Raw genomic sequence first — 45,979 nt, forward strand, 5'->3', positions numbered from 1 at the left:
AATCAGACGGCTATAATTGACAAAACACCTACCTATCTCTAAGCTTTTGCCGCAAATGTAATGACGCCGATTTGTACCCAGATTGCGGGCGTCCACCAAGTTTCTAACTCGGTGAAGTGCAGCTAAAAGGGTGTGTCCAGCGTTGATGGCCGCCCATTAGGGTGGCCTTTTTTGTTTCTCATTCGCTGCAGGCCCGCCCTATACTGACCCGCCCAATGCTTGCACCCCGCACTCCGTCTTCGGCCTACCGTTAAGGCAGACGCTATGATTGAACTTAGCAACGTCAGTAAAACCTATTTCAGCAACAACAAAGGCAACGGCTCCAATGCCATCCATGCGCTTAAAGAAGCCAACCTCATCGTGCCCAAAGGCACCATTCACGGCGTCATTGGCCTGTCTGGCGCGGGGAAATCGACACTAATTCGCTGCGTTAATCTGCTAGAGCGCCCCACTAGTGGCACCGTGACAGTGGATGGCCAGGAAATGACGAGCCTGAGTAACGCAGCCCTTAACCAGGCACGTCACCGCATCGGTATGATTTTTCAGCACTTCAATCTGCTAACCACGCGCTCGGTCTTCGATAATGTTGCCCTACCGCTTGAGCTGATGGGACAAAAACGTCATACCGTTCGCGAACGTGTTATTCCACTGCTGGAAATGGTTGGCCTGGCAGATAAAGCGGATCAGTATCCCGCCCAGCTTTCAGGCGGCCAGAAACAGCGCGTCGCGATTGCTCGGGCACTGGCCAGCAAGCCGCAGGTATTACTGTGCGATGAGGCCACCTCCGCGTTAGATCCACAGACCACCAGCTCTATATTAGAACTGCTGCGTGACATTAATCATCAACTGGGGATCACCATTCTACTGATCACCCACGAGATGGAAGTGGTGAAATCGATCTGCCACCGCGTCAGCCTGATTTCAGACGGCGAATTGGTGGAGGATTCCGAAGTCGGCGACTTCTTCACCGCCCCTCGCACCCAGCTTGGCCGTGAGTTTCTCAATGACTTTCTTCAGCTAACGCCGCCTAAAGAGCTGATAGAAAGACTCGTTGATACCCCTGGCGATAATACACATCCGGTGGTACGCCTAACGTTTTCTGGCGACGCGGTTTCCACACCGCTGATTTCACGCCTGGCTCGCGAGTGCGGGGTCGATGTCAGCATTTTGCAAGCCAAGGTAGAGTCGATCCAGGAACGCACACTGGGCCTGATGATCGCTGAGCTGCTGGGCACGCCGACGCAAACTCAGCAAGCCATGACCTATCTTGAATCTCATCAACTACAGGTAGAGGTACTCGGCCATGTCCAGCGCAATGATTGATCTTATTTTACAGGCCACGCTGGATACCCTTTATATGGTGGCCGTCTCAGGGCTTATTTCTACCCTAGTGGGCCTACCGCTTGGCGTGATGCTGTATGTCACTCGCCCACGCCAAATATTGGCGAAGCCGGTGCTCAATCAATTGCTGAGCATTATTACCAACATTGGCCGCTCTATTCCGTTCATTATTTTGATGGTGGCCATCATCCCTTTTACGCGCATGTTGGTAGGTACCTCAATTGGTATTAACGCCGCGTCAGTGCCGCTTACTATTGCTGCCATTCCGTTTGTTGCTCGGCTGGTAGAAGCAGCGCTGAATGAGATTTCGCCAGGATTAATTGAAGCCGCCCAAGCCATGGGGGCAACGCCGTGGCAGATCATTTGCAAAGTACTGATCCCAGAAGCCCGTGGCGGAATCATGACTGGCTTAACGATTACCGCCGTCACGCTGGTCAGTTACTCCGCCATGGCGGGTGCCGTCGGCGGCGGCGGCCTAGGCGACTTGGGCATTCGCTACGGCTACAACCGCTTCAACCCCACCATCATGCTGATTACGGTAGTGATTCTGGTTGTTATGGTGCAAGGCTTCCAAAGCCTGGGTGACTACTTGGTGCGCAAGAGTGATCGTAAATAAAAGCGCCCAACGGAATAATCCAATATAACCAAAACGCATTAGACAACTGCTTCTTATTACCGCATCATTGAACCATTACGTACAACGTTACTGGAGAGACCTCATGCAAAAACTCATTATTGGTAGTCTTACCGCCTTAGCCCTTGCGGTTAACGTCGCTAACGCTGAAACGCGCAGCATCAAGATGGGTACCGTTGCCGGCCCTGAAACGGAAGTAATGGAAGTGGCAGCGCGCATTGCCAAAGAAGAGTATGATCTGGATGTCGAAATCATTGAGTTCACTGATTACGTCACGCCCAATGCTGCTCTGGCCGACGGCAGCCTGGATGCCAACGCCTACCAGCACGAGCTCTACTTGCAGTCGATGGTAGAAGATCGCGGCTATGACCTGGCAATTGCGGGTTATACCTTCGTTTACCCAATCGGCGCTTACTCAGAAAAATACGACAGCATCGACGATCTACCTGACGGTGCGCAAATCGCGCTGCCCAACGATCCTTCTAATGAGGGCCGCGCGTTGATCCTGATGCACAACGAAGGGCTGATCACCCTTAACGACCCAGAGTTTCTGGAATCAACACCTATTGATATCGCTGAAAACCCCCGTGACTTCCGTTTCCGCGAAATTGAGGCGGCCCAGCTTCCTCGCGTACTGCCTGATGTCGATATGGCGTTCATCAATAATACCTTCGCGCAGCCTGCTGGCCTGAGCCTGGATGACGCCTTGATTAAAGAAGGCCCTGAATCTCCGTATGTTAACTTGATCGCCGTACGTGGCGGTGACGAAGAGCGCGAAGAGATTCGCCAACTGGTCGACGCCTATCAGCGTGATGAAGTGATTGAAAAAGCGGAAGAGCTATTTAAAGGTGCTGCGGTACCTGGCTGGACCGAGTAAAACCGCGAATTAGTAATCAATAGATGACATCAGGCCGGCACGCATAGGTATCTCCTATGCAAAAAGTGCCGGCCTGTTGCGTTAGTAGCAAGAGAGGCTTCATGCAAAACAGCGTTGACTACCCACTTCTTAATCGCCAGCTCGAAGCGCTGCTTGATACGCGCGACTGGCTCACCAACAGCGCCCAAACGTGTGCTTTTATTCAGCAGCAGCTTAGCGACCTTAACTGGGTCGGCTTTTATCTCCAGCGCCAGCCTGACGTCTTGGGCCTGGGCCCGTTCCAAGGGCAGCCTGCCTGCCACCCGATCCCATTCAGCAAAGGCGTATGCGGTGCCGCTGCACGCCAGCAAATCACTCAGCGAGTCGACGATGTGCATGCGGTGGCTGACCATATTGCCTGCGACGCCAACTCACGCTCCGAGTTGGTAGTGCCCATTGTAGTCAACGGCACCCTTTGGGGGGTTCTTGATCTGGACAGCCCTCTCCATGCGCGCTTTACCTCACAAGACCAAGCAGGCATTGAAGCCCTAGTCGCCACTTTTATACGTCAGACAGAGCTTCCCGACTTAATTGAACGCTAGCGGCTTCATAAAACGCTAACAACGCCCATACGAAAACACCCCGAGCAATAAATGCCGGGGTGTTTTGATAACAGCTGGTAGGACCAGGCGGATTTGAACCGCCGACCTCCACGATGTCAACGTGGCGCTCTAACCAACTGAGCTATGGTCCTAGAAATTGGGGCTGGCTAGCGAATGGTAGGACCAGGCGGATTTGAACCGCCGACCTCCACGATGTCAACGTGGCGCTCTAACCAACTGAGCTATGGTCCTATTGCGCGCTGAAACAGATGGCGCTAGCTAAGCAACGGATGCGTATTTTACGCTTTCATCACTGAATTGCAAGCTATTTTACACCACGAGCGAATGCACCCTGAGCCGCTCAACGGGATATAGATCGTCATTTATAGCGCATTTCTATCTTTATAATCCTTATACCGCTAGGCTGGGTATTTTAATATTCTTGATATTCATTAAGGGTGATAGACCATGCTGGGTATTTTGCTAGGAAGCATAGCCATCGTGTTATTAATAGCGACACTGATGGCGCGCATAGAATTACATTGGTGGTGGGTTCGCAGTTTTGAGTTTCCACGCCTACAGATTATTAGCCTAGCGTTAGTCACCTTCATTGCAACGGCAATACTGGTCGAGGCTGGCCCATGGCAATGGGTAGCACTACTTGCGTCAGGCATCACTTTTCTGATCCAAGGCTACTACATTATGCCTTTTACTCGCCTATGGCCTATACAGGTTAAAACAGCAAAAAGTAACGACGAAGATAAAACCATTACCCTGCTGATTGCTAACGTGCTGACGCCTAATCGGCAAGTTCAACCGTTAATCGATATGATCAAACAGCACCAGCCTGACATCGTATTAACGCTAGAGTCTGACCAATGGTGGCAAGACCAATTGGATCCCGCGTTAGCTGAGCAATGGCCCAATAGCGTTAAAATCCCGCTAGACAATCTTTATGGCATGCACCTCTATTCTCATCTTGAGCTTACCGACACCTCCGTTGAATGGCTGATTCAAGATGACATCCCGTCTATTCATACCAGAGTAACGCTGGCTAACGGTGACTCTATTCGCCTATTTGCCCTGCACCCTCGCCCGCCAGCACCTAGCGAGAGTGAAAAATCCCTTTGGCGCGATGCAGAGCTGTTGTTGGTAGGCAAACGTATTCATGAAGACCCCCAACCGACACTCGTCGCTGGAGATCTAAACGATGTGGCATGGTCACGCACCACACGCCTTTTTTGCCGTATTGGCGGCATGCTCGACCCACGCCGCGGGCGCGGGTTGTTCAGCACCTTCCACGCCAAATACCCGATATTGCGCTGGCCACTGGACCATATTTTTGTGACCGAACACTTCACGCTGGTGGGCATGCAGCGGCTTAAATACTTCGGTTCTGATCATTTTCCTATGTTGGCAACGTTTTGCTATCGCCCTTCGCGCAAAAATGAAGCAGAAACCCCAGAGGCCAGTACGGAAGAGCGAAGTGAAGCCAGCGAAACCATCCAAGAAGGTAAAACGGAAAAACAAGAGACCTGATCGCTGGCTATATGAATTGCTTACTCAGGGATGCCTCCCTGGGTAAGCACGGCCGGGTCTAGCAACCGCTCTAACGTTTCGCGATCCAGGTCGGTCCTCTCCTCAGCGACATCAATAATCGCCCTCCCGCCTTGATAAGCCTCTTTAGCAATTGCCGCGGCAGCGTTATAACCAATCACGCCATTTAATGCCGTTACCAAAATAGGGTTCTTCGCTAGCGGACCTTTTACATTCTCCTCGCGCACTTTAAAGGTAGCAATCGCTCGATCTGCCAGCAGTCGGGCGGTATTGCTCATCAGGCTAATGGAGGTCAGTAGATTGGAAGCCACCAGCGGCAACATCACGTTCAATTGAAAGTTACCGCTTTGTCCGGCAACCGTAATGGCGGTGTCTAAACCGATTACTTGCGCGGCAGCCTGAGCGGCTGATTCTGGAATCACCGGATTCACTTTGCCTGGCATAATGGAGCTACCGGGCTGCAATGCCTCAAGTTCAATTTCCCCCAACCCTGCCAATGGGCCAGAGTTCATCCAGCGCAAATCATTGGCAATTTTCATGATCACGCAAGCGAGCCCTTTCAATTGCCCTGAGAGCTCTACCGCCGCATCTTGTGACGAGAGGCTGGCAAAAAAGCTGTCATTGGGTGTGAACATTAACCCGGTCTGTTCACTCAGCTCTTGAGCAACCTGCTCAGCAAAACCGGTTGGCGCGTTAACACCGGTACCCACAGCGGTTCCGCCTTGCGCTAATCTGCAGAGTCGCTTCATTGCGCTGTCAAAACGCTCAATGGCCTGATTAATCTGGCTCGACCAGGCGCCCAGCTCTTGATCCATACGCAGCGGCATAGCGTCCATAAGATGCGTACGGCCGGTTTTTACCACATGGCTTAGTTCGCTCGCGCGCTGATCAATCGTATCGCGCAGATGAACGAGGGCTGGGCGCAGCGATTCGTGAACGGCAATGGCCGCCGAAAGATGGATCGCCGTCGGAATCACATCATTACTTGATTGCCCCATATTAACGTGATCGTTCGGGGTTACCTCAACGCCTTCACGGCTTGCTAAGGTCGCCAACACCTCGTTGACGTTCATATTGGTGGAAGTACCTGAACCGGTTTGAAAAACATCAATGGGGAAATGCTGATCATACTTGCCGGTTAATACGTCACGAGCCGCTTTTTGGATAGCTTCGCCACGTGCGCTATCAAGCCCTCCTAACGTTTGGTTGGCGCGCGCGGCCGCTAGTTTGATACGGGCGACCGCGTGGATAAAGGCCGGGGGCATGGGCGAATGAGAAACAGGAAAGTTATTAATCGCCCGCTGCGTCTGCGCACCGTAAAGCGCATCCTCCGGCACTGCTAACTCACCCATGCTGTCGCGTTCCATACGTGTTGCCATTGCTCGTCCTCCTTTGAAAATGCGGGCTGCTCAGGCTTTGAGCACAGCGTCGCTGTATCGTTCGTTATGGGTGTTAACCACCGCTATTACAAAGCATTAAACGAAAATGTTGCACTGCACAAACAGACTTGCTATGCTGCACCGCAAGATAGCTTAAAAAGCTAATTCATTAATAAGCAGCGCCAACCTCAGGATAGCTGCTTTTGGCAAGACTGAACCCTGGAGGGTATGACGATGCGCACTTTAAATACTAACGAAATGACTCAGCAGTTCGACAATATGTTTATGGCACCGGTACGCGCCTATATGGCATTGAGCATTGATTACAGCGAAAAAATGGTCAATGCTCAAATGGATGCCAGCAAAGCCTATTTCGACACAGGCGTTGCACAGATGCGCCAGATGATGGATGTCAAGGATGCTGAAGGCCTGCGTAGCTACATGGAAAGTCAGCAGAAAGTTGCTAAAGACTTAGCCGAGCGCGCTAAAGGCGATGCCGATAAAGTGGTATCGCTACAGCAGGACTTTATCCAGAAAAGCCAGAAAATCACTGAAGATAACGTCAAGCAGGCGCAAACTGCTGCTAGCAAAATGACGAAAACTGCCTAAACCAACAAGGTTTAAGTAATCGATAACGCCACCGCTGGCCTTGCCAGCGGTGGCGTTTTAGTTACTGCGCCATCAATTTTCATCTACGTTTCACCAATCTCTCGCGTCACCAACCATCTCATTTTCACCAACTATCTCATTTCACCAATTAAGTGCAGATTTCACAAACGGAATGGTTAGTTTTCGCTTGGCCGATAAAGACGCTTTATCCAGCGTTTCCACCGCGCGGCAAAGCTCGCCCAGCTCGCGCGGGCCACGATGCAAAATATAGCGCCCGACGTCATCGGGTAGCTGCATTCCTCTCACGCTGGCGCGCAGTTTTAAAGCTGCCAAGCGCTCTTCATCATCCTCTAAAGGATGTACGTGAAAAGTCACTCCCCAAGTCAAGCGCGAAGCCAAATCGGGCAGCACCACATTTAATTGGCGTGGGGAGGCGCTTGCCGTAATCACCAGCTTTTTACCTGCATCACGCAGCCGATTAAAGGCGTGAAATAGCGCCTCTTCCCAACGTTTACGACCAATCACACACTCCAGGTCATCAATGGCGACAAGGTCCAGGCGCTCGATATCTTCCAGCATTAATGGCGGAAAATGGCCTAAATCACTTAGTGGCAAATAAAGCGTGCGCTTGTCAGCATCCGATGCGGCGTGACAGGCGGCTTGAAGCAAATGACTACGGCCAACACCAGGAGCACCCCAGAGATAAAGAAACTGCTCTCCCGTGGGGGTTAACTGCTGGGTAATATGCTCAACCAGCGGTGCGTTTGCCCGCGACGCATAATAGTTATCGAAAGTAGTGTCATCCCGCAGCCCGATCCCCAGTGGAAGCTGTGCCGGTATTCGGCTCATGGTGATTCCCCAAAATCGTTACGACCCTGCTTATCACGACCTAACTCATCATGATATGAAGAACTGGATTCAATTATCGTTGACTCTTTGTCGATGTTTTTATCGTCGTACAACTCACTATGTTGGTAACGAACCTTAACCTCTTTAAGTAGCACTAGAATGACCGCCGCGACGGGCAGTGCTAACAACACCCCTGTCAGTCCAAATAGATTCCCCCCCGCCAGCACCGCAAATATGACGGCGACCGGATGCAGGCCAATTTTATCACCTAGTAACTTAGGCTGTAGAATCACACTCTCAGCCACTTGGCCGATACTGAACACCAAAATGACGCCGACCAAGGCCCACCAAGTAGCATACTGGAAAAGCGCGACAACTAGAGCGATTACTAACCCAACGATAAAGCCCAAAAACGGCACGATGCTTACTAGCCCCGACACAAAGCCGATGAGTAGGCCAAAATTTAGGCCCATCAACGTCAAACCTACCGAATAAATAATTCCTAAACACAGCATAACGAGCAACTGCCCGCGCAAAAATGATGAAAGCACTTCATCGCAGCGGCGCGCTAAGCGAAAGGTATCATCTGCCCACTGACGCGGAATCAAATTGGCAATATTATCGAGCAAACGGTTCCAGTCCAAAAGCAAATAGAAAGTAACGACAGGGATCAAGGCCACATAGGTAATCCAAGAAACGAATGCCATCCCTGAGCGGCCAATTTGGCCTAAGGCCTGGGCTAAATAGCCACCGGCATCCCGCCAGTTTTCAGCGAGTGTTTCGCGGACATTGGTTAATTCCGCCGTCACATCGTAGCCAGTCCACTCCTGCACCTGTGGGGCAAGGATATTTTCCACCCAGTTGAAGATACTCGGGATGGCCTCTCCCAATTGTTTAAGCTGCTGGACAATCAGCGGAATCAATATGAGCAAACTCACCACTAGAATGAGGAGTAACACCAAAAACACACTACTGACTGCTAATGGGCGGTTCATCCCCCAACGCTGGAACTGGTTTGCTAACGGATCGGCTAGATAAGCGAGAATCATCCCAGCAATAAAAGGCATCAGTACTGCATCTAACAAATAAATCAAACCGCCGATCACCACTAAAAACAGGACACCCCACCAAGAATTCCGCATAGTTCCCTCTCAAACGTGGCTTTAAACCAACATTTTCATTAAACACTACTATTTTTACTTACCACTACTATGCCGCATATGAACAAAAGCTGCTCGTATGCTTTTCATCATGTGTCACAGCGGTGCGACCTGAGCCGCTGAGTGTTACAATCCGCTCAAGTTAAGCCCAGCACTGGCTTTGTCGCCAGCACTACCAGCACCGCTAATTGCTTCACAGGATCTGTCATGACCGAGACCTCCTCTTCTTCGGCTACTCCTTCCCTCAGCTATAAGGACGCAGGCGTCGATATTGATGCCGGTAATGCCCTGGTTGACCGCATCAAACACGTTGCCAAACGCACCACACGCCCAGAAGTCATGGGCGGGCTGGGTGGTTTTGGCGCGCTATGTGAAATTCCAGCAGGCTATCGGCAACCCGTTTTAGTCTCGGGAACCGATGGCGTCGGCACGAAACTGCGCCTAGCGATGGATCTTGGCAAACACGACACGATTGGTATTGATTTAGTCGCTATGTGTGTCAACGATTTGATCGTGGCGGGTGCCGAACCGCTACTGTTTCTTGACTACTATGCCACGGGCAAGCTCGATGTGGATATTGCCGCTGATGTTGTCACCGGTATTGGTGCTGGCTGCGAGCTGGCTGGATGCGCTCTAGTAGGCGGCGAAACCGCGGAAATGCCGGGCATGTACAAAGGCAGCGATTACGATTTAGCTGGCTTTTGCGTCGGTGTTGTTGAAAAAGCAGACATCTTAGATGGTAGTAAAGTGGCCGAAGGCGACGTGATTCTGGGGCTGGCATCATCAGGACCTCACTCCAACGGTTACTCGCTGATTCGTAAAATACTCGACGTCAGCAACGCTTCGCTAGACACAGACATTGACGGCAAGTCTCTCGGTGATGCGCTAATGGCGCCTACTCGCATCTATGTAAAATCTCTGCTCTCTTTAATGCGCGGCAGCGATATTGCGGTACATGCCCTATCGCATATTACCGGTGGCGGGCTGCTTGAAAATATTCCCCGCGTACTGCCTGATAATCTCGCGGCGCATATTGATATTGCCAGCTGGGAGCGCCCTGCCGTGTTCGATTGGCTCCAGGCCCAGGGCAATGTCAATGAAACCGAAATGCATCGTGTGCTTAATTGCGGTATTGGCATGGTTGTCGTGGTCTCCCAACAGCAAGCTGAGCAGGCAACAGCTCACTTGGAAGCCGAAGGCGAAACTGTTTACCGCCTAGGACAGATCGTTGAGCGCCAAGAGGAAGCCGTTATTTTGGAGAACCTCTCGGCATGACCAATACGGATTATCAAAGCGATACCATTAGAGATGTGGTCCCAGACCCACTAGGCGCGCGTCGCATCGTGGTGCTGGTTTCAGGCAATGGCAGCAACCTGCAGGCGTTAATTGATGCCCAATCCCACGACCGTTTAGGAGGTGGCGAAATTGTTGCCGTCATCTCCAATATCGCTGATGCCTATGGTTTAAAACGTGCCCACGAAGCAGGTATTGAAGCGGTGGCACTGCCCCATCGCGAATATGATAGCCGTGAAGCCTACGACGGCGCCCTGATCAAGGTCATTGAGCGCCATGAGCCGGACCTTATCGTTCTGGCGGGCTTCATGCGTATATTGACACCTCGCTTTGTACAACGCTTTTTGGGCCGTATGCTAAACATTCATCCTTCGTTGCTCCCTTCTTACCAAGGCTTAAACACCCATGCCCGCGCCCTGGCAGACGGCGTTACAAGTCATGGTTGTAGCGTTCATTTCGTCACCGAAGAGCTGGACGGGGGCCCCGTAGTACTCCAGGCCGAGCTTCAGGTCAGCGCTGACGATACGGTGGAAACACTGCAAGAGAAGGTGCGCTCTCGCGAGCACCTGCTTTATCCCATTGCCGTGCAGTGGTTTTTAGAAGGCAGGCTCCAGTTCAGTCCAGAAGGTGCCAAAATGGATGGCCACCTACTACCAGAACACGGGATGCGCCTCTCCCACGCCGATGCGGCTGAAGAGCTTGATGAGGAGTTTGACGAAGAGTCGTAAGGCTAGACTGATATCGTCACAGCAAGCAGCAAAAAGCGCCTTACGGCAAAACCGTAAGGCGCTTTTTTTGGCAATGCATTTCGCAGGACTAGGTACGCGGTAGCGTAACCCCGCGCTGGCCCATATATTTTCCGCCCCGATCTTTATATGACGTTTCGCAAACCTCATCAGACTCCAAGAACAGCATCTGCGCGACGCCCTCATGGGCATAGATTTTCGCGGGCAGATTGGTGGTGTTAGAGAACTCTAAGGTAACGTGGCCTTCCCACTCAGGCTCCAGCGGCGTTACGTTAACAATAATACCGCAGCGCGCGTAGGTGGATTTACCCAGGCAGATCGTCAGCACATTACGCGGGATACGGAAGTACTCAACCGTGCGCGCCAGTGCAAATGAGTTCGGCGGAATAATGCACACATCGCCCTTAATATCGACGAAGCTTTTTTCATCAAACGCCTTCGGATCCACAATCGCTGAGTGAATATTGGTGAAGACTTTGAATTCATCAGCACAACGCACGTCATAGCCATAGCTTGAAGTACCGTAGGAAATAACGCGCTGGTCGTTCACATAGCGCACCTGTTCGGCTTCAAAAGGCTCAATCATCGCGTCGCTTTTGGCCATGCGACGAATCCAGTTATCAGATTTGATACTCATGTGTTACTTCATCACTCGCTAAAGGAAATAGTGGGTCCATCGCCTTGATTGGCATTAACCGCTTCGGCTACTTTTTGGGCGATAACAGCAAAGGTCTGGCTCACCGTCCCCTCAGGTTCAGATATGACACTCGGGCGCCCTGAATCCGTCAGTTCACGGATGGAGAGCGTGAGTGGTAGCCGTCCAAGCACTTGGGTATCGTATTCTTGAGCGATGTTATCTCCGCCACCAGTACCAAAAATAGCCGCTTCATGGCCACAGTTTTCACAGTGGTAAAGGCTCATATTTTCCACTACGCCCAGTACCGGCACGTTAACCTTGCGGAACATCTCGATCCCCTTGCGGGCATCTAAAAGCGCAATATCTTGCGGCGTTGTGACGATCACAGCGCCTGCCACCGGCACTTTCTGCGCCAGCGTCAGTTGGATATCGCCAGTGCCCGGCGGCATGTCGATCAACAGAAAGTCGAGATTGTCCCATTGGGTTTGCGTCAGCATCTGTTGAAACGCCCCCACCACCATAGGACCACGCCACACCATTGGCTCGCGAGTGTTAACCATAAACGCCATCGACATGGCTTGAAGGCCATGCGCTTCCAGCGGCAGAAATTTATCGTTGGCAGCCGCTTGAGGGCGTACACCCTCTTTAACACCCAGCATCTGAGCCTGACTGGGGCCGTAAATATCTGCATCAAGAACACCCACACGATATCCTTGCGCAGACAAGGCTAACGCCAAGTTAACGGTGACCGTGGATTTACCCACGCCACCTTTACCCGATGCCACTGCAATAATATGTTTAACCCCATCCATTCAATGGCACTCCTCATTTAGGCACTTAATTAACGTTGAGTGAATGATACTCCTCGGGGGCTCAATCATAAACCAGCAAACAAAAAGCGGATGCCGGTTGCCCGACATCCGCTCTCGTGTTGCTAGTCTACAGCGTTACCGCTTTTCACTATTAGCCAGCAGCGTTTTGCTGTGCTTCCTCACTACCACCATCGCTATCGTTGGCGCTCTCATCGCCATTGCTAGACGCTTCTTCTGACGAATTCTCTTGTGCAGAGCTGTCATTTGAAGAACCACTATTTGAAGAGCCATCGTCTGAAGCGCCGTCGTCTGAAGAGCTGTCTTCAGACGAACCGCTTTCTGACGAGCCACTTTCTGAACCGCTGCTCTGGGAAGAAGAAGTGGCTTCACCAGCAGACTCCTCAGCGTCGGCCAAACGGCTGTCTAGTGTGGAAAGCTCATCGCGCCATTCACCAAGCTGACTCTCTAAGCGCTCTAGTTGGCTCTCACGCTCTTCAATATCATTCTCAACGCTCGACACTTCCTCACGGCCCATCTCTAAAGCGACCATGACGTCATCGAGCTCGGTGCGCACGTCGCTCAAGCTCTGCTCTTCCTCTTCGCGAAGCGCCGTTAGCGAATCCACTTCATTTTGCAGCTCATCGCGTTCGCTAGTGATGGAATCACGCTCGCTTTTTAGTTCATCAAGCTCGCTTTGGGCAGTTGAGATTTCCTCTTCTAAACCGCTTAGCTGTTCATTTGACTGGCTAATCTGCTCTTCTAGCCCTGACAGCTCCTCTTCCATGCTGCCCAGCTCTTCAACCGCTTGTTGGCGCTGCTCCTCGGCTTCTTGACGGGCGGCTTCAGCCTCCTGACGAGCTTCTTCAGCGCTAGAACGCGCTTCTTCAACTTGCTGGAGAGTACTTTCCGCCTCATCGCGAGTGCTGATGATCTCGTCGCGCTCTTCACGCAGCGCGCTCATCTCACTGTCAGCGCTCTCTATCTGCTCATTAAGAGAGGCGATTTCTTCTTCTAGCGCATTTCGCTCGGATTCAAGTTCTTCTAACCGCGACTGCACATCGCTGACATTAGTTCGGGCACTCTCAAGCGACGAACTGGCCTCTTGCTGCTGAGCCTCAAGAGAAGCCATTTCTTCTTGCAGCGCGGCTAAATTGGTTTCAGCTTCCTCTATTTCGCTAATGCGCTGGCTCATTTGGCTATTTTCTTGCTCAACGCTAGCGAGCTGCTCTTCTAAGCTATCGACGCGATCCTGGCGAGAGCCTGCATTAGACTGCGCCATGATCGCCCAGACAACCGCAATAGCAGCGATCCCTGCAATCGCTTTTACTCGGTTATCTTGAAAGAGAGTTTTCATATCCGCCTTTTTAGCCGGCCCTGTCTTTTTAGCTGGCTCCGGCTTGTTGGCCGGTGACGGGTGATCCGTATTATTTGTTTCCGACATTATGCGTTCCTCTTTGGTCTAAGCTAACGTTGGCCCAGCTAACGGTAATCAATTGCATTTGTAATGCGCTAGCCGTGGATGATCTTCCTTTCAGCATACACAGCTCACTGTATCTAGCCAGTTTGTTAGTAACAATCGTATATAAATGTTGCTGTAACGTTACCACCACCCTCGATGATGAATCACGTTAATTTGCAGAAGGGTGTTTCCCCTCATGGAAGCCTGATGCTTGTCCATTGTGCACATCAAACCAATTGAGCGTCGTATGCAGCGACACCACACTTCCCACTATTAGCAGCGTAGGCGGTTTAATGTGACCCGCCAAGAAAGTAGCTGGCAACGCTGACAAACATCCAATATGAGTTAGCTGTTGGCGCGTTGTTCCTTGCTCAATCAAGGCAAGCGGTGTTTCTGGCGCTAATCCGTGCTTGATCAACGCCTGACTAATGACGTTCACGCTACCCAACCCCATATAAAACACCAACGTCTGCCCTGGCCGCGCGAGCGCATCCCAATCAAGATCACATTCGCCTTGCTGCAAATGACCGGTCACAAAGCGCACCGACTGAGCATGATCGCGATGGGTCAGCGGTATTCCCGCATACGCCGCACAGCCCGACGCCGCGGTTACTCCCGGTATAACTTCCACACTAATGTGCGCCGCCACCAGAGCCTCAAGCTCTTCACCTCCGCGGCCAAAAATAAACGGATCGCCACCTTTAAGACGAACAACGCGCTTACCTTGCTGCGCCCATTTTACTAGCGCCTGATTAATGCCATCTTGAGGAACGCTGTGCTGCGAGCGCGCTTTCCCGACATAAAAGCGCTGTGCTTGCGCGGGTATAAACGCAACAATTTCATCGCTGACTAGACGGTCATACAGCACGACTTCAGCGGCCTGTAGGCGCTTGTAAGCTTTCAGCGTTAATAACTCTGGATCGCCGGGCCCTGCCCCCACTAAACTGACAAAGCCATACGAGCGAGACATTTGCTCTTGTGCTTCTTTCAAGAAACCACCTCAGGAATAAAAAAGTTTTTTAATATGCAAAAAAGTAATTAATTTTATCACTAAATGCCAATAACGCATCGACTATTGCTTATAATTCAATATTTTGTATTATATAAAATAATATACATATTCTTAAAAGATATAGATTTTAACCATATTGTCTGCAATTACTTACATACTGATTACGCAAATAGCGCTAATCTTCACGACCAAAATTAAATTGGCATATGCTTGGAGATTCACGCATGCCCGTGAATGATATAGACGCACCCCAGCGAATCAGCGCTGACCACTTGATACCCCAGATTCCTGGCGTCATCTTTCAATTACACCGCGCTCGTAACGGTCATATGCGCTTTCCCTATATAGAGGGTGGCGGCGTGGCTCTCAAATATATTGACCGAGATCTGCTCGCACAAAATGCTGGTGAGTTGGTTGAGCAATTAACGGGCAATGATCACCCCAAAATCATGTCAGCGATCGAACGCTCAGCACGCTGGATGCTGCCGCTGACGACCCGCTTCTTACTACCGTTCCCGAAAGAAAAACCACACTGGATTGCGGTGAGCGCACGACCAAAGACGGTCGTGGATGGAGTGCAGTGGAACGGCATAATGATGGACATTAGCGACCAGGTCTCCGAGGAGCAGCGGCTTCGCAAGCTATGCGATACAGACCCGCTCACAGAGTTACCCAATCGGCGCAAATTGATGGTGCATTTAACTAATATAGCCTCACTTAGCACCCGCCATGGCACGCCGCTCTCCATCATGATGATCGATATCGATCATTTTAAACGCCTTAACGACCGCTGGGGCCATTTGCACGGTGATGACGTGCTCAAACAGTTGGCGACACAAGCGCAGTCACTACTGCGCTGTGAAGACATGATCGCCCGCCTGGGCGGAGAAGAGTTTATGGTCGTGCTGCCGCTCACATCGCTGCAGCATTGCCATACACTTGCCGACCGAATACGCCATGCCTTCAGTGTGTACGACTTCGGCATGGGTGCTGGCCAGGTAACACTAAGCATCGGAATTGCCGAATTTCGTTGTGGCGAGCCTCTTACGAGTTTGATCGAACGGGCCGACCAAGCGCTGTATAACGCCAAGGATATTGGTCGCGACTGCGTTTGCCTTCTACGCTAGTAAGAAATACCCCGCTAGAGGAGCAAAAAGATGGCAACGCTCGCTGAATCTACCTGCGAACCCTGCGGTAAAAATGCTCAGCCGCTAAGCTTAGGAGAAGCCCAAGAGCGGCTAAAAAGCCTCAGCCAGTGGCAGATTGTCGAGCACGATGGCATCATGAAGCTGTCACGGAGTTTTACATTTCGCGACTTCGCCAGCGCATTGGCATTCACCCAACGCGTTGGTGATATTGCAGAGCAGGCTGGCCACCACCCCGTTATTACCACAGAGTGGGGCAAAGCCACCGTCACGTGGTGGTCTCATGCTATTAAAGGCCTGCATCTAAATGACTTCATTCTTGCCGCCAGAACCGACGAGGTAGCCGAATAAATGTTTGAGCATATTGAGCGAGTCCCAGGAGACGCCATTCTCGGGCTGATCGAAGCTTTCAAAAAAGATACCAACCCGCAAAAAGTGGATTTAGGTGTCGGTGTTTACCGTGATACCCAAGGCAATACGCCGGTAATGCGCGCTGTTAAGGAAGCAGAAGCTCGCCTGCTCAAAAACGAAACGACAAAAACCTATATCGGTTCTCACGGCGCGCCTAGCTATGGCGAAGTCGTGCTGCCCATGGTTTTTGGCGCTGATTCATCCGTCTTAAAAGCCAATCGTGCCAGCGCCACCCAATCACCAGGCGGTACCGGCGCGCTGCGCTTGGCTGCAGATTTTATTGCCACACAGCTGCCGGGTAAGGGTATCTGGGTAAGTGACCCGACATGGCCGAACCACCACGGCATTTTTACGGCAGCTGGTATTGAGCTGCACAAGTACCCTTACGTTGACCCCGACAACCGTCTCGACTTTGACGGCATGCGGTCAGCGCTGAAAAGCATTCCTGAAGGTGATGTGGTGGTGCTACACGCCTGCTGCCATAACCCTACCGGTTTTGATCTTTCCCATGACCAGTGGCAGGAAGTGCTGGAAATCGTGCGTGAACGCAAGCTGCTTCCGCTGATCGATTTCGCCTATCAAGGCTTTGGCGAAGGTCTGGATGAAGATGCTTATGGCGTGCGCCTGCTGGCAGAGAACCTTGATGAAGCGATCATCACCAGCTCATGCTCTAAAAACTTTGGTATTTACTGCGAGCGTACCGGTTGCTTGATCATGGTGGCCAAAAATAACGAGCAGATGGACAACATCCGCTCTCAAGTCGCCATCGTTGCCCGTGAGAACTACTCGAACCCGCCCGCTCACGGCGGCTCTATCGTCAGCGAAATTCTCCACGACGCCGAACTGACCGAGATGTGGCGTGAAGAACTCACCGAAATGCGTGATCGCATCAATACCCTGCGCCGCGACTTTGTGGAAGCACTGAAGCCCTACGGACTGGACGAGAAGTACGCCTGCGTTGCTGAGCAGCGTGGCATGTTCTCCTACACCGGCTTAACGCCGGAACAGGTCGATCGCCTGCGTGACGAGTTTGGTATCTACATGGTGCGCTCGGGTCGCGCCAACGTAGCGGGCTTCTCCCACGAGAATCTCCCCTACTTGGCCAAAGCGATTGCCGCTGTTAACGACTAATCGCCAAGCAGCAACGCAGTAACAAACGCCCAGGCAACGCCTGGGCGTTTTCATGTATTAGGCATTTGACCGATTAGTCAACACTTCGGCACACTCAGTATAGCCTTGTATACAACACACCATAATCAAGAGGCATAACATGGCGGCTGCCAGCACTCACTATCCGTGGTACAAAAAAGAAGACACTGACGCATTCTTCGCTCTCTTCCAAAACAACATCGCCAACTTTGTCATTATCGCCATCACTATGCTGGGCATGGGGTTTCCTGCCTCCATTGTCTATGGGCAAGTGCTGCCCGGCGCAGCGGTAGCGGTGATGGTAGGCAACTTCTACTATGCATGGAGCGCGGCAAGGCTGGCACGCAAAGAGAACCGGGCGGATGTGACAGCGCTCTCTTACGGTATCTCGACGCCGGTGATGTTCGTATTCCTGTTCGGCGTATTGCTACCCGCCAAACAGCTCACCGGCGATGCGGAAATGGCTTGGAAAGTGGCTGTTGCCGCCTGCTTTATAAGCGGTGCCATTGAAGCCGCGATTAGCGTCATTGGTCGCTGGGTGCAATACCACTTACCAAGAGCCGCTATGCTTGGCGCAGTGGCCGGCGTTGCACTGACGTTTATTGCCGGAGAAATGCTGTTTAAAACACTCGAAATGCCGATTATCGGCCTGCTGGTGTTAGCGATTATTATTGTTGGCTTAGTGGCCCGCGTCAGCATGCCCTTTAAGCTTCCAACCTCGCTATTTGCCATTATTGTCGGTACCGCCATGGCCTACTTGATTGGCGACGCTGGCACCGAACGGTTTAGCGATGCCTTTACCCACCTAGGCTTTTATCCATTACTTCCCAATCTGGCCTGGTTTGAGGGGCTGGGGCTACTGCTGACCAGCATGCTTGCAGTGCTGACCGTGGTGCTGCCCATTACACTGTATAACGCTATTGAAACCATGAACAACGTGGAAGCAATGGAGGCGGCAGGCGACAAATACGATGTGCGCGAATGCCAGGCAGTAGATGGCGCAGGCACCATGATTGGCGCGCTATTTGGCGGCGTCTTTCCAACTACGGTTTATATCGCAACGGTAGGCGCTAAATGGATGGGCGCGGGCCGGGGATACAGCCTGCTGAATGGCGCTGTATATGCCTTAGCCACCATGTTCGGTCTCATTGCTGCGCTGGCAGCAATTATTCCCGTTTCTGTAGTAGCGCCCATTCTAGTCTTTGTTGGCATGTCGATGATTGCGACCGCCTTTCAAGCCAACGACACGCGCTACTACCCTGCCGTGGCGCTGGCCATGCTGCCCTACTTTGCTAACTACGTGATGACGCGCTTTAATCGCGGGGCTGGCGAGGTAGTGACCGATATCTCAAGTGCCATCGTAGTAATGGGCCAAGGGGCCATGTTTATGGCGATCCTACTGGGCGCTATGACGGTCTCGGTGATTGATCATCAGTTTAGGCGTGCAGCCGCCTTCGCGGCAATTGCGGCGGGCTTTTCGTTTTTCGGACTAATGCACGCCCCTAAACTCTCTTTCAATGCAGCGCCAGAGTTTGTCATGGGCTACTTGGGTATGGCACTACTGTTTATGTATTTTTCCTATCAGGAAGCAGCACGCAAGCGTTAATGGATGAATCCCGCCTGCCGATGCGGGCGGGATAACATACGCCGCATAACGAGCCATGCCATAAAGCCTGCCAGCAGATTCCCCACGGCCGCACCCGCCGCCAGCCCCCACCAACCGAAGAACTGCGAGCCCAACCATAGGCAAGGCAAATAACAAATAAACAGCCGCGCACTGGATAACAGCATGGCTCGTAATGGCCAACCTAACGCATTACCTGCCGAGACGACTAGCATGCAAACACCTAGTGCCGCATAGCTAGGCAAGAGAAAACGAATCAGCAGCGTCAGCTCGCTTTTCACATCCGGGTTGCCTGCCAACGCCATCGCTAGCCAGGGCGCTCCCAGTGCCAACACTATGCCGAGACCCAGTTGCCAAAATAGCGCGACCTTAATGGCTAACGTCATCAGCTGCTGTATCTGCCCCCAATCACCAGCCCCGTAGCAACGCCCTAACCACGGCGGCAGCGACATGGTCATGGCCAGAATGACCATCAGTGAGAGTGTCTCCAAACGGCTTGCCAAGCCCCAGGCGGCCACTTCGCTTTCACCCAGGCCCGCCACAACAGAGATTGCCAGCATCGCAGCCAAGGGTGGCATCAGCTGGCTGACCATGGCCGGTGCGGCAATACCCGTAAATGGCCGCCACGACTGTTTGGCCTCTTGCCACAGTCCCTGCTGAGCGGCCCACTGGCGTTTAAGTAATTTACGCGTGGTCACCAATAGACCTACTGAAAAAGCAATCGCGGTTGCCCAGGCTGCGCCAGGTAGACCCCAGCCTTCCCAATCACCAATACCAAAGATTAGCAGTGGATCGAGAACAAGGTTCACAAGACTACTCAGCACCATCATTTTGCCTGGTAGACGGGTGTCACCGTGGGCACGAAAAACGCTGTAGCTGAAATAAAGCAGTGCCCCCAACCATGCGGATAGCAGCTGAGGTGCCCAATAAATGCGGATATAGGAAAGCGTCGTTTCATCCGCGCCCAGCAGTCGAAAGATAGGCACATAAAATATCCATAATGCGATCGCCAAGAGGCCGATGACGCCGCCACCCGCCATAAGCACCAAACTGCTTAAGCGTCTCGCCCGGGCTTCTTCACCCGCCCCCAATGCCCGCGAAATAAGCGCGGCAATCGCAATACCCATCCCTACCTGAATGCCGATAATCAGAAACGACAACGGAAAGGTAAATGATTGCGCGGCCAACGGCGCAGTACCCAAACGAGCAATAAATGCGCTATCAACAAGTTGAAAACCCAATAGCGCCAACACCCCAATGGCCATAGGCCACGTTTGGCGCCATAGGGTTATCGCCAACTCTTTTTGTTGCATGACAGCAGCCAAGCACTCTCTCCTTAGGTGATGGATAATTATTTATCGGTTGTAACGTAAAACGCCACCGCCCTTAAAGGGCAGTGGCGTACTTAGCTCAGTAAGTTCTTACTGACGAATACCTTCAAACGTCACATATAGCTCAAGTTCATGCATAGATTCAGGGAAGTCACTCATATTAATACCGTAATCGCCCAAGGTCAGCGTAGTGCTGCCTTCAAAACCAGCGCGGTAGTTGCCCCACGGGTCATCGCCTTCACCCATCAGGGTAACCGGCATTTCAATCTCTTGAGTTTCGCCGTGCAGGGTCAAATCACCGGTCAACACGCCTTCATTATCACCCGTTGACTCAAAGCCTGTGGAGGTAAAGGTCGCTGTCGGAAATTCACTGGCATTCAGGAAGTCGCCGCTCAGGATATGACGGTCACGCTCAGCATGGTTGCTGGTCAGGCTATCCACTTGGACTTCGATTTCTGCTGAAGATGCTTCAAGGTCTTCAGGATCGTAAGCGAACTGGCCCTCAAACTCTTCAAAGCTACCTAGAATGTAAGAGAAGCCCAAGTGAGAAATTTTGAATTGAATAAAGGCGTGCTGGCCTTCGGTATCGATTTGGTAATCAGCTGCCTGTGCTTGGCTCAATGGTACCAGCGCTACAGCGGCAATCGCGGATGCAAATGCTGTTTTCTTGAACATATTGAATTGCTCCTTGCTTTACTTAATAGGCACCGCGGAAAGTCAATTATCTTACGCGCGATGTTTAGAAAAAGTGTAAACGGCTAACGTGATGACTTTGTTGCACTATGATCGCTAGCTCGGCTATGCGCTGGGTTTAGCATACGTACCAATGTTGAGTGCCGGTCTAGCCAGTGATGCTTAAACGCGGCAAGCGCGTGACCTGCCGATATAATCATCAATGCCAGAGCGCTATACCAATGTACGTTACCTGCCAAGCTTGCCTGGTTGGGGAAGTCATATACCAGTGCAGGCACCTCAAACCAACCAAAGACACTGATACCGCTCCCGTCAGCGGTAGAAATTAAGTAGCCGCTCACCATGACCAGCAATACAAGCACATAAAGAGCGATATGCCCCACATGGGCAGCAATAACCTCTAGGCGGCCGCCTTCTGCCGTAGGGGTTGGCTGAGCAAAACGCCATACTAATCGCGCCAAGGTGGCAAATAGTAGCAACATACCAATCGAGCGATGTACCCATGGGCCCTGATTGTACCAGGGGTCATAATAGCCAAGGTCCGTCATCCACCAGCCCAGCGCAAACAGACCGGTAATAGCCAGCGCGCTTAGCCAGTGAAACAGAATACTGATCAACCCCCACCCGCTGCGACTATTACTCCACATCATTGTTTTCCCTTATTCGTCGCTACCCGTTAGCGAATACGTTAACAACGCAAGCATATCGTGTAACCGCGTTAGGAACCGCTGAAAAAAGCAGAACACATCATTCGTAAAAACCACTGTTTGAAGATAGCGTGCTGATTGAGATTGGCGCAGAAAAAAACCGGCCTACTGCTGGGCCGGTTTTGCTTATCAAGCGGCTAGTTAACTCGCAGCCAGGGCATCCAACCCACGGGCTAAATCACGCTGAATGTCTTCCTGGCTTTCTAACCCTACCGCGACTCGGATCAAGCCAGGGGCGATACCGGCAGCGGCCTTTTGGTCATCAGAAAGACGCCCATGGGTAGTGGTGGCCGGGTGGGTAATCGTGGTTTTAACATCACCTAAATTACCCGTTATCGAAAGCATGCGAGTCGCATCAATTACCTGCCACGCGCCTTCCTGACCGCCCTTCACTTCAAAGCCCAATACGGCGCCGAACCCCTTTTGCTGCTGTTTGGCCAAGGCGTGCTGTGGATGATCCTCCAGGCCGCTATAGAACACGCGGTTCACTGCCGGATGTGCATCTAACCAACGGGCAAGGATCAAGGCATTTTCACAATGCGCTTTCATACGCAGTGATAGTGTTTCCAACCCTTTGGTGAATATCCAGGCATTGAAAGGGCTCAAGCACGGGCCGCAGGTACGTACCACACCGAACACTTCTTCAAGCAGCGCATGGCTCCCCACTACTGCCCCGCCAATGGCACGGCCCTGCCCATCCAAATACTTAGTCGCCGAATGGATGACTAGGTCAGCACCTAGCGCCAACGGCTGCTGGAGGGCCGGTGTGAGGAAGCAGTTATCAATTGCCAGCAGCGCGTCGTGACGTTTGGCCAACGCGGCCAGGGCCGGAATATCGGCAATTTCAGACAGCGGGTTCGAGGGCGTTTCGGCAAACAATAGACGCGTTTTGGGCGTGATCGCCGCTTCCCATGCAGCGGCATTGGAAAGCTCGACATAACGCGTGGTAATACCAAACTTGCCTAAATACTTATCGAACAGGCTAACCGTTGAGCCAAATAGCGACCGGGAGGCCACAATTTCATCCCCTGCGGAAAGCAATGCCAACGCTGTCGACAGAATGGCCGACATGCCCGAACTGGTGGCAACACAGCGCTCGCCGCCTTCAAGCGCCGCTAGGCGACGCTCAAAGGTATGCACTGTCGGGTTGGTAAAGCGCGAATAAACGTTACCAGGCTCTTGGCCACCGAACTTACGCGCCGCTTCTGCAGCGCTTTCATAAACAAAGCTCGAGGTCGGAAAAATAGGCTCCGAGTGCTCCTGCTCAAAGGTGCGCTGATGGCCTGCCCGGATCGCCAGTGTCTCTAATGACCATTCATCCTGGTGACCGTCTTCCTGATGATTGTCATCATGCATAAGGCTTCACTCCTAATCGTCCAGGTCATCGTCTTGATTGTGCATATCGACAAGAGCGTGATCGCCAGCGCTCTGATCCTTGGCAGAATCATTACGGCTAGCTTCAAGCGCGGCCAAATAAGCGTCGTCGATATCGCCGGTGACGTAGTTGCCGTCAAACACCGAGCAATCGAACTCTTCCATTTCAGGATTCACTTCACGACACGCCGCTTTTAGATCTTCCAGGTTTTGATAGAAGATGCGGTCAGCCCCAATTAAATCACCGACCTCCTCTTCGCTACGGCCATGGGCAATCAGCTCAGACGCGGCGGGCATATCGATGCCATACACATTGGGGAAGCGAACCGGCGGCGCCGCCGAGGCAAAATAGACCTTACGGGCACCGGCATCACGCGCCATCTGGATGATCTGCTTACAGGTCGTGCCGCGCACGATGGAGTCATCCACCAGCAGCACGTTCTTGCCTTTAAACTCAACGTCGATAGCGTTGAGCTTTTGACGTACCGATTTCTTCCGCTGAGTCTGCCCCGGCATAATAAAGGTACGGCCAATGTAGCGGTTCTTCATAAACCCTTCGCGATAGGTCACCCCAAGGTGCTGTGCCATTTCGAGGGCAGAGGTGCGCGACGTATCGGGAATAGGAATGACCACATCAATATCGTGATCCGGCCATTCATTGAGGATTCGATCCCCCAGCTTACGGCCCATCTGCATCCGGGTACCGTAAACATAGGCACCGTCTAGCAACGAGTCTGGGCGCGCTAAATAAACGTGTTCAAAAATGCACGAGCGAAGCAGCGGACGATCAGCACAGACTTGAGTATGAATATTGCCTTCGATATCGACAAAAATAGCTTCACCAGGCGACAGATCACGCTCAAGCTCAAAGCCACCGACGTCCAACGCAACGGATTCGGAGGCGATCATGACCGCTTGACCGTTTTCCTCTTCGCGGGTACCGAAGACCACCGGGCGAATACCGAAGGGGTCGCGGAACGCCACCATGCCAAAGCCATTGATAATCGCCACGGCGGCATAGCCACCTTTACAGCGACGGTGAACGCGACGCACGGCATCAAAGATATCTTCCGCTTCCAGATGTAAGCCTTGCTTGCCCAGCTCATGGGCAAATACGTTGAGCAGCACTTCAGAATCGGAACTGGTATTGATGTGGCGTAAATCGGTCGAGAATAGCTCCTGTTTCAACTGCTCGGAGTTGGTCAGGTTGCCGTTGTGCGCCAGCGCAATACCATAAGGCGAGTTGACATAAAACGGCTGCGACTCTGCTTCACTTGAAGAGCCTGCCGTCGGATAACGTACATGACCAATGCCCAGGTTGCCTTTCAGGCGAGCCATGTGGCGGGTGTGGAATACGTCACGAACCAGTCCGTTACTCTTGCGCAGTAAGAAGCGTCCCTCGCTCCATGTCATCATGCCAGCAGCGTCCTGGCCACGATGCTGAAGTACGGTCAGGGCATCGTAGATTCCCTGATTTACCGCCTGTTTGCCTAGAAGGCCCACTATACCGCACATTCACGTTACCTCGCTTAATGCCATGGCTTACCTAAGTCACTTACCTAAGCAAGCCCGTACGTTCGTAGAATCGACTTCAGTAACAGGTCAATCACCTGTCGGGATAACTTCACGTTCCGCTGCACCCGGCAGGCGCAACGCAGGCAGAGAAATGTCTCGTAGTGACGACGGCGCATCAGGCAGCTCGCGATCCCACTGGTTTAACTGACTCACCGCCCAATCGCGCAGTTGGATAAAGGTCGGGCGCAGCTCCGCCTGTTGCCACGCCTGTAGCTCAGATAACGGGGTGAGCGTAATCAGCACCGTCGCCACAAGCAAAACAACCGCCCCGCGGGCGACACCGAAAGCGGCCCCCGCCACGCGGTTCAAAAGCCCCATGCCCACCCACTCAACCGCGGCATGCACTAAACGAATCACAATGCCACACAGTAAAATGACGGCAAAAATTACCAGCACGAAAGCGAGCACAAGGCGGGCATCAAAGCTTTCAATAAACCCGCTCATCAGTTCCGCCACCGGTTCGGCAAGCACCCGAGCCACCATTAACGCGACGACCCAGGCGGCCAATCCTAATGCTTCGCGTACAAACCCTCTTACGAAACCGGCTAGCATCGATAACGCCAGCACGGCCAAGAACACCGCATCAATCCATGTTAACGCCATGGTTTAGTCTCTTACTCGAACAAGAAGGCCCTGAACATTGGCGCGTTCTTTGATCGAGGACATGGCGGATTCACCGTCTTCGGAGGTGGCATAAGGGCCAACAAATACAGTGGTCATATTGTTATCACGCTCACGTTGATAAACGCTAAACCCCTCTTCTGACAGTTGTGCACTAAGTCGCTGGGCATTCGCTGGTTCACCAAAACTGCCCACTTGCACCGCCCACTCCCCTTGAGCGGTGGAAGAAGGACTAGAAGCGCTTTGTGAAGAACTTTGTGATGAGCTTTGTGACTCGCTTCCAGCGCTGCTTTGACCACTGCCACTGTTCGAGGCAATTAAATCAGCGATGGGGTCACTATCAGGAACAGTCGGCGCCTCGTCGGGCTCATTGGAGCCTGCCGCTTCAGTACTAGAAGGCGACGGGTTTGAAGCAGCGATTTGATCGGTTTGCGGCGCTCGCGGGTTGGCATCAATAGGAATAGAGCCGTCATCACTCTCTTCACTGGGTACTGAAGATAATGCAGGCTCATCAATGGTTGAGGGCCTTTCTGGCGCGGGTACATTACGGCGCTCCACCTCTACCGGCTGCTCAATGACAAAGCTCGGCTGGGGACGCTCTTCTCGGGGTGCGGGGTCACTCATTAGCCACGGCACAAAGATCGCCAGCAACGCGAGCAAAATTACAATACCGCTAATGCGTTCAGTTTTACCGTATTTCATTTCCGTCTCCATCAAGCGACGCGGCGCCTGTTGGCAGTGGCCGAGCTAGCAGTGCCGCTACAGTAAAGAACGACCCGGTGGCCAAGACACGATCATTGGGCGTTAACACCTTAGCGAGCCAATCGGCGCCAGCGTGCGGCGACTCTGCGCAAAAGTGCACCCGCCCTCCCTGAGCTATAATACGTTGCGACAACTCACTTGCCAGGCAACCTCGTTCGCCTGTCAGCGACACGCATACCCAATCGCTGATGCGGGCTGATAATGCCTGTATGACACCGTCAATATCCTTATCATTCAACATGCCGATAAGGCCCCACTGCTGGCCCCCTTCGGGCGGTGACGGTAAGTGGCGAGCGACGTACTCGGCGGCATGCGGATTATGCCCAACATCCAGGCACCATGGACCAATCCATTGTAGCCGCCCAGCCAGTTGCACCGTTGCGAGCCCTACTTTTACATGAGCGGGCACCAACGCCATTCCGGCAAGTACGAGCGCTTGTAATGCAGTCGCCGCATTATCGATAGGTAGCCCAGGGTCAGGAAGCGCGTCAACGACGATGCTTGTGCCATCCGCTTGCTGCCCCTGCCAGCGCCAATTGGAATACTCTTCACCCATGGTTTGGTGGGTAAACTGCTGCCCTAATGCAAACTTAGGCACTGCTAACGACTGCGCGCATTCGGAAACGCTTACAGGTAGCGCTTGACTGCCTAAGATGGCTGGCTTACCAGCACGGAAGATACCGGCTTTTTCGCGCCCAATCTGAGCCAGATCGGTGCCTAAAAAGTTAGCATGATCCTGAGCAATCGTGGTGACGATGGCTACATCTGCATCAATGATATTGACCGCATCAAGCCGACCGCCAAGACCTACTTCAAGTACCGCAAGATCAAGTTCTGCGTTGGCCAAGCACCACAGCCCACACAGTGTGCCCGCCTCAAAATAGGTCAGGCTGATTTCATCATCCTGCAAGCGTGCTCGCTCAACGTGCTCAAAACCTTCTACGAGCAGTTGATCTTCAGCTTCCTGACCGTCGATTTTGACGCGTTCGTTGTAGCGCAATAAGTGGGGTGACGTATAGGTACCCACCCGCCAACCGTGGGCACGGGCAATGCTCTCGATCATGGCAAGGGTTGAGCCCTTGCCATTCGTTCCCGCCACGGTAATAACGCGGGGAGCAATCGGGCTTGAAAGCAGCCTCATACGCTTTGCCACTTTGGAAACTCGCTCCAGGCCCATATCGATTCCGACCGGGTGCAACGTTTCCAAATGTTGAAGCCATTGGTTTAAAGACAAGGGCGACAAAGAGTCTGGCTGCAAAGAATCAGGCATTGCGTGTATGGTCGTCACTCTTAGCGGTAGAGGAAGTGTCCTTCTTAGCTGGCTCAATGCTTTCATAAGTGACGTCAGCAGTGTCCGCTAACGCTGCCTCTTCGACGATAGGTTCTGAAACGTCCGCATCATCCGTCGACAACGAACTAACTGGCGTAGCATCGTGATGAGTCAGTTTACGCAGCACACTGCCCACGCGGGCACGCATTTCATGACGATGAACGATCATATCGACAGTGCCATGCTCAAGCAGAAACTCACTGCGCTGGAACCCTTCTGGTAGAGTTTCACGCACCGTTTGTTCGATGACCCGTGGGCCAGCGAAGCCAATCAATGCATTGGGTTCGGCAATATTTAAATCACCAAGCATAGCCAACGAGGCTGAAACGCCGCCAAAGACAGGATCAGTAAGCACTGAAATATACGGCACTCCCGCCTGCTTGAGCTTCTCAAGCGCCGCAGAAGTTTTGGCCATCTGCATCAACGAGAAGAGCGCTTCCTGCATACGCGCACCGCCCGAAGCTGCAAAACACACCAGTGGAATATTCTCTTCCAGTGCGAGCGTAGCGGCGCGCACAAACTTCTCGCCTACCACCGCCCCCATTGAGCCGCCCATAAAGGTGAACTCAAAGGCAACCGCTACTACCGGCAAACCGTCCAGCTCACCGCGCATGGCCACCAGTGCATCTTTCTCACCGGTATCTTTTTGCGCTGCAGTCAGGCGGTCTTTGTATTTTTTAGAGTCGCGAAACTTCAATCGATCATTGGGTTCGATTTCCGCCGCGATCTCTTCGCGTCCTGCTTTATCCAAGAACCAGTCCAAGCGTTTACGTGCCGTCAAGCGCAGGTGGTGATCGCACTTGGGGCAGACGCTATTGTGTTTCTCTAACTCAGGAAGATAGAGAACCGCTTCGCACTTGGGACATTTACGCCAGAGGCCGTCGGGAACGCTAGCGCGACGGTCTTTACGCTGGATACGACCCATGGAGGGTACGATCTTGTCTAACCAGCTCATATCAAAAAGGCTTCCGTTATACGTCAACGCCTGGCAAAACCAGGCTTGATGAGTGTCGTCAAACTGTTAAGTATAGGCGATAAAGCATTTAGCTTTAGGCATCCATCGCCGTACGCATTTCTGCTAATACACTTTTCAACTGGCCCGCAATGGTTTCCGGCGCATCCAAGCTTTCGGCGATACGGTTAACCAAGGCACTACCGACAATTACACCATCGGCGACTTTAGCCACTTCCGCGGCCGTAACGCCATCACGAATGCCAAAACCAACGCAAAGCGGCAAATCGGTCATCCCCCGCAGTGGAGCCAAGTGCTCGGCTACGTCTTCGGCATTCAGGGTGGCGGCGCCTGTCACGCCTTTCAGCGAAACATAGTATAAGTAGCCCTCGCCATGGGCGCATATTGTAGCGGCACGCTCGTTAGAAGTGGTAGGCGCAACGAGAAAAATCGCCGCTAAATCACGAGATTTCAGCAATGGGCCAATTTCATCGGCTTCTTCCGGCGGCATATCGACAATCAACACGCCGTCGACGCCGACACTGGCAGCTTGGTCAGCAAAGTTCTCGTAACCAATACGCTCAATAGGATTTAAATATCCCATTAACACGACCGGCGTCGTGGTGTCGGTTTGGCGAAACTCTTTGACCATTTGCATCAGGTCAACCAGTCGGGTGCCCTGCTTTAACGCACGTTCACAGGCTTTCTGAATCACTGGGCCATCGGCCATTGGGTCGGAAAAAGGCACGCCAAGCTCAATGACATCGGCACCGGCGTCTACCAGTGCGTGCATAAAGCCCACCGTATACTGCGGTGCTGGGTCCCCTGCGGTGATGTAAGGGATCAGAGCCTTGCGGCCCTGCTGTTTAAGTTCACTGAAACGCTGATCAATACGGTTCATGCTCGCCCTTAAAAAAGCTGACCTTAAAATTCGATGCCATCAATCTTAGCAACGGTCATGATGTCTTTGTCGCCACGCCCAGAAAGGTTGACCACGATATGTTGGTCCGGACGCATGGTAGGTGCCAATACCTTGGCATGGGCCAGCGCATGCGCCGACTCAAGAGCGGGCATAATGCCTTCCATATGCGTCAACTCACGAAACGCTTCCAGCACTTCGTTGTCGTTAGCCACCACATATTTAACACGGCCAACATCCTTCCACAGGGCGTGCTCCGGGCCTACGCCCGGGTAATCCAGGCCAGCTGAAATAGAGTGAGTGTCTGACACCTGACCAGCTTCATCGGACATTAAATAGGTGCGGTTACCGTGCAGCACACCGCGCGGGGCGTTGGACGCCAGCGGTGCCGCGTGGCGGCCCGTTTCAACCCCATCGCCACCGGCTTCTACGCCGTACATAGCAACGTCATCATCTTCAACGAACGGATAGAACAGCCCCAGGGCATTCGAGCCGCCCCCAACACAGGCAATCAGCGCATCTGGCAAACGGCCGATCTGCTCCAACGACTGGCGACGCGCTTCACGGCCCACGACCGCGTTAAAATCACGTACGAGCAGCGGATAAGGGTGTGGGCCAGCCACGGTACCGATGATATAGAAAGTGTTATCAACGTTGGTGACCCAGTCACGCAGCGCTTCGTTCATGGCATCTTTAAGCGTACGCGTACCGGACTCTACCGGAATCACCCGTGCGCCCAGTAAGCGCATACGATAGACGTTTAGTTTCTGGCGTTGGACGTCTTCCGCCCCCATATAAATATCGCATTCAAGGCCAAGGCGAGCAGCAACAGTGGCCGAGGCAACGCCATGCTGACCCGCCCCCGTTTCAGCAATAATGCGTGGCTTACCGGTTTTCTTTGCCAGTAGCGCCTGGCCGATGGTGTTGTTGACCTTATGAGCGCCGGTGTGATTCAGGTCTTCCCGCTTCAACCAAATCTGTGCGCCACCAAGGCTTTCCGACCAGCGTTTGGCATGATAAAGCGGCGACGGGCGCCCCACATAGTGGGCAAGATCATAGTCAAACTCAGCTTGGAAGTCGGGGTCATCACGTAAGCTGAAATATGTTTTTTCCAGCTCTTCCAAAGCAAAGCTGAGGGTTTCTGACACAAACCGACCGCCGTAGGGGCCAAAATGACCACGGGCATCCGGCATTCGGGTCAGGTCACTGAACTTTGTTTTCAGCACAGTGTTAGAAACGGTTTCAGAAGCGGTCACAGAGACACCTCACAAGATCGCCAGAACAGGCAACCAATAAATGAATCAACTTAACAACGTAGCTCGATAAAATACCCATAGGCAACATACATGAACTGCGTCTATCTAAACGTGCGCAAAGAGCGCTAACAGGCGTCGGCTAATGCCACATGACGAACGAAAGACGCCATCTTATCGGCATCTTTACAGCCGTGGGAGGCTTCAATACCACCGGAGACATCCACTGCATAAGGCGCTACTTGGCGCACAGCGTCAGCGATATTATCAGCACTCAACCCACCGGCGAGGATAACAGGTTTTGCTAGATTTGCGGGGATTCTCGACCAATCAAAGGTCTCCCCTGTGCCCCCCGGCACTCCGGGCCGGTAAGCATCTAACAGCAGCGCCTGAGCTCCATGATAGCGTTCAGCTTCATACGCTAAATCTATTTCATCGCGCATGCGTAGCGCTTTCATCCAGGGCAGCGAAAAGCGCTGGCAGGCGTCAGGCGTTTCGCTGCCATGAAACTGGAGCATATCTAAATAGGGCAGACAGCGCTCAATCAGCTCATCATCCTGATCTACAAACAGCCCTACGCGGGTCACAAATGCCGGCACGCGCGCTGAAAGCACCGCCAGTTGTTCGACATCCACACTACGGGCACTGTTCGGCCACATCACAAAGCCTAAGGCATCCACCCCTAGCGCCACGGCACGATCAATATCCTCGCCGCGGGTAAAACCACAGAATTTAATGCGTGTTCGGGTTCGGGGCATATCACTCATGAAGACGCCTCCTGTTCAGGACTATTGGCCCGGTTGCTTAATGACCGGTTTCGACGATAGGCAACCCGTGGCGTATCGGGAAGCTCACGCTCACCTGTCCACTCGCCGGTAAATGCGAGTAATTGCGGCCCTAAAGGCTCCTTAGGCAAATCAAAGCGCTCATCGTATACCGAATCAACAAAATGCAGCCCGCAGGCGGGCGCCGTGACATCGCCTTTGCGACGGTTTTGAAGCGCTAAAAGTTCACCAATATAGGCTTCTTTTTGAGCACCGCGGCCAACGCTCACCAGCGCACCGGCAATATTGCGGATCATATGGTGCAGGAACGCATTTCCTTGAATATCAATCATGACTAGCTGGCCGTAGCGCTTTACGTCGACAAAGTGCATATGCCGCCAGGGGGTTTTTGATTGACAGCCAGCGGCACGGAAGCTCGAAAAATCGTGCTCCCCTACCAGCGCCTGAGCGGCTCGATGCATGGCATCGGCGTCTAACGGATCTCGGCACCAGGTCACATTGGCGCGCTCCAGTACGGGGCGGCTAATCTGGTTCAGCAAGACGTATCGGTAGCGGCGCCCCAGGGCGCACAGGCGTGAATGAAAGTCGTCGCCCACTGGTTTCACCCAGCGCACGGCTATGTCGCGAGGTAACTGGGTGTTGGCACCAAAAATCCAGGCTTTTTCGGAGCGCCCTACTGGCGGATCAAAATGGACAATTTGCCGAGTGGCGTGCACCCCAGAATCGGTGCGCCCACTGGCGTGCACCCTAATAGGTTCATTGGCCACCTTGGCCAGCGCTGCCTCTAGCGAAGCCTGAACAGATGCGGCGTGCTTAAGGCGCTGAAAGCCACAGTAATGGGTACCGTCGTACTCGATACCCATTGCCAAACGACCCGTAAGCGGAATTTTCTCATCGAAGTGATAGAACAGCGTCATCAAGCCACATCATTTTGAAGATTTTGAAGGTTCGCTATTATCCAGGCCTCGCGGCTTGAATGCTACCTCTTCAATTTCCCACTCCTCTTCAATCGGCCGACGAGGTTGTTTCGCAGGCGAAACAGGTTCGGCGTCAGGCTGACTGGCGAACTCTACCGTAGGCTGCATTGGGGTTTCGGTACGCAGGGCTTCTTGGCTACTTGGCGTGTTCATTAAAGTGGGCGGGTGGTAATCGATGAAGCGGTGCTCGGCATCCTCAGACCCTTTGGGGGCGCGTTCGGTTGGCTGTACATGATCAACAGGTGCCGCTGGCTCAGCCGATTTTAAGTCAGCACTGAGAGAAGCCAGCAACAAACGCATGGGCGCTGGGCTTAGTGGCGGCGCTAATGACAAGTGATCAGAACCGTTATCGGGGGCAACATGCAGACCTAAGCGACGCTGACGCCCCTGCTCAGCCAACCCGGATGCCTGGCTTTTTTCATAACTATTCTCATAGCTATTTTCATAATTTGTTTCATAACTGTTTTCATAGCGAAGCGTGTCATCTTGCTCGGGCGTTTGCGCTTGCTCATCAATTAACCACTGATCGGAGTTCGCCGTTGACGCTGCGCTGGTGTAAGAAATCTCGGGTTCGTCTTCGATGGCGACCTGTGGCTCGCTTTGTTGATGTGGCTCTTCCACGTCGTCATCATTCGCCTGGATTGGGTACGCAATAGGAACAGCCTCAGACATCGGCGCTGTCTTAGAGGCCGCTTTAGGTGCAGCACCAGGCGTGACTGTTGGCTTTGCTACTGGCTCAGCAAGCGGGACATCTTCCCAGGTCTCTTCACGTCGCTTGCGCAGCCACACCAACACTCCCAGAAGCAGCGCGATGGCAGCTAACGCGAGCGGCCACTGATAACGCTCAACCAAGGCAGCCACTCCCGGGCTGCCCATCTCGTCCATGCTGGCAATGTGTGGTTCTGGTGACTGCTCTTGAGCAGCCAACGCATCGCTCAACGCCTGAGTTAGCGAGGCCACTTCGCTACGCAGCGCATTAAGCTCGGCACGCATTAACGCGCGCTCTTCCATTACCTGCTGAAGCGTCGCTTGGCTTAGCCGCAGCTGCTCGGTTAATTCTGCCCGCGTCAACGCCTCGGGCTCGTCGGCAGCCTCTTCCAGCGCAGTTGGGTCGTTTACTGCGGGCTCGCTTGCTTCTCGCTCATTTGTTTCAGCGCCACCCGCGGCAAGCGCGCTGTCGGGCCCAGTTGCACCAGTAGCCTCAAGGGTTTGGGTCACGGCTATAGCGAGGTTTGAAACTGTATCTGCTTCAACGTCAGGTATCGGCACTGCCTCCAATGAGCCGTTGCGGCGAGCGCGCCAGGCTTCATTCATCGCTTTGATAGCAGCGTCAGCATCAAGATGGGAGCGCGCCAAAATTCGCTCAGCATCAGGGACACTCAGCGTTTGGCCTGCACGCATATCATTTATATTGCCGCTAGGAAAGACGTCTGGATTGGCTTCCAGTAGCGCCACCATCATCTGCTGAACGCTGGCTTGAGGGGGTTTAACGCGCTCTGCGACGCCCCATAGCGTATCGCCGCTACCGACATACGCGCTGCTGCCATCTCCACGTTCGCTTACCACGGGTGGCGCCGCTGATCTGGCTTCAGCCACCGGAGGAGTCGCTGCGTTACTCGGTGTTGGCGCAGCGTTGGGAGCAGCGCTTTGCGCCTGCCCTTGTTGGGAATAGCCCTGGGGATCAAACAGCAAGGTGATGTCACGAAATTGCTGGCCGCCCGGAAACTCAACCGCCAGCAGCAGGTCAAGCCAAGGCTCCTGCATCGTTTGACCGGAGCTTAAACGCACTTGTCGTTGCCCTTGCTGCTCTACAATCTGGGCACGAACACTTGCGGCTAGAGGCGTCCATTCAAGGCCCGCCGCGGCAAAATCTGCCGGTTCGGCAACGCTGACTCGGATATCGTCAAGGGTGTAGTCACTGCTTTCCAGCAATGGAATGGAAGCATTTAGAGGCGCATTCAGATACGAGCCGACACTCGCCTGCCCCAGCCCAACGGCTAGTGCAAAAGGACTCACTGCACTCAATGAGAGCCATGTAATCCATGTCAGTGTCTTTTTCATGAATGATCCCTGATCGCCTACTTACTTTTTTACCATGGATGCAAGCTTATTGTATTACGTCTTTTTTATCATAACTTAACGAAATAAAGCCGTATTTCCCACTACCGTAATTATTAGCAGCGCAAAAAAACGGGAAGCTGCAAACAGCTTCCCGTTTTCGACTAGCGTATAACAGCGAATAATTACTGTTCGCGCAGAATCTTCAACATACGCTTAAGGGGCTCTGCTGCGCCCCACAGCAGCTGGTCACCGACGCTGAATGCGGAGAGGTATTCACCCCCCATTTGCAGCTTACGCAGGCGGCCAACCGGCACCTGTAGCGTACCAGTGGCAACGGCAGGTGTTAGGCCAGCAATGGTCGCATCCTTATCGTTCGGGATCAGCTTGACCCATTCGTTGTGCTTGGCAATGCGATCTTCGATCTCATCCAACGGCACATCGTGCTTCAGCTTGATGGTGAATGCCTGGCTGTGCGAGCGCATTGCGCCGATACGAACACAAAGGCCATCAATGGGGATCGGATTGTTGCCGAGCCCAAGAATTTTATTGGTCTCAACACTGGCCTTCCACTCTTCACGACTCTGACCGCTTTCCAGCTTGCTATCGATCCACGGTAGCAGGCTACCTGCCAATGGTGCGGCGAAGTTATCGATCGGGAAATCGCCACCGCGCATTGCGGCGGTTACCTTGCGATCAATATCCAGAATCGCACTGGAGGTGTCCTTCAGCTCTTCACCAACACTGTCGTGTAACTGCCCCATTTGGTTGAGCAGCTCGCGCATGTGCTTAGCGCCTGAACCAGAAGCCGCCTGATAGGTCATGGAGGTCATCCATTCAACCATATCGGCTTCAAACAAACCGCCCAAGCCCATCAACATCAGGCTTACAGTACAGTTCCCGCCAACAAATGTTTTGGCGCCTTTGGCTAGCTGGTCATCAATAACCTTGCGGTTAACCGGATCCAGCACGATCGTCGCTTCATCTTCCATACGCAGGGTGCTAGCGGCATCAATCCAGTAGCCTTTCCAGCCTGCACTGCGCAGGTCTTTGTAGACCGGCTTGGTGTAGTCACCACCCTGGCAGGTGACGATAACATCCAGCGCTTTGAGAGCTTCAATATCGAAGGCATCTTTAAGCGGAGGCACATCTACACCGATATCGGGGCCGGGCTGGCCAACCTGGGAGGTGGTGAAGAACACCGGCTCAATGCCGTTAAAATCACCATCGTCCAGCATGCGCTGCATAAGTACAGAGCCCACCATACCTCGCCATCCCACGAAACCGACTTTCAACATATGAAGTCCTCCTGCAAAAAATGAGTCTCTATATTATACACACTTCTTTACGCTGATTTTGAAACCAGGAGATAGGTTAAGGGCTACCCCTGCGACAGTCCTAGGAGGGGGCGCTGTGAACCCATCCCTGGGCGCTACATTTGCCATCCTTGGCAAATGACCCCCTCTACGGCCTGCCCCAGGCGCCCTTAACGCAGTCACACTGCCATTACTTTACTGCTTGGCAAACGCCGCCAATACCGCATCACCCATAGCGTCTGTGCCAATGGTTTGCATACCTTCTGACGCGATATCCGCCGTGCGCAGGCCGTCATCCAGCACGCTGCCGACGGCGGCTTCAATACGCTCCGCCAGGGCATTTTCATTCAGTGAGTAGCGCAACATCATGGCGACGGAGAGCATCATCGCTAAGGGATTAGCTACATTCTGACCAGCGATATCCGGCGCGCTGCCGTGGCAAGGCTCATACATGCCCTGCCCACTTTCGTTGAGCGATGCGGAAGGCAGCATGCCGATAGAACCGGTGAGCATAGCGGCGGCATCAGAGAGAATATCGCCAAACATATTACCGGTGACCACCACGTCAAATTGCTTCGGTGCACGTACTAGCTGCATAGCGGCGTTATCCACATACATGTGGGTAAGCTCTACGTCCGGATACTCCGGCGCCAAACGCTCCATCACTTCCCGCCATAGAATGGTGACTTCCAGCACGTTAGCTTTATCGACAGAACAAAGCTTCTTGCCACGCTTCTGAGCCATTTCAAACGCAACGCGACCAATGCGTTCAATTTCGCTTTCAGAATAAATATAGGTGTTAAAACCTACGCGCTCGCCATTACGGACTTCAATGCCACGAGGTTGGCCGAAGTAGATCCCGCCTGTCAGCTCGCGAACGATCATAATATCCAGCCCGGCGACCAACTCAGGCTTGAGGCTGGAGGCGCTGGCGAGCTGCGGATAAAGCATGGCTGGGCGCAAATTACCGAATAAACCCAGGTTTTTACGCAGGCCCAACAGCCCTTTTTCAGGACGCTTGGAAAGATCTTCGATTTTATCCCACTTGGGGCCACCCACCGCACCCAGCAAAATAGCGCTGGCCGCTTTGGCTTTTTCCAGAGTTTCCGCGGGCAGCGGCTCACCGTGGACATCGTAGGCAGAGCCACCCACTAAGCCCTCTTCCACTTCAATATCCAAACCCGCTTCTTGGCAAGCTTCTAACAAGCGTGCCGCCTGGGCCGCAATCTCGGGGCCAATACCGTCGCCCGGTAACAATAAAACCTTATGAGTCATGCTGAATCCTTAGCACTTACAACTAAATAACTTAGGGTCAACGGCAGGCCTCTGCGAGGGCGCTGTAAACCCATCCCTAGGCGCTACTTTCGCCATCCTTGGCGAAAGACCCTCGCGTCGACCTGCCCTTGCCCACGCATTGCGAGATCTCAAAAATACTTACGCAGACTGCCGGAATAACCACGGGCGCGCGGCTTTATGTTTCTGCTCAAAGGCGCGAATGGCGTCTTCGTCTTTTAGCGTCAAGCCAATATCGTCCAACCCTTCCAACAAGCAGTGTTTGCGGAACTCATCCACTTCAAACTCTAAAATCTCGCCGCTGGGGGTAATGACGCGCTGATGCTCCAGGTCGACATCCAACTGGTAGCCTTCATTGGCGTCCACTTCGGCAAACAGGCGATCTACTACGTCTTCTGGGAAAGTGATTAGCAGAATGCCGTTCTTGAACGAGTTGTTGTAGAAAATATCGGCAAAGCTAGGCGCAATCACCACTTTGAAACCAAAATCTTCCAGCGCCCAAGGCGCGTGCTCACGAGAGCTGCCGCAGCCAAAATTGCGCCGCGCCAGCAATACTTCAGCACCTTTAAAACGCGGCTGATTCAAGACGAAATCTGGGTTCAGCGGGCGCTGCGAGCAGTCCTGACCCGGCTGGCCTTCATCCAAATAGCGCAGTTCGTCAAACAGATTAACGCCGAAGCCGGTACGCTTGATCGACTTCAAAAACTGCTTGGGGATAATCAAATCGGTGTCGACATTGGCACGATCAAGAGGCGCTACTACACCTTCCAAACGTTCAAATTTTTTCATGGCTTAGGCCTCCTGAGCGTGAGTGGCGTCGTTGGCGGGTAAGCTGCGAACATCAACAAAGTGACCGGCGATCGCCGCTGCCGCTGCCATGGCCGGGCTGACCAAGTGCGTACGGCCACCGTAGCCCTGACGACCTTCAAAGTTGCGGTTAGAAGTAGAGGCACAGTGTTCACCGGCCCCCAGCTTATCCGCGTTCATGGCCAAACACATGGAGCAGCCTGGCTCACGCCACTCAAAACCAGCCTCAATGAAGATTTTATCCAACCCTTCGGCTTCTGCTTGGCGCTTCACCAAGCCAGAACCCGGCACCACCATGGCGAGCTTGATGGAGTCAGCCACCTTTTTGCCCTTGGCGACTTTGGCGGCTTCACGCAAATCTTCGATACGCGAGTTTGTGCAGGAGCCGATAAAGATTTTATCCAACTTGATATCGGTGATTTTCTGGTTGGCGTGAAGGCCCATATATTCCAGTGCGCGAGTGTGGCTGCGCTGCACAGTTTCATCCAGTGCAGCTAGCGGGTCGGGCACTTGACCCGAAATACCGGTGACCATTTCAGGGCTAGTCCCCCAACTCACCTGTGGTTCGATCTCATCAGCCTGCAAAGTAACCACTTTATCGAACTGCGCATCGTCGTCGGAGACAAGATTGCGCCAGTCTGCCACGGCAGCTTCCCACTGCTCTGCGGTAGGCGCAAAGGGGCGCTTGCCCAGGTAATCAATGGTGGTCTCGTCGACTGCAATCAACCCCACCCGAGCGCCCGCTTCGATGGCCATGTTGCAAACGGTCATGCGTCCTTCCATCGAAAGCGAAGCAATTGCACTGCCGGCAAACTCAATGGCGTAGCCGGTACCACCAGCGGTACCAATCTGGCCGATAATCGCCAGCACGACGTCTTTTGCGGTAACGCCAAGGCCAAGCTCACCGTCCACACGTACCTGCATGTTCTTCATTTTTTGCGCCAGCAAGCACTGGGTTGCCATTACGTGCTCGACTTCCGAGGTACCGATACCGTGGGCCAACGCACCAAAGGCACCGTGGGTAGCCGTGTGGGAGTCGCCGCACACCACGGTCATACCCGGCAGCGTTGCACCCTGCTCGGGGCCGACTACGTGGACAATGCCCTGACGCGGGTCGTTGATTTTAAACTCTTCAATGCCGTACTCAAGGCAGTTGTCGTCCAGGGTCTGTACCTGAATCAGCGATACCGGATCTTTGATACCGCTGTTGCCTTCAGCGCGCTCTTTAATCGTAGTGGGCACGTTATGGTCTGGTGTTGCCAAGTTGGCATCCAGGCGCCACGGCTTACGGTTTGCCAGGCGAAGTCCTTCAAACGCCTGGGGCGAAGTCACTTCATGAAGCAATTGGCGATCAATGTAGATTAACGCGGTGCCGTCATCGCGCTGTTTCACCAAGTGCTGATTCCAAAGTTTGTCGTAAAGCGTTTGGCCTGACATGTGGCTCTCCCGGGCGATGCCCATTTCTTGCTAGTTAGTTGTGCTGGCGTCTTCGCACCAGTAATGCAGCGAGTGTTACGCGGCTCGCGCATAAAAGCAATTCATGTTATTCATACTTTAGATTCCAATATGGAATACGTTAAGGATAAGTAAATGGATACCCAAAGCTTACAAGCTTTTGTGGCGGTGGCCGATACGCAAAGTTTCTCACGCGCAGCCGAGCAGCTTCACCTTACTCAGCCCGCCGTTAGCAAACGTATCGCCACTCTGGAGTCCCAGGTGGGCACAAGGCTATTTGACCGAATTGGTCGACGCATCGCCTTAACCGAGGCGGGTAGCGTGCTACTGCCACAAGCACAGCGCATACTTTTTAGCGTTGAGGATAGCCGGCGGGCGCTCGCCAATCTCTCCGGCCAGGTAGGCGGCAAGCTCACCCTGGCCACCAGCCACCATATTGGCCTACACCGCTTACCGCCACTATTAAAGCAGTACACCCAACGCCACCCAGAAGTAGAGCTCGATCTTCATTTTTTGGATTCAGAGCAGGCTTACCAAGGCGTACTGGATGGCACACTGGAAATGGCGGTGGTAACACTGGCGCCCCACCCTCACGAGCAGCTGCAGGTTATTGAACTGTGGCGTGATCGGCTCTGTTTTACCTGTGCTATTGACCATCCACTCGCCTCTCATGCCAAACCCCAAGCTCACACTCACATTCACACTCACCAAGAAGCGTTATCGCTTTCCGCGCTGTGTCATTTTAATTGTGTGATGCCAGGGGCCAAAACGTTTACCGGTTCGTTGATTGCGCAGCGCTTCACTAAAGCAGGGTTAAAACTGCCGGTCAGTATGACAACCAACTATTTAGAAACACTCAAGATGATGTGCAGCGTTGGCTTAGGCTGGAGCCTGCTGCCGGAAAAGATGGTCGATAGTGAGCTAGTAGAGCTTAACGTCGATACTGCCCCTATCCATCGCCCGCTGGGGTATTTAGTACATACCAATCGAACGCTCTCCAATGCAGCGCTCCGGATGATTGAGCAGCTAGAGGCAGCACGGGAGAACAAAGAGGCTCAATAAAAGTGCCTTATTCATCAAATGTTACTGCCTCAACCAAGATTATTGCTCGTCGTACTGCGCAAATGCTTCTTTACCGGTTAGCTGCTTGGTTTTTTCCGCCAAAGAGTAGTAAGCAGGTTTTTGCTCTATAAATATCTGCTCGGTTATTTTCCACGCATCAGTGCTATCCAGAAGGCCAACGGGAAGCGCGTAGTGCCCATTCTGCTTTAACCGATAAAACAAGTGCGTACCACACTGCCGACAAAAACCACGCTCAGCCCAATCTGATGAACTGAACGTTGCTATATGCTCTGCGCCTTTAAAATCCACATCCTCTGCAAAGTCAACGGCAAACATCGGGCCACCTCCCCACTTTCGACACATCGAGCAGTGACAAACGCCGACATGGTTGCTTTTGGTGGTAAGAGTGACGCTAACAGCGCCGCAGAGACAAGCTCCCTGATGAGAAATAGCCATTATCACAGCTCCCTCTAGATTTGTAACATTGTGTAAATAAAATAGAATTTTCTGATGAATAAGCTGTCGGAAAACTCATCAACACAAGATAGCCTAAAAGTGACTGGCACTATTTTAAGAACCAAAAAAATCTTTTAGAGAAAGATATCAACCTCTTTAATCACCCCCACAAGGGCCGATCTCATAGGGGTGTAATGGTTTTTCTCAGCTGTTTTCCTGATGATATCCCTCTTCAAGTTCACGTTTTATTCCAATATTTACTTAAAGATACTCCTATACACTAGAAATATACATTTGATTACAAATCTGTGGTCATTAGCTTTCTGGGTAGGAGTATCACCATGCAAAATCGTCCTAGCTCCCTACTGCCGATTTGCCTGCTCGCCTGCTTAACGTCGGGTGTAGCATATGGGCAAACGACGACCGATGCGCAACGCGAAGCATTCGTTATCCAAGCACGCCAGGGAGCTCTGGAAACATCAATCGACGGCTTAAAAACGCTTTATTACCAAACACGCGATATTCGTGTTCGTGAAGATTTGGTAGCACTACTGGTGCGAGCCGGGCGCCACCAGGAAGCACTCGCCGTTTGCGATTGGTGTCTAACAGAAAATTACAGCGATTCAGAACTCGCCAACCTAGCAGGGGCGGCACGCAGTGCAGGTGATTACGATCAGGCGCTGGAACTGTTTCGAGCGCTCACCTACCGTGACCCTTCCAACGCTCAGGGATGGCTAGGGCAGGCGTTAGTCCATACGGATATGGAAAATTATACCTTGGCGGATATCTCTCTACAGCAATACAACCAAGTAGCGGGTATAACGACGGCGGGCCTTGAGGCAAGGGGCTATTTAGCAGCAAGAACCGCCAATGCCACACAAGAACTGGATGCCCGCCAATCGTTGATAGCGGAAGACCCCAGTAACACGAGTGAACTAAATGCCCTTTATCGGCTGGCGGTAGGCTTGGGTGCTAGCTCTGCAGCACGCCGTATTATGGAAACGAACCCCGAGGTTTTCAGCGATAGTGACCGCCTATGGCTTACTTATTATGAAGGGGTAACCGATATACGCCTGGGTATTCACACTGACCAACCCTCAAGAACCCGCAGCGGCCTAGAACAGCTGAATATTGTTCTGAGCGCACCGGATGCCCCCCAGGAACTCATTACCATTGCCGAATACGACAAGGTAGTGGCTCTAGCTGAATTAAGGCGCTTCTCTGAAGCTGAAGCGCTGGCGGTGAGACTAGAGAATCAACACGGCCAGCTACCCAGCTACGTTGCTCGTGCCAGAGCCCATGCGCTTAATGGGATGGGCCGCCCAGAAGAGGCCATCACGCTTTATGAAAACCTGATTCGGCAATCTCCCAAGCAGGCCACAAACCCTGACGACCCGCTTAATGAAGGGTTGTTCTACAGCTATACCGACGCCCAGCGCTTTCGTGATGCGGATAAGTTGCTAGAACAGTGGCGTGCCAGTGAGCCCGAGCAACGCTTGGACTTCACTCAAACCGTTCGTATCGAAAACCCCAACTACCAGAAAGTATTACTGTTAGAAGTGCTACTTGATGCCTGGCGCGGCCGTGAAGCTGAGGCCAGCGAACGCCTTGCCGCGTATCAGGCTCAAGCGCCAGCTGACCCTTACTTATGGATCATCAAAGGCGATATCGAACGCTCCAGAGGCTGGCCACGAAAAGCCGAGGAGTCTTATCAGCAAGCGATGTCCTTATTGCCTCCTGATCAGCAAGAAGTCGCCGAACATGGTGTCTTGCTTTCGCGGTTACAGCGTGGCCAATGGAAAGGCACGACCAGCGAGATAGCAACAGAAATTGCAACCGCACGACCAAGCGCATCACGGGACGATATGGCCCGCGAGTGGCGAGAACAGCGTGCACCGCAACTAAGCTCCACCGTCGAGCGTAGCAAAGGCCAAGGTAGCGGCACGCAGGCATCTCGTGAGTGGCGCTATGAAGTACTTTTGGAAGGACCTCGTAATGACAACGGTTCCCGCCCTTTTGCTCAGCGCATTGGCCAGTATGGGGAGTTTGAAGATGAGGATCTTTATGCTTCTTACAACGTGGCGGGTTACGAATGGAACCTGCACCCCGCCACGGTAACGCTGGCGGCAGGCCATGGGTCTCAGCTTAACGAGGACTTCCTGGCGCTTGCCGAACTGCAGTACGCCCCAACGGATCACATCACCACGACGCTGGGTGTCGAAATCAACACCACTGATACACCGCTGCGGGCGCTGCGGGACGGTATCAATGCCGACCGCTACCGGGCTGAAGTGGCCTATCGAAAAGATGAGCGCGGCGCAGGTGCGCTCGGCGTCATGGCCACGGACTTTGAAGATAGCAACCTTCGGCAGTCTGTTTACGGTTACTGGAATCAAACGCTCTACCACCTGGACCGTTGGCAGGTTAATGGCGGGGTTCAAGCTTCTGCATCACGCAACGATGACGTTGAAGCCAGCTATTACAATCCAGAGCGCGATGCCAGTTTAGCAGGCGTCCTGTCAGTTAATTATGAGATCCCGATCGATTACCGGCAGTCCTTTATCCAAACCGTTTCCCTAGGTTCAGGCCGCTACTGGCAAGAAGACTTCGACAGCGAAAACACCTGGTCAATTGGTTACCAACATAGCTGGGAGTTAGCCCCCAACGTGAACTTTGAATACGGCATCGCCCGCGAAAGAGCCGTCTACGACGGCGTTCCTGAATACGACAACGTTATTTCAGCCGGTTTTGTATGGAGATTCCTATGACACTCTGGCGCGTCATTATGATGAGCGCGGTTCTGCTTGTTATCGTCAATATTCAGCAGGCTCAAGCCGCACGCTCAGCGGATGATTATGTGATGATCAGCTACCACGATGTCGTGGACTCCACGGTCACGCCCGATCTAGATATTTATTCACAGACGATTACACGTGGCCGACTAGTCGAACACTTCAACCTGATTGCCTTAGGCGGCTATCAACCAGTGAGTTTACAGCAGATCATCGATGCCAAAGCGGGCAGGCAACCCCTGCCTGAAAAAGCGGTACTGCTGACGTTCGATGACGGTTATCGCAGCTTTTACGATATTGTTTTCCCGCTGCTCAAGCTATACGACTTCCCTGCGGTGCAGGCAGTGGTAGGCAGTTGGCTGGATGTGCCAGCAGGCGGACAAGTGCCCTACGGCAAAATCAACCTCCCCCGCGAACGCTTTCTATCCTGGGAACAAGTTAAAACCCTAGATGAATCACCACTGGTAGAAATTGCCTCCCACACTTACAACCTTCACTACGGCGCTGTCGGTAACCCGATGGGCAATGAGCAAGCAGCTGCGGTGACTAGCATTTGGAACGCGGGCAATGGTTATGAAAGCGAAGCGGACTACATCGAACGCATACGCAATGATATGGCACGGACGCAGCAGCAATTCCAAGAAAAAATAGGCAAGGGTCCGCGCGTGATGGTATGGCCCTACGGCGCCTACAGTGAAGCGACGCTCAATATCGCCTCCGAATATGGCATGAAGTACACCTTCAGCCTACTCGGTGAGCCCAACCGGCTTAACGATTCCATGCGCAGCATGAACCGCTTCCTGATTGACCAGGAAACCACCCTGGAAACAATTGAGGAGATTCTTTCTAACCGCTTATGGGAGACAGAAGAGCAACGCATTGTGCACGTTGACTTGGATTACGTGTATGACCCGGACCCCATCCAGCAAGAACAAAATCTGGACCGATTAATTGAACGTATTTCACGTTACGGCGTCAGCACCGTTTACCTTCAGGCCTATTCTGACCCGGATGGCGACGGTGTGGCCGATGAACTCTACTTTCCCAACCGCCACTTACCGGTAAGAGCCGACCTTTTCAACCGGGTTGCTTGGCAGTTAAAGAAACGCGCCAATGTGAAGGTGTATGCATGGATGCCGGTACTATCGTTTGATCTGGGGGATGGTTATCAATACGTCACAGATGTAAGAACCGGTAATGAGTCTCCAGACCACTACCGCCGACTCTCGCCCTATGTGATCGAGAACCGCAACACCATTCGTGAGATCTACCTAGACCTTGGCCGCCTAACCAAGTTTGACGGTCTGCTATTCCACGATGATGCCTTCTTTACCGACTTTGAAGATGCCAACCCCGAGGCATTGGACGCCTATGAGCGGGCGTCGTTACCCCGCGATATTAACGCCATTCGTAACGACGAAAACTTGATGGCCACCTGGGCCCGCTTTAAGGGAGAACACCTGACCGACTTCACGCTAGAGCTGGAGAAAGCAGCTAACTACTATCGCCAGTCCGACAACAAGGTATTCACGACCTCTCGCAACCTGTATGCCGTCACGGTGATGGAGCCGCGCAGCAAGCGTTGGTTTGCCCAAGACATGCAGAATTTCGCCTCGGCTTACGACTTCGTTGCCGTGATGGCCATGCCCTATATGGAAAAAGCCGAGAACCCCAACCAGTGGCTGAGAAGCCTAGCCCAGCGTTCACTGGAACAGGTGAGCGCTGACCAACTGGTGTTCGAGCTACAAGCTCAAGATTGGAACACCCAAACCCCCATTCCCAGTGCAGAGATAGCCCAGTGGGTACGCATACTGCGCGAAGAAGGTATTAAAAACATTGGCTACTACCCGGATGATTTTCATCAAAACCATCCTGATATCAATGTGATGAGACCGGTATTTTCCATCGGACGTCGATTCAGGGCCATCCAATGAACATACTCGACCACCTAGCCATCTTTACCCTCGGCTATCCCAGCCTGATGGCAACCATATGGATATGCGGGGGCATCTACTTCTACGTTCATTGGGAGCGCAAGCAGCCCTGGCCCACCACCTTCACGTGGGATGAAAATGCCCCGAAAGTATCTGTGCTGTTGCCCTGCTATAACGAAGAGGCCAATGTGGATGAGACCATTTATCACCTCTTTAAACAGAATTACCCGTTCATGGAAGTTATTGCCGTTA

The 45,979-nt window shown here is 52.9% G+C and carries 42 protein-coding genes and 2 tRNA genes; 16 read left to right on the forward strand and 28 right to left on the reverse strand.

The features are described 5' to 3' along the window. Nucleotides 1-264 precede the first annotated feature (264 nt). The 4 genes from CXF87_RS03085 to CXF87_RS03100 all read left to right on the forward strand — a co-directional run bounded on the left by CXF87_RS03085 (nt 265) and on the right by CXF87_RS03100 (nt 3,433). Nucleotides 265-1,323: a methionine ABC transporter ATP-binding protein gene (locus tag CXF87_RS03085; protein ID WP_035557469.1), complete on the forward strand. Its 1,059-nt coding sequence runs from the start codon at nt 265-267 to the stop codon at nt 1,321-1,323. After that, on the forward strand, nt 1,304-1,957 hold the full coding sequence (locus CXF87_RS03090) for a methionine ABC transporter permease (RefSeq protein WP_008956224.1): 654 nt from the start codon (nt 1,304-1,306) through the stop codon (nt 1,955-1,957). The genes CXF87_RS03085 and CXF87_RS03090 overlap by 20 nt, the downstream gene beginning before the upstream one ends. A 103-nt stretch (nt 1,958-2,060) precedes the next feature. Beyond that, on the forward strand, nt 2,061-2,852 hold the full coding sequence (locus CXF87_RS03095; protein ID WP_101145432.1) for a MetQ/NlpA family ABC transporter substrate-binding protein: 792 nt from the start codon (nt 2,061-2,063) through the stop codon (nt 2,850-2,852). A 101-nt stretch (nt 2,853-2,953) separates the two neighbouring features. Then, nucleotides 2,954-3,433, forward strand: coding sequence for a GAF domain-containing protein (locus CXF87_RS03100; protein WP_101145433.1), 480 nt, complete (start codon nt 2,954-2,956; stop codon nt 3,431-3,433). A gap of 75 nt (nt 3,434-3,508) precedes the next feature. Here CXF87_RS03100 and CXF87_RS03105 read toward each other — a convergent pair. Then, nucleotides 3,509-3,585: transfer RNA gene (locus CXF87_RS03105), tRNA-Val, on the reverse strand. A gap of 23 nt (nt 3,586-3,608) precedes the next feature. Beyond that, nucleotides 3,609-3,685: transfer RNA gene (locus CXF87_RS03110), tRNA-Val, on the reverse strand. 216 nt (nt 3,686-3,901) lie between these two features. Here CXF87_RS03110 and CXF87_RS03115 point away from each other — a divergent pair. Next, complete coding sequence (locus tag CXF87_RS03115; RefSeq protein WP_101145434.1) at nt 3,902-4,972, forward strand: endonuclease/exonuclease/phosphatase family protein; 1,071 nt, start codon at nt 3,902-3,904, stop codon at nt 4,970-4,972. 20 nt (nt 4,973-4,992) lie between these two features. Here the strand turns inward: CXF87_RS03115 and CXF87_RS03120 are convergent, their stop codons facing one another. After that, on the reverse strand, nt 4,993-6,369 hold the full coding sequence (locus CXF87_RS03120) for a class II fumarate hydratase (RefSeq protein ID WP_101145435.1): 1,377 nt from the start codon (nt 6,367-6,369) through the stop codon (nt 4,993-4,995). Between the two features lie 234 nt (nt 6,370-6,603). Between CXF87_RS03120 and CXF87_RS03125 the strand changes: the two genes are divergently transcribed. After that, a complete protein-coding gene (locus CXF87_RS03125; protein ID WP_101145436.1) occupies nt 6,604-6,978 on the forward strand; it encodes a phasin family protein in 375 nt (124 codons plus the stop codon). A gap of 141 nt (nt 6,979-7,119) precedes the next feature. On the opposite strand, the gene hda is transcribed toward CXF87_RS03125, so the two are convergent. Then, nucleotides 7,120-7,827: a DnaA regulatory inactivator Hda gene (gene hda / locus CXF87_RS03130; RefSeq protein ID WP_101145437.1), complete on the reverse strand. Its 708-nt coding sequence runs from the start codon at nt 7,825-7,827 to the stop codon at nt 7,120-7,122. Next, nucleotides 7,824-8,969 (reverse strand): AI-2E family transporter, encoded by a 1,146-nt coding sequence (locus tag CXF87_RS03135; RefSeq protein ID WP_035557450.1) that lies wholly within the window; start codon nt 8,967-8,969, stop codon nt 7,824-7,826. Before CXF87_RS03135 ends, hda begins: the two co-directional genes overlap by 4 nt. 225 nt (nt 8,970-9,194) lie before the next feature. Here CXF87_RS03135 and purM point away from each other — a divergent pair, with 225 nt between their 5' ends. Continuing rightward, nucleotides 9,195-10,262, forward strand: coding sequence for a phosphoribosylformylglycinamidine cyclo-ligase (gene purM, locus CXF87_RS03140; RefSeq protein ID WP_101145438.1), 1,068 nt, complete (start codon nt 9,195-9,197; stop codon nt 10,260-10,262). Further along, nucleotides 10,259-11,008 carry a phosphoribosylglycinamide formyltransferase gene (gene purN, locus CXF87_RS03145; protein ID WP_101145439.1) on the forward strand — a complete coding sequence of 250 codons (750 nt, stop codon included), beginning with the start codon at nt 10,259-10,261 and terminating at the stop codon, nt 11,006-11,008. The genes purM and purN overlap by 4 nt, the downstream gene beginning before the upstream one ends. Nucleotides 11,009-11,096: 88 nt before the next feature. Here purN and dcd read toward each other — a convergent pair whose 3' ends face one another. From dcd to cobA, 4 genes are all read right to left on the reverse strand, one after another. Further along, nucleotides 11,097-11,663: a dCTP deaminase gene (dcd, locus tag CXF87_RS03150; protein ID WP_101145440.1), complete on the reverse strand. Its 567-nt coding sequence runs from the start codon at nt 11,661-11,663 to the stop codon at nt 11,097-11,099. 11 nt (nt 11,664-11,674) lie between these two features. After that, a complete protein-coding gene (gene apbC / locus CXF87_RS03155; protein WP_052703755.1) occupies nt 11,675-12,475 on the reverse strand; it encodes an iron-sulfur cluster carrier protein ApbC in 801 nt (266 codons plus the stop codon). 151 nt (nt 12,476-12,626) lie between these two features. Continuing rightward, nucleotides 12,627-13,916, reverse strand: a complete 1,290-nt coding sequence (locus CXF87_RS03160) for a kinesin (RefSeq protein ID WP_101145441.1) — start codon at nt 13,914-13,916, stop codon at nt 12,627-12,629. Nucleotides 13,917-14,103: 187 nt separating this feature from the next. Further along, complete coding sequence (gene cobA, locus CXF87_RS03165) at nt 14,104-14,904, reverse strand: uroporphyrinogen-III C-methyltransferase (RefSeq protein ID WP_101145458.1); 801 nt, start codon at nt 14,902-14,904, stop codon at nt 14,104-14,106. 266 nt (nt 14,905-15,170) lie between these two features. On the opposite strand from cobA, the gene CXF87_RS03170 reads away from it, so the two are divergent. From CXF87_RS03170 to CXF87_RS03185, 4 genes are all read left to right on the forward strand, one after another. After that, nucleotides 15,171-16,073 carry a GGDEF domain-containing protein gene (locus CXF87_RS03170; RefSeq protein WP_101145442.1) on the forward strand — a complete coding sequence of 301 codons (903 nt, stop codon included), beginning with the start codon at nt 15,171-15,173 and terminating at the stop codon, nt 16,071-16,073. Nucleotides 16,074-16,103: 30 nt separating this feature from the next. After that, nucleotides 16,104-16,442 (forward strand): 4a-hydroxytetrahydrobiopterin dehydratase, encoded by a 339-nt coding sequence (locus tag CXF87_RS03175; protein WP_008956209.1) that lies wholly within the window; start codon nt 16,104-16,106, stop codon nt 16,440-16,442. Continuing rightward, nucleotides 16,443-17,633 carry an amino acid aminotransferase gene (locus tag CXF87_RS03180; protein ID WP_008956208.1) on the forward strand — a complete coding sequence of 397 codons (1,191 nt, stop codon included), beginning with the start codon at nt 16,443-16,445 and terminating at the stop codon, nt 17,631-17,633. It begins immediately after the preceding gene. 139 nt (nt 17,634-17,772) lie between these two features. Beyond that, nucleotides 17,773-19,257: a uracil permease gene (locus tag CXF87_RS03185; RefSeq protein ID WP_035557427.1), complete on the forward strand. Its 1,485-nt coding sequence runs from the start codon at nt 17,773-17,775 to the stop codon at nt 19,255-19,257. Here the strand turns inward: CXF87_RS03185 and CXF87_RS03190 are convergent. The 18 genes from CXF87_RS03190 to leuC all read right to left on the reverse strand — a co-directional run bounded on the left by CXF87_RS03190 (nt 19,254) and on the right by leuC (nt 39,465). After that, nucleotides 19,254-20,600 carry an MATE family efflux transporter gene (locus CXF87_RS03190; protein ID WP_101145443.1) on the reverse strand — a complete coding sequence of 449 codons (1,347 nt, stop codon included), beginning with the start codon at nt 20,598-20,600 and terminating at the stop codon, nt 19,254-19,256. The genes CXF87_RS03185 and CXF87_RS03190 overlap by 4 nt on opposite strands. 96 nt (nt 20,601-20,696) lie before the next feature. Beyond that, complete coding sequence (locus CXF87_RS03195; protein WP_035557424.1) at nt 20,697-21,281, reverse strand: YceI family protein; 585 nt, start codon at nt 21,279-21,281, stop codon at nt 20,697-20,699. Between the two features lie 83 nt (nt 21,282-21,364). After that, nucleotides 21,365-21,946 (reverse strand): cytochrome b, encoded by a 582-nt coding sequence (locus CXF87_RS03200; protein WP_101145444.1) that lies wholly within the window; start codon nt 21,944-21,946, stop codon nt 21,365-21,367. Between the two features lie 201 nt (nt 21,947-22,147). Further along, a complete protein-coding gene (locus tag CXF87_RS03205) occupies nt 22,148-23,362 on the reverse strand; it encodes an O-succinylhomoserine sulfhydrylase (RefSeq protein ID WP_008956203.1) in 1,215 nt (404 codons plus the stop codon). Between the two features lie 12 nt (nt 23,363-23,374). Beyond that, on the reverse strand, nt 23,375-24,895 hold the full coding sequence (gene purF / locus CXF87_RS03210) for an amidophosphoribosyltransferase (RefSeq protein ID WP_008956202.1): 1,521 nt from the start codon (nt 24,893-24,895) through the stop codon (nt 23,375-23,377). Nucleotides 24,896-24,982: 87 nt separating this feature from the next. Further along, nucleotides 24,983-25,558, reverse strand: coding sequence for a CvpA family protein (locus CXF87_RS03215; protein ID WP_008956201.1), 576 nt, complete (start codon nt 25,556-25,558; stop codon nt 24,983-24,985). Between the two features lie 3 nt (nt 25,559-25,561). Next, entirely contained in the window at nt 25,562-26,278 is a 717-nt protein-coding gene (locus CXF87_RS03220; protein WP_101145445.1) for an SPOR domain-containing protein, read from the reverse strand. After that, a complete protein-coding gene (folC, locus tag CXF87_RS03225; RefSeq protein ID WP_101145446.1) occupies nt 26,265-27,608 on the reverse strand; it encodes a bifunctional tetrahydrofolate synthase/dihydrofolate synthase in 1,344 nt (447 codons plus the stop codon). The genes CXF87_RS03220 and folC overlap by 14 nt, the downstream gene beginning before the upstream one ends. Further along, on the reverse strand, nt 27,601-28,623 hold the full coding sequence (gene accD / locus CXF87_RS03230) for an acetyl-CoA carboxylase, carboxyltransferase subunit beta (protein WP_101145447.1): 1,023 nt from the start codon (nt 28,621-28,623) through the stop codon (nt 27,601-27,603). The genes folC and accD overlap by 8 nt, the downstream gene beginning before the upstream one ends. 94 nt (nt 28,624-28,717) lie before the next feature. Next, nucleotides 28,718-29,521: a tryptophan synthase subunit alpha gene (trpA, locus tag CXF87_RS03235; protein WP_101145448.1), complete on the reverse strand. Its 804-nt coding sequence runs from the start codon at nt 29,519-29,521 to the stop codon at nt 28,718-28,720. Between the two features lie 23 nt (nt 29,522-29,544). Beyond that, the gene (gene trpB, locus CXF87_RS03240; RefSeq protein ID WP_045812255.1) at nt 29,545-30,732 is read right to left on the reverse strand and encodes a tryptophan synthase subunit beta; all 1,188 of its coding nucleotides are present in this window, start codon (nt 30,730-30,732) and stop codon (nt 29,545-29,547) included. Between the two features lie 188 nt (nt 30,733-30,920). Beyond that, complete coding sequence (locus CXF87_RS03245) at nt 30,921-31,559, reverse strand: phosphoribosylanthranilate isomerase (protein ID WP_101145449.1); 639 nt, start codon at nt 31,557-31,559, stop codon at nt 30,921-30,923. Next, on the reverse strand, nt 31,556-32,494 hold the full coding sequence (truA, locus tag CXF87_RS03250) for a tRNA pseudouridine(38-40) synthase TruA (protein WP_101145450.1): 939 nt from the start codon (nt 32,492-32,494) through the stop codon (nt 31,556-31,558). Before truA ends, CXF87_RS03245 begins: the two co-directional genes overlap by 4 nt. A gap of 9 nt (nt 32,495-32,503) precedes the next feature. Beyond that, a complete protein-coding gene (locus CXF87_RS03255) occupies nt 32,504-34,615 on the reverse strand; it encodes a type IV pilus assembly protein FimV (protein WP_101145451.1) in 2,112 nt (703 codons plus the stop codon). 182 nt (nt 34,616-34,797) lie between these two features. Next, the gene (gene asd, locus CXF87_RS03260; protein ID WP_101145452.1) at nt 34,798-35,910 is read right to left on the reverse strand and encodes an aspartate-semialdehyde dehydrogenase; all 1,113 of its coding nucleotides are present in this window, start codon (nt 35,908-35,910) and stop codon (nt 34,798-34,800) included. Nucleotides 35,911-36,123: 213 nt separating this feature from the next. Next, entirely contained in the window at nt 36,124-37,203 is a 1,080-nt protein-coding gene (leuB, locus tag CXF87_RS03265; protein ID WP_101145453.1) for a 3-isopropylmalate dehydrogenase, read from the reverse strand. A gap of 159 nt (nt 37,204-37,362) precedes the next feature. Then, on the reverse strand, nt 37,363-38,010 hold the full coding sequence (gene leuD / locus CXF87_RS03270) for a 3-isopropylmalate dehydratase small subunit (RefSeq protein WP_008956190.1): 648 nt from the start codon (nt 38,008-38,010) through the stop codon (nt 37,363-37,365). Between the two features lie 3 nt (nt 38,011-38,013). After that, entirely contained in the window at nt 38,014-39,465 is a 1,452-nt protein-coding gene (gene leuC / locus CXF87_RS03275; protein ID WP_101145454.1) for a 3-isopropylmalate dehydratase large subunit, read from the reverse strand. A 153-nt stretch (nt 39,466-39,618) separates the two neighbouring features. On the opposite strand from leuC, the gene CXF87_RS03280 reads away from it, so the two are divergent. Then, the gene (locus CXF87_RS03280) at nt 39,619-40,545 is read left to right on the forward strand and encodes a LysR family transcriptional regulator (protein WP_101145455.1); all 927 of its coding nucleotides are present in this window, start codon (nt 39,619-39,621) and stop codon (nt 40,543-40,545) included. A gap of 39 nt (nt 40,546-40,584) precedes the next feature. Here the strand turns inward: CXF87_RS03280 and CXF87_RS03285 are convergent, their stop codons facing one another. Then, the gene (locus CXF87_RS03285; RefSeq protein ID WP_035586089.1) at nt 40,585-41,001 is read right to left on the reverse strand and encodes a GFA family protein; all 417 of its coding nucleotides are present in this window, start codon (nt 40,999-41,001) and stop codon (nt 40,585-40,587) included. A 341-nt stretch (nt 41,002-41,342) separates the two neighbouring features. Here CXF87_RS03285 and pgaA point away from each other — a divergent pair, with 341 nt between their 5' ends. The 3 genes from pgaA to CXF87_RS03300 all read left to right on the forward strand — a co-directional run. Then, complete coding sequence (pgaA, locus tag CXF87_RS03290) at nt 41,343-43,769, forward strand: poly-beta-1,6 N-acetyl-D-glucosamine export porin PgaA (protein ID WP_101145456.1); 2,427 nt, start codon at nt 41,343-41,345, stop codon at nt 43,767-43,769. Next, nucleotides 43,766-45,727, forward strand: a complete 1,962-nt coding sequence (gene pgaB / locus CXF87_RS03295) for a poly-beta-1,6-N-acetyl-D-glucosamine N-deacetylase PgaB (RefSeq protein ID WP_101145457.1) — start codon at nt 43,766-43,768, stop codon at nt 45,725-45,727. Before pgaA ends, pgaB begins: the two co-directional genes overlap by 4 nt. Continuing rightward, the coding region (locus CXF87_RS03300; protein ID WP_157826463.1) for a glycosyltransferase at nt 45,724-45,979 on the forward strand (256 nt) is incomplete at its 3' end. The genes pgaB and CXF87_RS03300, both read left to right, overlap by 4 nt.

This window comes from Halomonas sp. MES3-P3E, from assembly GCF_002836035.1.
Classification (GTDB): Bacteria; Pseudomonadota; Gammaproteobacteria; order Pseudomonadales; family Halomonadaceae; genus Vreelandella; species Vreelandella arctica.

Coding starts and splice junctions, on each gene's coding strand:
- CXF87_RS03085 (WP_035557469.1), top strand. CDS start 265: ATGATTGAACTTAGCAACGTCAGTAAAACCTATTTCAGCAACAACAAA.
- CXF87_RS03090 (WP_008956224.1), top strand. CDS start 1,304: ATGTCCAGCGCAATGATTGATCTTATTTTACAGGCCACGCTGGATACC.
- CXF87_RS03095 (WP_101145432.1), top strand. CDS start 2,061: ATGCAAAAACTCATTATTGGTAGTCTTACCGCCTTAGCCCTTGCGGTT.
- CXF87_RS03100 (WP_101145433.1), top strand. CDS start 2,954: ATGCAAAACAGCGTTGACTACCCACTTCTTAATCGCCAGCTCGAAGCG.
- CXF87_RS03115 (WP_101145434.1), top strand. CDS start 3,902: ATGCTGGGTATTTTGCTAGGAAGCATAGCCATCGTGTTATTAATAGCG.
- CXF87_RS03120 (WP_101145435.1), bottom strand. CDS start 6,369: ATGGCAACACGTATGGAACGCGACAGCATGGGTGAGTTAGCAGTGCCG.
- CXF87_RS03125 (WP_101145436.1), top strand. CDS start 6,604: ATGCGCACTTTAAATACTAACGAAATGACTCAGCAGTTCGACAATATG.
- hda (WP_101145437.1), bottom strand. CDS start 7,827: ATGAGCCGAATACCGGCACAGCTTCCACTGGGGATCGGGCTGCGGGAT.
- CXF87_RS03135 (WP_035557450.1), bottom strand. CDS start 8,969: ATGCGGAATTCTTGGTGGGGTGTCCTGTTTTTAGTGGTGATCGGCGGT.
- purM (WP_101145438.1), top strand. CDS start 9,195: ATGACCGAGACCTCCTCTTCTTCGGCTACTCCTTCCCTCAGCTATAAG.
- purN (WP_101145439.1), top strand. CDS start 10,259: ATGACCAATACGGATTATCAAAGCGATACCATTAGAGATGTGGTCCCA.
- dcd (WP_101145440.1), bottom strand. CDS start 11,663: ATGAGTATCAAATCTGATAACTGGATTCGTCGCATGGCCAAAAGCGAC.
- apbC (WP_052703755.1), bottom strand. CDS start 12,475: ATGGATGGGGTTAAACATATTATTGCAGTGGCATCGGGTAAAGGTGGC.
- CXF87_RS03160 (WP_101145441.1), bottom strand. CDS start 13,916: ATGTCGGAAACAAATAATACGGATCACCCGTCACCGGCCAACAAGCCG.
- cobA (WP_101145458.1), bottom strand. CDS start 14,904: ATGTCTCGCTCGTATGGCTTTGTCAGTTTAGTGGGGGCAGGGCCCGGC.
- CXF87_RS03170 (WP_101145442.1), top strand. CDS start 15,171: ATGCCCGTGAATGATATAGACGCACCCCAGCGAATCAGCGCTGACCAC.
- CXF87_RS03175 (WP_008956209.1), top strand. CDS start 16,104: ATGGCAACGCTCGCTGAATCTACCTGCGAACCCTGCGGTAAAAATGCT.
- CXF87_RS03180 (WP_008956208.1), top strand. CDS start 16,443: ATGTTTGAGCATATTGAGCGAGTCCCAGGAGACGCCATTCTCGGGCTG.
- CXF87_RS03185 (WP_035557427.1), top strand. CDS start 17,773: ATGGCGGCTGCCAGCACTCACTATCCGTGGTACAAAAAAGAAGACACT.
- CXF87_RS03195 (WP_035557424.1), bottom strand. CDS start 21,281: ATGTTCAAGAAAACAGCATTTGCATCCGCGATTGCCGCTGTAGCGCTG.
- CXF87_RS03200 (WP_101145444.1), bottom strand. CDS start 21,946: ATGTGGAGTAATAGTCGCAGCGGGTGGGGGTTGATCAGTATTCTGTTT.
- CXF87_RS03205 (WP_008956203.1), bottom strand. CDS start 23,362: ATGCATGATGACAATCATCAGGAAGACGGTCACCAGGATGAATGGTCA.
- purF (WP_008956202.1), bottom strand. CDS start 24,895: ATGTGCGGTATAGTGGGCCTTCTAGGCAAACAGGCGGTAAATCAGGGA.
- CXF87_RS03215 (WP_008956201.1), bottom strand. CDS start 25,558: ATGGCGTTAACATGGATTGATGCGGTGTTCTTGGCCGTGCTGGCGTTA.
- CXF87_RS03220 (WP_101145445.1), bottom strand. CDS start 26,278: ATGAAATACGGTAAAACTGAACGCATTAGCGGTATTGTAATTTTGCTC.
- folC (WP_101145446.1), bottom strand. CDS start 27,608: ATGCCTGATTCTTTGCAGCCAGACTCTTTGTCGCCCTTGTCTTTAAAC.
- accD (WP_101145447.1), bottom strand. CDS start 28,623: ATGAGCTGGTTAGACAAGATCGTACCCTCCATGGGTCGTATCCAGCGT.
- trpA (WP_101145448.1), bottom strand. CDS start 29,521: ATGAACCGTATTGATCAGCGTTTCAGTGAACTTAAACAGCAGGGCCGC.
- trpB (WP_045812255.1), bottom strand. CDS start 30,732: ATGCCGGATGCCCGTGGTCATTTTGGCCCCTACGGCGGTCGGTTTGTG.
- CXF87_RS03245 (WP_101145449.1), bottom strand. CDS start 31,559: ATGAGTGATATGCCCCGAACCCGAACACGCATTAAATTCTGTGGTTTT.
- truA (WP_101145450.1), bottom strand. CDS start 32,494: ATGACGCTGTTCTATCACTTCGATGAGAAAATTCCGCTTACGGGTCGT.
- CXF87_RS03255 (WP_101145451.1), bottom strand. CDS start 34,615: ATGAAAAAGACACTGACATGGATTACATGGCTCTCATTGAGTGCAGTG.
- asd (WP_101145452.1), bottom strand. CDS start 35,910: ATGTTGAAAGTCGGTTTCGTGGGATGGCGAGGTATGGTGGGCTCTGTA.
- leuB (WP_101145453.1), bottom strand. CDS start 37,203: ATGACTCATAAGGTTTTATTGTTACCGGGCGACGGTATTGGCCCCGAG.
- leuD (WP_008956190.1), bottom strand. CDS start 38,010: ATGAAAAAATTTGAACGTTTGGAAGGTGTAGTAGCGCCTCTTGATCGT.
- leuC (WP_101145454.1), bottom strand. CDS start 39,465: ATGTCAGGCCAAACGCTTTACGACAAACTTTGGAATCAGCACTTGGTG.
- CXF87_RS03280 (WP_101145455.1), top strand. CDS start 39,619: ATGGATACCCAAAGCTTACAAGCTTTTGTGGCGGTGGCCGATACGCAA.
- CXF87_RS03285 (WP_035586089.1), bottom strand. CDS start 41,001: ATGGCTATTTCTCATCAGGGAGCTTGTCTCTGCGGCGCTGTTAGCGTC.
- pgaA (WP_101145456.1), top strand. CDS start 41,343: ATGCAAAATCGTCCTAGCTCCCTACTGCCGATTTGCCTGCTCGCCTGC.
- pgaB (WP_101145457.1), top strand. CDS start 43,766: ATGACACTCTGGCGCGTCATTATGATGAGCGCGGTTCTGCTTGTTATC.